The following is a 55,904-nucleotide window of genomic DNA, read 5'->3' on the forward strand; positions in this document are numbered from 1 at the left end:
CGAGCTCCTCGAGCTCTTCCTCGCCGAGCACGGTCACTTTCAGGGCGCCATTGGAGGCAGCACCCAGTTGCTCGGCACGCTCGCCCAGGTAGCGCGGCGTGCAGATGTTGCCCGGCAGATTGCCCAGCGTGCGCGCTTCATTGACGCCCATGCCGATGGCGGCACCGACGCGCAGGCCGGCTTCCAGTTCGGCCTGACGCTGCTTGTCGGCACTAACCACGCTCAGGCGGGTCAGAGAGACGGGCTCGCCCGGCTTGCTCTTCATCTCGGTGAAGCGATAGGCGGTACGCAGCGCGCTCTCGGCGATCATGCGCGCCATCCAGTCAGCCTCGCGCAGCTCGAGATTCAGCTCGAGGCCAGCGAAGGCCGCGTCTTCGATGGGCAGCTTGAGCAGAGCGGTCATGGCGGCGTCGAGGCCACGCTTGTAACGGCTTTCGTCGAGCTTTTCCTCACTGCCGAAACCGGCCAGCAGCAGGCGCTGAGCGCCGAGGCCCGGAGCGAAGGGCACCAGCAGGGTATTGCCGAGCTCGGGCTTGAAGTCGCCGCGCTCGATCAGTTGGGAAATCAGCTTCTCGCTGGCATCGTCGAGTCGTGCCGCAGCACCGGTGAGGTCGCCCTCGATGACAGGTACCACGATGCAGGCGGTTTCAAGCTGGGCCGGATTGGCAGTGACTACAGGAAATTCCATGGCAACTCCACGCGCGCGAGTGAGGGTACGAAGATGAACAGTACAAGGATGAAGGATGTCGTCAGGCCAGGCGTGCCCGGCTCGCGGCGACATCGGGGTCATGGTCTGGATGGGGGCGCAGACCGCTCATGACAAGCTGAGCTGGCATGCACCAGTGAGGGCAGTCCATCATGTCAGGCTGTCCACGTGCAATGCCTGTGGCCGCGACAAGGCAGCATCCTTTCTGGATAATGCTGCTGCATGAGGGGGAGCCGCTCCCGTCCAGTCTTCAGACCCGTGCCGCCAGTGTACGCAAAGGCTGCGCGCCATGCATGAGGGGGATGATGCCTTCATGTGATCACGACCATTCCTCCACCGGCTATCATCGATCTGGTCAACACGCTCGCTTGCGAGCGGGAAACAGGAGTTCCACTTGATCATCTTCCGCTACCTGACACGCGAGATACTCACCACCATGGCCGCCGTGGCCGGGGTGCTGATGCTTGTCATCATGGGCAGCCGATTCATCCGCTATTTCAGTGATGCGGCGGAGGGGGATTTCCCGGCGTCGATTCTCGGCAGTCTGATGCTCTATCACCTGCCGGGGTTCTTCGAACTGCTGCTGCCGCTGTCCTTCTTCCTCGCCGTGTTGCTGGCCTTCGGTCAGCTTTACATGAACAGCGAGATCACCGTGCTGGTCGCCTGTGGCGTCGGCCCGGAGCGACTGCTGCGTGTCACCCTGCTGCCGGCGCTGTTGATCACGGCGCTGGTCGCGGCCTGCAGTCTCTATCTGACGCCTGCCGGCGCGCTCAAGAATGAGCTGTTGCTCGAGCAGCAGAAACAGAAGACCGACTTCTCGATTCTGGGCTCGGGACGCTTCCAGGAAATCGGCAATCGCACCGTCTATGCCGAGAGCATGAGCGATGACAACAGCGAGCTGGAAAACGTCTTCATCGCCGAGGCAGGTGACAGCAATGCTGCCAGCACGCCCGACAGCGAGCCGAGCCAATCGGTGGTACGCGCCGAGCGTGCCTTCCAGGAAGTCAGCCCCGAGACCGGCAGTCGCTATCTGGTATTGAGTGACGGCACGCGCTACGGGGTGGAGCCCGGCAAGGCGATCGCCCAGCGACTGGGCTTTGATCGCTACGGCGTGCGCATCACCGAGGGTCAGGACGCCGCGGCCCTCAAGGAAGACATCGAGCTTGCGACCACGGCGCAGCTCTGGGCTTCCGATCTCCCGGAGGCCAAGGCCCAGCTGCAGTGGCGCATCTCGCTGCCGTTGATGGTGCCGATCCTGATGCTGATCGGCCTGCCGCTGGCGCGCGTCAATCCGCGTCAGGGGCGTTTTGCGCGCCTGTTACCGGCCATCTTCGTGCACATCACCTATCTCAGTCTGTTGATCGCGGCGCAGAATGCCGTCGCATCCGAGAAGTACCCGGCCGCCATCGGCCTGTGGCCCATTCACGGCGTCTATCTGGCGCTCGGCATCTGGCTGAGCTGGCGCGACAACCGCGGAGGTGGCCGCTGATGCTGCTTGATCGTCTCGACCGTTACATCGCCCGCAATGTGCTGGTGGCCATGCTGGTGGTGCAGGTACTGATTCTCGGGCTCGACCTGATGATCACCTACATCAATGATCTGGGGGATGTGAAAGGCGACTACGGCGCCTTTGAAGTGCTCCTCTATCTGCTGATGCGTCTGCCGTCGCGCTTCTACGAATTCGTGCCGGTCGGCGTACTGCTGGGCGCCCTGATCGGGCTGGGCAGCATGGCCTCGAGCAATGAGCTGACCATCATGCGTGCCGCCGGTCGTTCATTGACGCGCATTCTTTGGGGTGTGATGAAGCCGCTGGGGCTGGTCATCGCCATCACCATGGCGGTCGGTGAATATGTCGCCCCCGTCACCGAGCTGCAGGCCGACGCCTGGCGCGCCGAGAAGCAGCAGGGCGCAGGCGCCGTCTATGCCGAGGGTGGCGGCTGGCAGCGCGAGGGCAACGACTACTACCGCTTCGGCTCGATTCGCAGCGATGATGTGGTGCTCAACGTCACCCGCTATCGCTTCGATGACGAGCGCCATCTGACCCAGGCGCTCTACGCCAGGCGCGCCGTCTGGCAGGACGATGGCTGGACGCTGGAAGCGGTGCAGACCACCACCTTCGAGTCTCAGGATGGCGAGCCGAGCGCCACCACGGTAGCTCAGCAGGAGACCCGCGAGTGGGACACCCAGCTGACGCCGGACCTGCTCAAGCTGGTCATCAGCGACCCCAAGCAGCAGTCAGCCTCCGACCTGTGGCGCTATTCCCGCTACCTGCAGGACCAGGGCCTGTCGGCCAATCAGCCGCTGCTCTACTTCTGGCAGAAGATTCTGCAGCCGCTGACACTGGCGGCGCTGGTGCTGGTGGCCGCCTCCTTCGTGTTCGGGCCATTGCGCACGGTGGCGGCGGGGACACGGGTCTTCTACGGCATCGTGGTGGGCCTGCTGTTCAAGTATCTGCAGGACCTGCTCGCCCCGGCCTCGGTGGTGTTCGGCTTCGCGCCCATCTGGGCGGTGCTGGCACCGATGCTGGCCTGTTACGTGATCGGCCTGCTGCTGATCCGGCGCAGTGGCTAAGGGCGCTTTGCACTCTCGCCGCCGTCTCGACCCGCAGGGAGCACGCCCTGCGGGCCTGATGCGGCGTCTGGGCGGCGTGGTCTATGACGCCTTCCTCGTGATGGCGTTGTTGATCGTGCTGGGCTTCATCGGGGTTGCCGTCAATGGCGGTGAGGCCAACCAGTCACCGCTGTTCCGCAGCCTGTTGCTGGTGGCGATGTTCGCCTTCTTCGGCGGCTGCTGGAGCCGCAGTGGCATGACGCTGGGCATGCAGGCCTGGCGACTGCGCATCCAGACACCGCAGGGTCATGTCCCGACGCTGCAGCAGTGCCTGATACGCTTCGTGGTTGCCGGGCTGTCACTGGGCGCCTGCGGGCTGGGGTACGTCTGGCAGCTGTGGGATCCTGAGCAGCGCAGCTGGCAGGACATCGCCTCCGGGACTCGCGTGGTGGTGGTGCCCAAGTCGCGGCGCGAGTGAGGCGCCAACTGGGAGCCTCTGGCGCGTACGCCGTGCCTGAACGCAGCGAGCCCCTCCAGGAGCCATCTCACCCAGAAGTGACCTCAGCCAGAAGTGACCTCAACCAGATAAAAAACGCCCCGCCAGTCATCGACTGGCGGGGCGTTGTGTTTTCCGCGAGTGCAGGGGAGATTAGACCCCCAGCAGGTCATCCAGACGCGTGATGATGCGCTCCACGCTGGCGCGTGACACCACCAGGCTGTCTTCCTGCGCCGCCGTCTCGGGCAGCTCGCGCGGCAGGTCGATCACCGCGGTGCCCATGCCTTCCAGGCGCACGCCTTCACGGTAGCGCACGAAGGACAGTTGACCGATCGGTCGCTGGCCATCGTGATCGAGGCGCGCCAGACGCGTGAAGGCGCTGACGGTATCGAGCACCGGCGCGCTGGTCAGCGGCAGGTGCGTCAGGCGCCATGCCAGCCAGCCATCGATGTCGACGGCTTCGTCGCGCAGGGTGGCGAACCAGTGGCGCGCCTGATCCAGGCGGTAGCGAGCGCGGCCTTGCTTGTCGAGCCACAGCACGTCGGCGCTGGCCTGACGCGGGCTTTCCAGCTCGCCCGGCAGGTACAGCCAGGATTCGGTCAGGCGCTGCAGGGCGCCCGGCAGCGGCTCATCCAGGGTGCGCTCGTTCAGGGAGTCCAGCGCCGCGCTCAGGTCGCCCTGTTCCGTGCTCTCGCCGGTGTTGGAGTAACCGACGTTGTAGCGCCAGACTCGATCGGAAATTTCCTGGGTGACCACATGATCGTGGGGCAGAGCGATATGGCTCATCAGTTCACGCGCGTTGCAATGCTCATCCACCAGGCCTTCACGGCGGGCTTCACGATAGAGATTGCGCAACAGCGGGGTCAGCGGCAGGCGGTGATGGTCACCGAAGCAGCTGCCGGCGTCGCGGACGGCATCCAGATCAAGTGGCAGGTGGGACGTGGCGTGATGATCGGCGGTGGCGAGTTGTACTGACATGATATCGGGCTCCTTGCGGATTGGCGTTCGGAAATCGGCAGATAGGGCAACAGCAGACGGATTCAGGCCGGTCACGGCTTCAGCATGGCGCCCATCATCGGCATGCCGATGCGGGTCATGGCCATGAGGAGGCGGAGCGACGGAATCTCTTGCAGTGTCCTGTTCATGTTCTTTCCTGATTGCCTGGCGGGGCGTGGCAGTCATTTGCCTTGATCGTGACGCGGCGCTTCCCGTGAGCGAGGAGCTGGGCTGCGTTCGAGTGACCCGCCTGAGTGATCGGCTAGCGAAGACTCATTATGTTTTGGTGCGATTGTTTTTCGAATTGCATAAAAAATCGTTATACATACTAGCGGCCTCGTGTGAAATCGCAACCCTACCTTTCTGTCATCCACGGACCATCATTCTTTATACGGTGCTGGCTTTGCCCACGGCAATCGCTTTGTGAGGCTGATGTGGCCTGCTTGAGACATCGTGTGTTCCGCAATCGGAAACCGGCCAGAAATCGCCTCGCTAAGTAGTTGATATAAGGTGTGAATGAGAATTTTTTGCAGTCAGGTGTTGCGCATGTTTCTGCGAATCATTTACATTTGTCTCACTTGGAGTGAGCGAGGTGAGCCATGTACGTCTGCCTGTGCAAAGGTGTGTCAGACCACAAGATCCGCGAAGTCGTGGAACAGGGAGCGCGCAGCTTCCGCGAAGTCCGTGAGCAGACCGGATGCGCGACCCAGTGCGGCAAATGTGCCTGCATGGCCAAGACCATCACTCGCGAAGCGGTCGCGCGTGAAATGATGCCGGCAGAGGATCTCGCCTACGCGGTGTAACGCAGGCTCGAGCCGAGGCTCGCCTGCCGGCGACTGACACTTCAGTCGCCGCGCTGCCCAGCTGCGTGATCCTTTCTCGCCGAATCCCGGCAAGTGCTCGCTTGCCTGACGCCCGCCACCCGGTCTCAAGACCGGGTGGCGGGCGTTTTCGTGTGCGCGCCAGGCAATCCGGTGTCGGTCGCTACATGACAACGCGGATACCAATCTTTCCCATTTGCGCCTAAAAGTCGATAACTTGTTGGTATGTCTCGAAAAATTCATGTTTTTGCGCCATACTTGCCGCACCTGATCGATAGGGCGTGCCTGACGCGCCCGCGCTGTGGCTGATGCATGCCGTCATCAGGCGCAGCAGAAACCTGACGCAGCAGCAACCCTGACAAGAGAGGAATGGCGACATGAAAGGCGATCCCAAGATCATCGAGCATCTCAACACCATACTGGCCAACGAACTGGTCGCCATCAATCAGTACTTCCTGCATGCGCGCATGTACAAGGACTGGGGCCTCAAGCGCCTGGCCAAGTGGGAATACGACGAGTCCATCGAAGAGATGCGTCACGCTGACACCCTGATCGAGCGCATCCTGTTCATGGAAGGTCTGCCCAACCTGCAGGACCTCGGCAAGCTGCGCATCGGCGAGAACACCAAGGAAATGCTCGAGTGCGATCTGGCGCTGGAGCACCAGGCACATGGTGATCTGAAGGAAGCGATCGCCTATGCCGAGCAGGTCCGCGATTACACTTCACGTGATCTGTTCCGCAAGATCCTCGACGACGAGGAAGAGCATATCGATCACCTGGAGACCGAGCTGGGCCTGATCGAGAAGGTCGGTATCGAGCTTTACCTGCAGAAGCAGATCCACCACGAGATCGACTGATTCCGTGGCGGCTCGCTGAGCTGTGTCGAAACGAAAACGCCCCCGCTGCCGATGGCAGCGGGGGCGTTTTGTCTTCAGTGGCGCAGAACCGGCTTACTTGCCCAGTTCGTTGACCAGCAGTGCTTCGACAGCCGCGATGCGTGCGTCGAGGCTCGCCTTGTCGGCGGCCAGCACCGTGATATGGCCGATCTTGCGGCCCGCACGCGGCGCCTTGCCGTAGTCGTGCAGACGCGCGCCAGGGATGGCGAGCACGGCGTCACGTTCCGGCATGCGGCCGATGATGTTGAGCATCGCGCAGGGCGTGAGCAGTGCGGTCTCGCCCAGTGGCATGCCGGCCACGGCACGCAGGTGATTCTCGAACTGGCTGGTGACGGCGCCTTCGATGCTCCAGTGGCCCGAGTTGTGCACACGTGGTGCGATTTCGTTGGCCAGCAGGCGCTCGCTGCCATCGGCGTCCTTGACGACGAAGAATTCGAAAGCCATCACGCCGACATAGTCGAGCTCGTGCATCACCTTGAAGGCAGCCGCCTCGGCTTCGGCCTGCAGGCCGTGGGAGTCGAGCGGGGTGGAGCAGTGCAGGATGCCGCTGCGATGTTCATTGCGCGACAGCGGCCAGGCGCGTGTCTCGCCATCACGACCACGTACCGCGATCACCGAGACTTCGTGATCGAAGGCGATGAAGCCTTCCAGGATCAGCGGCACGCTGCCGAGTTCAGCGAAGGTGTCGGCGACGTCTGCCATCTCGCGCAGTACCTTCTGGCCCTTGCCGTCATAGCCCAGCGTGCGTGTCTTGAGCACGGCGGGCAGACCGATGGTCGCGACGCCCGCTTCAAGATCCGCCTGGCTGTCGACCAGCGCCAGCGGCGGCACCTCGATGCCCAGACGCATGAACAGCGACTTCTCGCTCCAGCGGTCACGCGCGGTATCCAGGGCGCCAGCCGGCGGGAAGGTCGGGCGCTCGGCTGCCAGACGCGCGACGGCGTCTGCCGGCACGTTCTCGAACTCGAAGGTGATGGCGTCAGACGCCGCCACCAGCTGCGTCAGGGCAGCATCATCCTGCCAATCGGCGCAGAGATGATGACCGTGGACGCGACCGCAGGGCGAATCCGAAGGATCAAGGAAGGTGAAGCGGGCATTCAGGGCGGCGCCGGCCTGAGCCAACATGCGGCCCAGCTGACCGCCGCCGACGATACCGAAGCGGAACGGCTGGCTCATGGCTTACTCGCCTCCGTGGGACAGGCTGGGTGCGTCGGGGCGCGGGTCCGGATTGTCGAGCACACGGTCGGTCTGCTCGGCACGGAAGTTGATCAGCGCGGTGCGGATGGCCGGGTACTTGTTGGCCAGCTGGCTGGCGGCCAGCAGCGCGGCATTCACGGCACCGGCGCGGCCGATGGCCAGCGTGCCGGTGGGGATACCGGCGGGCATCTGCACGATGGAGAGCAGGGAATCGACACCTGACAGCATGCTGGACTGCACCGGCACGCCCAGCACCGGCAGCCAGGTCTTGGCGGCACACATGCCCGGCAGGTGTGCCGCGCCGCCGGCGCCGGCGATGATGACCTCAAGGCCACGCTCGGCAGCGGTATCGGCATAGTCGAACAGCAGGTCGGGCGTGCGATGGGCAGAGACGACCTTTACCTCGTGTTCGATCCCCAGCGCGTCCAGGGTTTCGACCGTATGGCACATGGTCGCCCAATCCGATTTTGATCCCATGATGACACCAACCAGTGCGCTCATGCTTCCTCCGCTCTTGACGTGGTATGAACCAGCTCACAGTGCCTGCCAGACGTGCCGGGCAGTGCGCTGTGTGGGCGTGGCCGAGCCGCGTGGGCAGATCATGCCCGCAAGCGGCTCAATGCGTATGTCTGGAAAAACAAGCGGCGCAGTATAGCACCGCGACCGACAGGCGGCATGCACCTGTCTGGTCGGTCAGGATGTGGGCGCGGCAAGGCCGCGGATCAGCAGGACCACGCCGAGACCAGTGCGAAGCGTGGCACCGGCTCGCCCTGGATCTCGACGTTCTCCATGAACATGCTGAGCGGACGCACCCACAGCCCGCATTCACCATAAAGCGCACGATAGACCACCAGCAGCTCTTCGGTCTCGCTGTGGCGACTGGTGCCGATCACTTCGTACTGCGCGCCCTTGTAGTGGCGGTAGAGGCCCGGCACGGGACGATTTTCCGGCAGCGGCGGCATGGCAGGCAGGTCAGTCATGGCGATTTCCTTGAGGGTGAAGCCAAAAGCGATAAGCAAGAAGCGGTGAAGCCAGCAGCGAGAAGCAGGCGTATCAGTCGGCAGCGTTCGGCGCCTGAATGCCATCAGTCACGGACACGTCATCAGCGACAGGCGTGGCCTTGGCACCGCGGCGTGCGATGCGCGCCAGCGCGCGCGCAGCGGCGGTGAAGCCGAAGCTGCCGGTGACGAAGGTGGCCGCGCCGAAGCCGCCAGCGCAATCCAGGCGCGTGGCGCTGTCGCCGGGCTTGGTGGCACATACCTCGCCATTGGCACCGGGGTAGGTCAGTTGCTCGTCGGAATAGACGCACTCGACATCGAATCGGCGCTTCGGGTTGCGACTGAAATTGTAGTCGCGACGCAGCAGTGAGCGAACGCGCGCCAGCAGCGGGTCCTGCTCGGTGCGGGCGAGATCGCCTATCTGGATGCGCGTCGGGTCGAGCTGGCCGCCGGCGCCGCCCGTCACGGTCAGGCCCAGCTTGCGACGCTTGCACCAGGCGATCAGCGCCGTCTTGGCGGGCACGCTGTCAATGGCGTCGATGACGTGATCGAGGTCATCGTGTATCAGCTCGGCGAGGTTGTCCGGCGTGACGAAGGCCGAGATGGCGTGGATCTTCATCTGCGGCGCGATCAGCTGGCAGCGCTCGGCCAGCACCTCGACCTTGGGACGACCGATCTGGCCATCCAGTGCATGCAGCTGCCGATTGACGTTGGAGACGCAGACATCATCGAGATCGATCAGCGTCATCTCACCGATGCCGGAGCGAGCCAGCGCCTCGGCGCTCCAGCTGCCGACGCCGCCTACCCCGATCACCGCGACATGCGCGTGGCGGAAGTGGGCGAAGGCGCTGGCACCGTAGAGGCGGCGAATGCCGCCGAAGCGGAAGTCGTAGTCGTCTTCTGCGGGGGCCTGGCTGGCAGCGCCGGACGCAAAGAAGCTCTCCAGCATCCGTTCGCTGGCGGAGGGCGTGCTGTCGTGGGACGACGGCTCGCCTGAGGGCTTGCGGTCTGGGCTCTGTTCTTCAGGGCTCTGTTCTTCAGGGCTCTGTTCTTCAGGGCTTTTGTTTTCAGAGCTTTTATTTTCAGAGCTCTGCTGTTCTGGGCTCATGTCGGTCGATTCCGGGGTGTCGGAAGAGGTGGTCATGCGCAGCTCGCGAATCTCGGGGGAACGGGTGGCAGTCGGCAGGGACGCGCTCAGTCAGCCAGGTCGCCGGCGGTCGCATCGAGCCAGTGTCTGGTCGGGCGCTCTGCCAGATGTTCAGCGTAGCGTTCGGGCAGATGGCCCAGCCAGCCGAAGCGCTCCATCACTGCCGCGTAGGCACCTTCTGGCGGACACGACAGGCTCAGCCAGCCGCCCTCGGGATGGGGAAGCTCGAGCCCGACAGCCGCCAGCAGCAGACGGGGGCATTCCAGTGTCGTGGCGAAGTAGCGATTGTAATTGCCCTTGCCATGCTTGGCGTCGCCGATGATCGGGTAGCCACGGCGTGACAGGTGTCGGCGAATCTGATGGCGGCGGCCGGTCAACGGACGGGCCTCGACCAGCGAGAAGCGCGACTGCGGATAGCGATCGATGGCGATGGGCAGCTCGACCTGTGCCAGGCGGCGCGTGTCGGTGATGGCTTCCTGCTCCGGCATCTCGGCCTTGGGCAGCTTGCCATCTTCCTTGCGCAGGCCGTAATCGAGGCGTTGCTGCTCGGGCGCGACGCCGCGCACTATCGCCAGATAGCGCTTGCTGACCTGCTGCTCCTCGAAGGCGGTGCTCAGCTTGCGCGCCGCCTGAGGCGAGAGGCCGAACACCATCAGCCCTGATGTCGGGCGATCGAGACGATGCACGGGGAAGACATGCTGGCCGATCTGGTCGCGCAGGCGCTGAAGCAGAAACTCGGTCTCGTGCTTGTCGATGGGGCTGCGGTGCACCAGCAGGCCCGATGGCTTGTGAACCACCACCAGCACTTCATCCTGGAACAGGATGTCGAGTGGCTCGGCGGGTTCAGTCAGCTCAACAGGCTCAGTCATTTCAGCAGACTTGGCCTCGAGAAGCGTGGGCGTGGCGTCCGCCATCGGCGCAGGTGTCTGAGGCGCCGTCGGCGCGTCGGAGTGCGGAGCATCAGGAGAAGAGGGCATGGGCATCACGGCAGCAGGAAGACGAAAGCCGACCATCGCAATGAAGGTCGGCGTGTATTGTCCGGCTTTCGCCGCTGGCTGTCATGTCCGGCGTGGCGCCGAGCGCGCGGATGCCGGATGTCAGGGCCTGATCAGCAGTCCGGCGGCGAGCCACTGTACCAGCAGGTTGATCGCCACGCCCGGGGCTTGCTCTGCCCCCACCTGCGGCGTCAGCAGCTCACCGAGCCGGCCGAAGCTCAGGCCTTCGTCTCCGGTCGCGAGGATGGCGCCGAGAGCCAGGTCTTCCAGCGGCTCGAGAGAGCGATAGTGCACCTCGGGCGCGCCAGCGGTGGGCTGGCGCCAGACGATCCAGGGCGTGGGCGTGTCGGACTCGACCGGCGCGCGTGGTGGCTCTTCATCGTCGATGGCCTTCCAGATGGCCGGCGTATCGAAGTGGAACAGGAAGCGCTTGAGGGACGGATGCGCTGCCAGGGTCAGCTCTGGCCACTCCTCGGGGGCCAGCGTCTGCAGGGCCTCAACACTCAGCGGAGTGCTGTCCACCACATCCAGCGCCAGCCCCAATGCCCACTCGAAGGCGGCCATCTCGGTGACCAGGGAGCGCTCGGGTTCGCGCGCCGCGACGAAGGCCGGGAAATGCTGGCCTGCCCAGCGAATCGAATAATGACTCGGCGGGTGGGTCGCGAGGTAGTCACGACACAGCAGCCCGAAGGCGTCATCGCCGATCAGGGTGTGCACGGCCTCGAAATCCCCGCCGAAGACCTCGAAAAGCCGCAGCCGATAGGCCATCGCGTAGATGTCGAGGCGCTCCTCGGCGCTGGCAAGCTGATCACTGATGACGGCCTTGGCCGCCGCGCTGCGGGTGTCAGGGCTCGGCATCGCGAGGTAGGCGCCCGTGGTCTCCTGCAGTTGCATCAGGGCGCTGCGATCAGCACCGCCTGCGGGGCTCGCTTGCGTCATGCGCGCAGCCCTCCGTGGTCTGCCATTTGATTCGCGCGCGTGGCATCCACCAGCGGACGACCACTGCGGCGGCGCAGCTCGGTGTACTCCTGCATCAACTCCGACCAGGGCGGGAAGTTGTCGTCGCGCTCGATCATGGTGGCGACATCGCCGAAGCGTGCCCGCGCGGCGTCGTACAGCGTCCACACGGCGTCCGGGACGGGCTGGTCATGGGTGTCGATGCACAGCTCGCCGCCGGAGACTTCCTGCCGGACATGCCCGGCCAGATGATGCTGCCAGACACGCTCTGCCGGCATGGCGTCCAGATAGGTCAGCGGGTCGAAGCCATGATTGTGGCTCGAGACGATGACATTGTTCAGGTCGAGCAGGATCAGGCAGTCGGCGCGGCGGCTGACCTCGGCCAGAAACTCCCATTCGCTCATCTCGTCAGGGCGCCAGGTCAGATAGCTGGAGACATTTTCCAGCAATAACTGGCGGCCGAGCGCGTTCTGGACCTGATCGATGCGTTCGGCCAGATGGTCGATGGTGGCATCGGTATAGGGTAGCGGCAGCAGGTCATGGAACTGATGCGCGCCGGTACGCGTCCAGCACAGGTGATCGGAGACCCATAGCGGTTCGATGCGCTCACACAAGGCGCGTAACTCGCGCAGGTAACGGCTGTCGATGGGATGGCTGCCACCGATGGACAGCGAGACGCCATGCAAGGCGATGGGATAGTGCTCGCGGACACGCTCGAGATGATGAAGTGGTTTGCCGCCAGCGCTCAGGCCACCGGATTCGCTGGCACTGTGGCCCATGTAGTTCTCGCTGATGGCCTCGAACCAGTCGATATCCGGCAGCGTCGTCAGAATCTCGTGGTAGTACTCGGGGCGCAGGCCCAGCCCCTGACCGATGCCGGCGCTGGCGGGCGTGGGCAGGCGAGCGGTGACAGCTGTCGTCATGCGTGAGTCCTCTTCTGAGCGAAGGCAGAGGGTGCGGCAAAGGGCGAGTCAGATGGCGAGTCAGGAGCGCTGAAAGACATCCGCAAATGTTTCCGGACAGAAACAGAGCCAGAACCAGTACCAGAATCAGGAACGGGAGGACGGTGCGCCGTCCTCCCGTCGGTAATTCGCCAGAGGTGCCTGAGGATCAGCCCTCGACGACAGTACCACCTTCGCCGACACAGGATTCAGCGCTGGCAGTGTACGACCAGCCCTGGCCCTTGCAGGCGTTGTGGCCCTTGCAGGCGCTGTTGGCAGTCGCGCATTCGGAGGTGCCCTTGCAGGAGTTGATGCCGGAGCACTTCACGGCATTGTCACCGGCGTGCACCGGCAGCGAGGTCAGAGCGGCAGTGGAGAACAGCGCGGCGGCAGCGGCAGCGAAGGTAGCGGCTGTAACGGTCTTCTTCATGGTCATGATGGCTTCCTATCGGGCAGGGCCCGTATTTTTTGAATTATGGATCAGGAACATCGTGGTACCCGCTAGCGTCAGACAGCTCGTTCAGGCGGGTCATGAAGTCATACGCCGTCAAAACAAGGTTGGATGCGGAGGCGCCAGAAAAAATCTGACATCATTGTTCACTATGCTTGGAAAGGCAGTCCTGGCGAGTTCGTGAGCCTGCTTATGGTACGCTTTCGCCATCATCTGTCGGATTGCCGATACCCCATCCTCTTGCTGGAGTTCCCCATGCCGGACCTACTTCGACGCCTGTGGCGCATACCGCGCTGGCGCTGGAGCATTGCGCTCGTTCTACTGTTGGGGGGCTGCAGTGCCGTCGCGATTCATCAGCTCGATGAGCGCTTCGGTCCCGCGTCACCGCGTGAGCGGGTGGTCTCACACGACAGTATTGCCGGGCGCCAGTGGGAGGATGAGGTCAAGCCGGTGATCGAGACGCGCTGTGTGGTCTGCCATGGCTGCTACGACGCTCCCTGTCAGCTCAAGATGTCATCGGCCGCCGGGATCGATCGCGGCATGAATCCGGCGCCGGTCTACGATGGCACGCGCTTGCTGGCGGCCAATCTGACGCGCATGTTCGAGGATGCGGACACCACCGAGCAGTGGCGCAGCATGGACTTCTCTCCGGTGCTCAATGAGCGCTTCGACTCTCCGGCCGCCAATCTGGAGGGCAGTGTGCTGTTCCGTGCGCTCAGTCAGAAGCGCAAGGCACCGCTGCCGGTGACGGAAGACGGCCTGCTGCCGGAAGACCGCTTCGACTTGTCGCTCAATCGCAGTCAGGTGTGTGCCCCTGTCGAGGGCTACGACAAGTTTGCCGAAGACCATCCTGGCTGGGGCATGCCCTACGCCTTGCCACAGGTCAGCGATGACGAGCATCGCACGCTGGTGAACTGGCTGGCCAAGGGTGGCGAGATGACGGGCCCGGCGCCGCTGCCCCAGGCACTGATTCCGCACATCGAGCAGGCCGAGCGCTTCTTCAATGGCGACAGCCTCAAGCAACGCCTGATGAATCGCTATATCTACGAGCACCTCTTCCTGAGCCACGTGTATTTCCCGGGCATCAAGGGCGCGGATGGACGGCCCATCTTCTTCAAGCTGGTGCGTTCCAGTACCCCGCCGGGCGAGCCGATCAAGCGCATCTCCACGCGTCGCCCCTACGATGCCCCCTACGCCTCCTACACCGCCGATGAGCGCGCGAGCATGCCCCACGATGACGCCGGGCGCCCGCGGGTCTATTACCGTCTGTGGCAGGAGCGCGCGACGATCCTGGCCAAGAATCATCTGCCCTATGCGCTCAACGATGCTCGCTTCAAGCGCTGGCGGGCGCTGTTTCTGACGCCGGATTACCCGGTGGATGACCTGCCGGATTACGACCTCAAGACGGCCTCGAATCCTTTTCTGACCTTCGAGGCCATTCCCGCCGAGTCACGCTATCGCTTCATGCTCGATGAGTCGCAGAACACCATCATGGGCTTCATCAAGGGGCCGGTCTGTCGCGGGCAGGTCGCGGTGGATGTGATCAATGATCACTTCTGGGTCGGCTTCACTGACCCGAAGATGTTCAGTCACCCGGAAGTGGAGCGCACCCTGGCCGAGGAAGGGGAGAATCTCAGCCTGCCCGCCGAGCAGAGCAGCAATGCGTTGCCGATCAGCTCCTGGGTCAAGTTCGAGAGCAAGCAGACCGCCTATCTCAAGGCCAAGCAGCGGCTGATGTCACAGGCCTATCTCGATGGTGACCTGCGCCTGGATACGCGCGTGATGTGGGACGGTAGCGGCTGGGCCGACGGCCCCGGCCAGGGGCGCAACCCCAACGCGGCGCTGACCATCTATCGTCACTTCGACAATGCCGCGGTGATGAAGGGACTGGTCGGCGGCGTGCCCAAGACGGGCTGGATCATCGATTACCCGATGCTGGAGCGTATCCACTACCTGCTGGTCGCCGGCTTCGATGTCTACGGCAATCTCGGGCATCAGCTGGTCACTCGTCTATACATGGACTTCCTGCGCATGGAGGGCGAGAACAACCTGCTGGTGCTGTTGCCAGCAGGCGAGCGCAAGGCGGTGCATGACAGCTGGTATCGCGACGTGAGCCCGGGTCTTGGGGGGCTGCTGTTCAAGAAGCCGCCGCAGTTCGATGCACCAAGTGGCATCGTCTGGACGCCGCAGGAGCTGTCATCGCCGGACCAGGCTCGCCTTGGCCTGATGCGGCGCATGCAAGAGCGTCTCGCGCCGGAACTCGGTCATGAGCGCAGTCTGAGCAATGTCGAGAATGATCATGTGCGACATGAGCTGCAGGCCCTCGCTGCGGTGCGGGGAGTCTCGGCCAGCCTGATGCCGGAGGTGACGATCGTCGCGCTGGAGGATGGTAGTGATGACTCGCCACGCCTTTACAGCGTGCTGCGCAATTCCGCCCACGCCAACATCACCAGTCTGTTCGATGAGGAGGAAAATCGCCGTCCTGAAGAGGACACTCTCGATGTCTTGCGGGGGGTGGCGGGCGATTACCCGAATGCCTTCTGGCGCCTGACGCCTGAGACCCTGACGGGGCTGGCAGAGCGGGTGGCGTCACTCGAGAACGAAGAGGACTATCGCGCCCTGCAGGCCGATATCGGGGTGCGCCGGACTGATCCGCGCTTCTGGGAGTTCTCCGACAGCGTACTGCGCACCAACTATGCTGATCGCCCTGTCGAAGCGGGCCTGCTGGACTATAACCGCCTCGAGAACCGCTGATCACCAGCGAAGCTTGAGCGGCCGAGACAAACCCTGTTGTCAGAACTGTCAGAACTGTCAGGACTGTCAGGACTGTCAGGACTGTCAGGACTGTCAGGACTGTCAGGACTGTCAGGACTGTCAGGACTGTCAGGACTGTCAGGGTTGTCATGACTGACACGACGACTGACGGCTGGCCTGTCAGTTGGAAGCCCGCCACGCACATTGCGCGGCGGGCTTCTATCCTTGCGTAGCGCCTAAATGGCGCACTGGCAGTCGATCAGCGCCGCGCCGCGCTGCGTGGTGTGCTGCCAGCAGGCGTCATCAGCGACCGCCCTGACACTCGCCTTCGGCCAGTTCGATCAGGCCATCCAGATGCAGGATATGCACCTCGCGGGCACGAATGTCGACCAGCCCCTGGGCCTGGAAGCGAGTCAGGATGCGGCTGATGGTTTCGACGGCCAGCCCCAGATAGTTGCCGATATCGGCACGTGCCATCGAGAGGCGGAAGCTGTACGGCGAATAGCCACGGCGACGGAAGCGCTGTGACAGGTTGACCAGGAAGCTCGCCAGTCGCTCATCGGCTGTCTTGCGCGACAGCAGCATCATCATGCGGCGATCTTCGTGCAGCTCCTTGCTCAGGCTCTTGAACAGTTGGGTTCTCAGCTCCGGCATCTGCTCCGAGAGTGCATTGAGGCGGTCGAAGGGAATCTCGCAGACGGTGGTGGTCTCCAGCGCCACGGCGGTGCCGGGATAGCAATTGCTGTCGATGGCATCGAGCCCTGCCAGCTCGCTGGGCAGGTAGAAGCCGGTCAGCTGCTCCATGCCGCTGTTTTCATTGGTGATCTGCTTGAGGCTTCCGGAGCGCACCGTGAAGACGCAATCGAAGGCATCGCCCTGGGTGAAGAGCACTTCCCCTTTTCTGAGTGGCGCGCGACGGCGGATGATGGCGTCAAACTGGTCGATATCTTCCATGTTCAGTGCCAGTGGCAGGCACAGTGAACTCAGCGAACAGGTCTGGCAGCGTGCTTCATGGGCGCGCAAGCGGTGTGATGCCTGTGCATTGGCCGTCATGGTGACTCTCCTGAGGAATGTCACCGCTACTCCTGGGGCAGGGCAGCGGGAGGGGTCTATCGGGCACGACGAATGGTGGGGCGGGGCCTTGTCGCCCGCCGCTACCCTGCTCAGCCGAAGTGACTCGAGCGGCCAGAGTCTGAACGCTCATCGGCTGGCGCAGTGCAATTTCGTGGCACCATAATATTAGATTTTATTAATTCATTATCCTGCCCAACCCGTGGGCGTTGCAAGGTGTGTGAACTTTAGGCCTGGTTGGCCCAGCATGGCCATACCGCGACGTCCTGCCTCAGCCGGAGGCGTGAGTCAGCAATACTGGGCCAACAGTGCTTAGCCAGCAGCGCCGAGTAGCAGTATCAGCGCGGCGGCCAGCGTCGCCAGTGCCAGCATGCCCCAGGCGCGTGGCGCTGGTGTGGCAGGCTGACGTACACCATTGATGCGATGTTCTTGCATGGGGCCATCGCCTTCGCGCTCGTCGTTGTCACCGCTGGCTGCGCGCGAAAGGCTGCCCAGTGCCAGCATGGCGAACAGCACCAGGCTGCCCAGCGTGAGGGCCAGCACCCAGAGATTCCAGAACAGGGGTAGTCCAGTTGCCTCCAGTAGATTCATGTCGTGTCTCCTGAGCGGTGTCCTGTCATGGGCTACGGCTGGCGATGCCGTTCGCGGGGGCGGCCTGCTGCAGATAGGCGAGCAGCGCCGTGATCTCGGCAGTGCCACGCACGTCATTGGGGGCGGCGAGAATCTCGTCTTCCGCGTAGGGCACGCCCAGGCCTTGCAGGGCTCGCATGCGAGCCGCGATGCCTTCGCCGCTCAACACCCGTTCGAACAGCCACGGGTAGGCGGGCATCGCTGAGCCCGGCACCTGACTGCGCGGGTCATGCAGGTGCAGGCGCTGCCAGGCATCGTCATGCTGCGCAGGCAGCTGGCTAAGATCCGTCCCCCGGCGCTCGGCGCCCCACAGCGAAGGGCGGCCGTAGTAGCGCTCCCGGGCGGTCGTCGCATCGCCGTGGCGCGCCGTATCGCCAGTCAGATCGCGCACCATGCGTGTATGGCACTGCTGACAGCCCTCGCGTTGGTAGATGCGCTGACCCTCCAGCGCCAGGGCGCTCAGCGGTCTGAGATCTTCAGGCGCGCTGGCGAGACTGGGGTGAGCCCCGAGCGGTACCAGCTGGGCGAGGGCGCCGAGGCTCATGGTGAGCAGACATAGTGCCGTCATCAGGCCGGCGTGACGTTCGAGCAGGACATGTCTCATGCGTAGTGCCCTCCCGAGGATGTGGCAGGGGGCGTGGTAGAGGGGGGCGCAGAGGGCGTGGCAGGTTCTGATGATGCCTTCCGCGAGCCGGAATTGGGGAGCCGGCGCTCATGAGCGGCTTGCCGTTCGCTCTTGTGATCAGCCAGGGTGCGCGTCACGTTGAGAAGCATCAGTAGCATGCCGAGCGCCCAGCAGGCGAGCCCACCCAGCGAGATCATCATCGGCATGCGGGCCGCTTCCAGTACCTCGCTCAAGGTGTATAGCGGCCTGCCGTCATCTGCCAGCACATGCCACATGCTGCCTTGAAGCAGCGTGGTGGCCCAGCTGGCGGCAACGCACAGCAGGGTGCCGATGATGGCCAGCAGGGCGTGAGTCCTGAGCAGCGCAAGGGAGCGCATCGGGGGCAGCAGGTGGTAGGCCATCACGATGGCGACTGTCGCGATCACCCCCAGGCTTGCTGCCGGCGACAGACTGTTGGCGGCACTGAAGGTCAGGGCATTGAGTGTCGGCAGTGACAGCAGGCTGTATTCAAGTACCGCAAGGGCGAAGCTGACCAGAGCTACCGCCAGCAGGCCGATCAGTGGATCCCGGCGCAGTGAGTGCCAATCCTCCTTGAGTGTCATCAGGCCATTGAGGCTGAGTGCCAGCCCCGGCGCCAGCAGCAGTAGGCCCATCGCCATGCCCAGCGTCTGGCTCCAGGCCGGCAGGGGGCTCGCGAACAGCAGCGGAGCACCTCCCCATGTCACCAGCAGCACCAGCATCCAGAAGCTGGTGGTGGCCAGCCGGTGCGAGTAGAGCGGCAGCCGCGAGCGGCTCGTCACCATGTGATGGAGCAAGGCAATGAGGCCGAATGCGAACATGCCACCGGGGAGTGGCCCGGCCTGCCAGCGCTGGATTAGTGCCTCGAGGCTGCCCGTGAAGAGCGGAACCGATTCCAGCAGGCCGATCGGCACGCTGAGCGAGATCAGCACATGCTGCATCAACACCAGCATCAGGCCGGCGATGAAGTACCAGCAGGCCACCGGCAGGCGACGCAGCGTGCGTTGTTCCAGCACCGTGAAGAAGACCCACGCCACGGCCAGCCAGACGAGGGTCATCAGGAGATCGACGAGCCAGGGCGCTTCGGCCATGTACTGGCCCGAGGAGTAGCCCGCGACTATCGCCAGTGCGCCGAGCGCGACCACGGCCTGCCAGCCGAGGAAGGTGAAATGCATCAGCTTGAGCGTGAAGGGGGGCAGTGCGATATCCGCTATCGCCGTCTTGGCGTCCGTGCGTGATTCGCGTTGCCGGACACTGTGCATGGCGATGGAGTAGCCGCCGGCGATCACTGCCGAGCCGCCCAGACCGTAGAGCAGCAGGTGGTGCTGCAAGGGAGTGAGGCGGCCGTAGCTCAGCCAGGCCACTTCCGGCCCCAGTGATGGCCATAGCCAGATGAGGTTGAGCCACACCGCCAGACAGAGGCTGAGCAGGCCCCAGATGACGGCCATGCGAGCAAAATCATGGCTTACGTGATGATGATGGTTCACGCGGGGATGACAGGCCGAAGCCTCAAGAGCTGTACGCATATCACGACCTCGTCGGCAGTGGGCGAAAGCGCAGTGCTGGTGGTGACGGTGCTGGAAGCGGCGCTGCGGAAGCGGTCATGTCATCGACGCCCCTGTCAGGGCGGCAGGGCTGGCGCTGACCGATATCACGCGCGACCATGACCGACTGACAGGCCATCCCTCGCGCTGGAATGCAGCGTTTACCCCTCATCGGTTCCAGCGTTGTCTGGCGCGAGCCGTACGAGATCAACAGGAGAATTTCGCTTGCCCGCCGTCACTTCATCATCGGACGAAGATGCCATTGCGTCCAATACGGCTGAGGTCCCCAGCCCTTACGCCGAGGAAGGCTTTCGTGTCGCCAGCCTGGCCGATGTCGCCTCGGAGCTTGCTGCTCGCCAGACCATGTCCCACGACGCGCTGGCCGCGCGAGGGCCGTGGCGAGGCTGGTTGGCGGAACTGGGGCCGCTTGAGATCCATGGACGACCGGGGCGTGCCCTGCTGTTGCATGCGCATGGTGCCGGCGCCGGGCGTGAGACCGACTTCCATCAACAGTTCGGCGCTGCCTGCCTGATGCAGGACATGGCGTGGCTGGCATTCGATTTCGGTTATCTCGTCAGGATGCGCTGCGAAAGCCGTCGCCGACCGCCGCCCCGGCTGCCCGGGCTGATCGAGGAGATGGCGCGCTGGTGTCAGGCGTTGATGGCGTGTGTGGCGGCCGTCGACTCCTTGCGATCGCTGCCCTGGCTGGTCGGCGGCAAGTCGATGGGCAGTCGTGTGGCCTCCCATCTGCTGGTGGAGTTGACCCGGGCGGCGCATGCGCCGTTGCCGGTCGGGTGGTACGCGCTGGGCTATCCGTTTCATCCCACGGGCAAGCCCGACAAGTTGCGCATCGACCATCTGCCGGATATCCCGATGGCTGGCGTGATCTGTCAGGGCAGCCGCGATCCCTTCGGAACTCGAGAGGAAGTGACGGCATATCCGTTGCCGGAAAACCTCACTTTGCTTTGGCTGAATGATGGCGAACATGATTTCAAGCCACGAAAAGCGAGTGGTGAGACTCGAGAAGGACTGATTTCGCGTGCGGCGCAGGCCTTGGCCAATCACCCGGCATTGGTCGGAAAGCGGCAGTGAATCGCCACCATGCGAGGGGCATTATCCTGGCCTTCGACGACGACAGCGGCATGTCAGAATGATGACGCAACGCTGATGTTTACTGGCCTGCAGGCGATATGCGGCGGGAAAGTCCTGTCTTATCAATACTCTGTCGCGGACGATTGCTGAAATTGCGCGTAAAAAAAGTATTGACTCATGGGCCGGATTCCGTAGAATGCAGCGCCAACGAGACAGGGGTGGTTAGCTCAGTTGGTAGAGCACCAGCCTTACAAGCTGGGGGTCACTGGTTCGAACCCAGTACCACCCACCATTTGAAAAAAGTCATTGCTTTTCAAAGCGTTACTTGATTAAATGGCCTGGCTCGTCAGCAGAAGCAAACGATTGTCGTGGACCGGTAGTTCAGTTGGTTAGAATGCCGGCCTGTCACGCCGGAGGTCGCGGGTTCGAGTCCCGTCCGGTCCGCCATTCTCGTTTGTCATGCGCCAGATGTTGAGTTGTTCTGAAGTGGACCGGTAGTTCAGTTGGTTAGAATGCCGGCCTGTCACGCCGGAGGTCGCGGGTTCGAGTCCCGTCCGGTCCGCCATCAGAATCGCGAGATATCACCGCTGCTTGCAGCAAAGATCGTTTGTGTTGGGTGATTAGCTCAGTTGGTTAGAGCACAAGCTTCACATGCTTGGGGTCACTGGTTCGAATCCAGTATCACCCACCAATGCGGACCGGTAGTTCAGTTGGTTAGAATGCCGGCCTGTCACGCCGGAGGTCGCGGGTTCGAGTCCCGTCCGGTCCGCCATTCGATCTACAAGAATTCGTGAAACCCGAGCTTTCGAGCTCGGGTTTTTGCGTTTCTGGCCGTCGGAAAGTCTTCAGTACAGGTCCGGCCCTCTTCTGTTCTTTCCCCTTTCCTCTCTCCTGTTCGTTGACCTGGTCATGTTCCGGTCTCGTCGGCCTTCCCTGGGCACAACACGACATTTCGCTCTTTCCCGTTGCTGGGTGTCCTGCGCGGTTGTTCATCTCGCTGATGTCATTACTGGCGTCATTCGCAATGTGGCCTTTGGGAGTATTGAGCCCATGGCGCGATGCTCTACACTGGGATCATCCGTTTCATACGACCGTTTGCCATCTGTCATCAGTCGTTGATGTCCTGACAACCTGTTACTGATGACCATGACTCATGAGTGTTGCTGATGAGAATGGCGGCGGCGCGATATAACAATGATTGTCCGAGGTGCTCGAGACAGCCAAGGAGAGACCGCAATGACTGCCTATCCGAATATCTTCCGTCCGCTGACGTTGGGCCACATCACGCTCAAGAACCGTGTATTGATGGGCTCGATGCACACGGGGCTTGAGGAGACTCCCAATGGCTTCGCGCGCCTGGCGGCGTTCTATCGTGAGCGTGCGCGCCACGGGGTGGCGCTGATCGTCACGGGCGGTATCGCGCCGAATGCGGAAGGGGCTGTCATGCAGGGGGCCGCGAAGCTGACCACCCCGGAGGAGGCGGAGCACCATCGCGAGGTCACCGAGGCGGTGCACGCCGAGGATGGACGCATCTGTCTGCAGATTCTGCATGCAGGGCGTTATGCCTACTCACCGGATCAGGTCGCGCCCTCGGCGATTCAGGCGCCGATCAACCCCTTCACGCCACGTGCGCTGAGCACGTCAGAGGTCAAGGAGCAGATCGCCGATTACGTGCGCTGCGCCAGCCTGGCACGCGAGGCCGGCTATGACGGCGTCGAGGTGATGGGTTCGGAAGGCTATTTCATCAACCAGTTCATCTGTCGGCGCACCAATCAGCGCGAGGATGAGTACGGTGGCAGCTTCGAGAATCGCATCCGCCTGGCGGTGGAGATCGTCGCGGGCATTCGCGCCGCGCTGGGTGAGGACTTTCTGATCATCTATCGCCTCTCGATGCTGGATCTGGTCGATGAGGGCAGCACCTGGGAGGAAGTGGTCGCGCTCGGCAAGGCCATCGAGGCGGCAGGGGCGAGCCTGATCAATACCGGCATCGGCTGGCATGAGGCGCGCGTGCCGACCATCGTCACCAGCGTGCCGCGCGCTGTCTTCACGGGGCTGACCCGGCGCATGAAGCAGGAGCTCAGCCTGCCGCTGATCACCACCAATCGCATCAACATGCCCGAGGTTGCCGAGTCGGTGCTGGCCGAGGGCCATGCTGACATGGTGTCGATGGCGCGACCGTTCCTGGCGGACCCGCAATGGGTCAGCAAGGCCAGGGCGGACGATGCTGCCATCATCAATACCTGCATCGCCTGCAATCAGGCGTGTCTCGATCACACCTTCCAGATGAAATTGACCTCGTGCCTGGTCAATCCGCGCGCCTGTCATGAAACCGAGATTGTGATCGAGCCTGCGCGACATGAGCGTCGCGTGGCAGTGGTGGGCGCAGGGCCGGCGGGACTGTCTGCTGCCGTGACGGCGGCCGAGCGTGGACACGACGTGGTGCTGTTCGAGGCGCAGTCCGAGGTGGGGGGCCAGTTCAATTTCGCGCGTCGTATTCCAGGCAAGGAAGAGTTCGACGAGACACTGCGTTACTTCAACGAGAAGCTGGTGCGTTGTGGGGTCGAGGTGCGACTCAATACCCGCGCCACCGCCGAGATGCTGGCGGAATTCGATGCCGTGATTCTGGCCTCGGGCGTGAAGGCGCGGACGCCGGATATCGAGGGTGTCGAAGCCGGTATCGAGCGGGGGCAGGTGCTCAGCTATGCCGAGGCGATCAGTGCGCCGGAGCGGGTCGGGCGGCGCGTGGCGTTGATCGGGGCTGGCGGGATCGGCTTTGATGTCGCGGAGCTGATGACTCACGTCGAGCCGTCGCCCTCGCTGGATGGTGAGCTGTGGTGCGAGGAGTGGGGGGTGGATCTCTCGGTAAGCACGCCCGGCGGCCTCAAGGCACCCGTGGTGCCGCAGGCGCCGCGTGAAGTGTGGCTGCTGCAGCGCAAGACCTCCAAGCCCGGCAAGGGGCTGGGCAAGACCACTGGCTGGGTGCATCGCGCGACCCTCAAGCAGCGTGGCGTCAAAATGGTTGCCGGCTGTGAGTATCGCTCGATCGACAGTGAAGGTCTGACCGTGAGCCTCGATGGCGAAGAGCAGCATCTGGCGCTGGACAGCATCGTGCTGTGCACCGGGCAGGATTCGGTGCTGGAGCTGAAGGCGCCTCTGGAGGCGGCGGGGGTGGAGCTGCATATCATCGGGGGCGCCGACAAGGCGGCAGAGCTGGATGCCAAGCGCGCGATCGCGCAGGGCACCATGGCGGCAGCTGCCCTTTGAGTTGACCGCGATCACGCATGGGGATATTCAGCGTTGAGCTGAGCCTGACCACTGCTAGACTGATGGAAGCCACCGCGGACGCCGTGCCCTTTGCTGCATGTGCCTCCGTGGTGGCTTTGTCGTCTTCAGAGTTTGTCTCGGACGCCGCGTCAGCGGCTCGACGCGCTCTGGTCTCTGCCTTGCCGCCACGATGGGATCTGCTCATGTCACCGCACGCTGCCGCCTCACGCCATGCCACCGCTGAGGCTCTGATGCCGGACACCGAGGACAGTCCTTTGCCGCCACACAGGGAGGATGCTCGGGCTTCATCGTCGCAGGCCGCCTCCCCGCCGGTAGCCGAGACACTGGACAGCCTGCTGGATCTGTTCACGCCGCCAGCGGTCGAGCGCCTCACGTGGCCGCTGGCCGATGAAGCCGGTGTGATCGTCGAGTGCCTGCGCGCCGACACGCTGGACAGCGAGATTTCCGGCAACAAGGCCTGGAAGTTGCGCCTGCCGCTGGCCAAGGCGTTGAGCGAGAAGCGTGGCATCATCAGCTGTGGGGGTGGTTGGTCGAACCATCTGCATGCGCTGGCGGCGGCGGGGGCTAGATTGGGCATCGAGACGCATGGCCTGGTACGCGGGCACCCTGAAGCACCGCTGACGCCCACGCTCGCCGATGCACGTGACAATGGCATGCGCTTGAGTTTCGTCTCGCGAGCCGAGTACCGGCAGCGCGACCAGCCTGATTTTGCCAGCCGCCATGGCGAGGGGGTCTGGATTCCCGAGGGTGGCGGTTGCGTGGAGGGCGTCGCTGGGCTTGCACCGTTGGCCCAGGCGCTGGCCGAGCCGGTAGCGGGCGAATCCGCGCCTCAGCTGGTGCTGCTGGCCTGTGGCAGCGGCACGACGCTTGCCGGGGTGCTGAGTGCGCTGGGCGAGCGCGATGGGCTGAGAGTCATCGGGGTGCCAACCATGAATCACGGTGATCAGCTCTATCATCGTGTGCGTCGCCTGCTGGCAGAGAGCGGTGGCAGCCAGCAGAAGACGCCGGAATGGGGCTTGTGGTTGGGAGCGCAGGCCGGCGGCTTTGCCAAGGCGCCCGATTGGTTGATCCGGTTCATTCAGCGCTTCGAGGCCGAGACGGGCGTTGCGGTGGAGCCGGTCTATACCGCCAAGCTGTTTGCGGCGCTGGCACATCATCTTGCCAATGGTCTGATCGCACGCGGTACGCGCATTCGCGTGCTGCATAGCGGGGGCTTGCAGGGGCGGCGAGGGTATCCGGCGTTGCAGGCCATCTGAGGGGGCTGGCGGGGGTGAGCGTCATCTGGCGTGTCTCATCCTGCGAGGCGCCAGCCAGTGGCTTGCGTGCAGCATTCACCTGCCACTGGCGGCGGCGTGCAGCGCTGTTATGATGGGGTTTCTGCAGCGGCTCCTGCCATCCGGGAGCCGTGTCTGTTTCACCGGACAGGGTGATCCCCTGTCTCGCTCTGGAAATTCCCATGACGACTGACGCCATTGCCCCGACCCCCGCTGCGACCTCTGCTGCCGATGAAACGTGCACTTCACGCTTTCTGGCCAGTGACAACACGTCCGGTATCTGTCCCGAGGCGATGGCGTACATGATGCAGGCCAATCGTGATGACGATCTCGCCTACGGCAATGACCGCTGGACGCAGCAGGTTACCGACAGCTTTCGTCAGCTGTTCGAGACCGAGTGCGAGGTATTCTTCGTCTTCAATGGCACCGCCGCCAACTCCCTGTCGCTGGCCCATCTGTGCCAGTCCTACCACAGTGTCATCTGCCACGAACTGGCCCATATCGAGACCGATGAATGTGGTGGGCCGGAGTTCTTCTCCAACGGCTCCAAGTTGCTCAATGCGCCGGGCCCCGACGGCAAGCTGACGCCCGAAGGCATCGAGCAGCTGGTCACCAAGCGCAGTGATATCCACTATCCGCGTCCGCGCGTGATCTCCCTGACCCAGTGTACCGAGGTCGGCACCGTCTACAGCCTGGAAGAGCTGCAGGCGATTCGTGAGGTGGCGGACCGCCATGACCTGCAGATCCATATGGATGGCGCTCGCTTCGCCAATGCCTGCGCCGCGCTGGGCGTCTCGCCGGCAGAGCTGACCTGGAAGGCGGGTGTGGACGTGCTGTGCTTCTCCGGCACCAAGAATGGTCTGGCCATGGGGGAGGCGGTGATCTTCTTCGATCGCAAGCTGGCACGCGATTTCGATTATCGCTGCAAGCAGGCCGGACAACTGGCCTCCAAGATGCGCTTCATCGCGGCACCCTGGATGGGGCTGCTGGAAAATGATGTCTGGCTGAACAACGCCCGCCATGCGAATGGCATGGCGCAGTATCTGGCTGAGCGTCTCGAGGCGCTGGAGGGCATCGAGTTGCTGTTCCCCAGTGAAGCCAACAGCGTGTTCGCCAGCTTCCCGGAGCACGTGCTGACGGCACTGCGTGAGCGTGGCTGGACCTTCTATACCTTCATCGGTGCGGGTGGTGCGCGCTTCGTGTGCTCGTGGAATACCACCACTGAGCTGCTCGACGCCTTGCTCAAGGATATTCGCGACGTGCTGTGAGTTCCTTGATCCAGGCAGTGCCGAAGGCGTGAGCGCCTCCCTCGAGATCCCCATCGCCCCGGCGGTGGGGATTTTTTTGTGGCCTGCTGTCCGGTCTGATCACCGTCATGCGTGACTGAGGCAAGAGACTGATCAGGTTGGTAGCCACTCCGTCGCCAGTCGTTGTTTTCATGGCCTCTGTGATGAGTCAGGAGACTGCATGAAGAGTGACGGAGGTGGTCGGATGCGAGGTGTGGGCGCGGCCATTATTGCTCGACTGGTTGGTATGCAGTGTTGTCTGGGCGTGAGAGTGACTGGCGTCAACCGTCAGTCTGTTCCTATGCTCAGGGTGTGCTGCGGTGCAACATGACATGAGTGAATCACCCGCGACAGCAGAAGCATTGGTCGAGTTTTCGCGTCTTTCGAAGCTTTCTTCAACGCGTTGTCAGGGGCGTTCAGGCGCCATCGTAGTGTCTGCTGACCCACTGGCTGCCGTAGATCCTGCGGTGCTTGGCAGAACTGGCTCCGCCGGCGGAAAGTTCGTTGAATGCATTCATTCACTGTATTGGACACCAGCACCCTATATCGACCTATGCTGATAAACACGCCGAGGCAGTCGTCCTGCGTACGCTATCCAGGCTGAGCGGGCGAACGAATTTTGCGGTCTTACCTGAGTGGGCCCGGCGATGGTCCCAGCGACTGATGTCGCGACAAGGAGGCTTCCATGAGCATCTTCGATCACGTGCAGAGCCGCTACGAGCGGATTCAGCAAGAAGAGATGAGTCTCCAGGAGTACCTGGAGTTGTGCCGGCAGGACACTACTGCCTACGCCAGCGCTGCCGAGCGCATGCTGGCGGCCATCGGTGAACCGGAGGTCATCGATACCGCCAAGGACCCCAGTCTTTCCCGTATCTTTTCCAACAAGCTGATCCGCCGTTATCCAAGCTTTGCCGAGTTCTATGGCATGGAAGAGGCTATCGAGCAGATCGTTTCCTACTTCCGGCATGCGGCGCAGGGACTGGAGGAGCGCAAGCAGATCCTGTATCTGCTCGGTCCGGTGGGTGGCGGCAAGTCGTCTCTGGCGGAGCGTCTCAAGCTGCTGATGGAGCAGATTCCCTTCTATGCCATCAAGGGCTCGCCGGTCTTCGAGTCTCCGCTGGGGCTGTTCTCGCCGGAAGAAGATGGCGAGCTGATCGAGAAGGAGTACGGCATCCCCCAGCGCTGCATGCGCAGTGCCATGTCGCCGTGGGCCGCCAAGCGCCTCAAGGAGTATGGCGGTGATATCAGCAAGTTCCGCGTCGTCAAACTCTACCCCTCGCGCCTCAATCAGATCGGTATCTCCAAGACCGAGCCAGGCGATGACAACAACCAGGACATTTCCGCGCTGGTCGGCAAGGTCGATATCCGTCAGCTGGAGCTCTATGCCCAGGATGACCCGGATGCCTACAGCTTCTCCGGCGGGCTGTGCAAGGCCAACCAGGGGCTGATGGAATTCGTCGAGATGTTCAAGGCGCCGATCAAGGTGCTGCACCCGCTGCTGACCGCGACCCAGGAGGGCAATTACAACCCGACGGAAGGCATGGGCGCGATTCCCTTCGATGGTGTGGTGCTGGCGCACTCCAACGAAAGCGAGTGGCAGGCATTTCGCAACAATCGCAACAACGAGGCCTTCCTCGATCGCGTCTATATCGTCAAGGTGCCTTACTGTCTGCGCGCCTCCGAGGAGGTCAAGATCTACGCCAAGCTGCTGGAGCATTCGTCGCTGAACCAGGCACCCTGTGCCCCGGATACGCTGCGCATGCTGTCCCAGTTCATCGTGCTGTCGCGGTTGCGTGAGCCGGAGAACTCCAGCGTCTACTCGAAGATGCGCATCTATGATGGCGAGAACCTCAAGGATACCGATCCGCGCGCCAAGTCGATTCAGGAATACCGCGACAGCGCCGGTGTCGACGAGGGGATGGATGGGCTCTCGACGCGCTTCGCCTTCAAGATTCTCTCCAAGGTCTTCAACTTCGATGCCAGTGAGGTCGCGGCCAACCCGGTCCATCTGCTCTACGTGCTGGAACAGCGCCTCGATCAGGAGCAGCTGCCCAAGGAAACCCACGAGCGCTACCTGCGCTATATCAAGGAATACCTGGCACCCCGCTACGTCGACTTCATCGGCAAGGAGATCCAGACCGCCTACCTCGAGTCCTACTCCGAGTATGGGCAGAACATCTTCGATCGCTATGTGACCTATGCCGACTTCTGGATCCAGGAGCAGGAGTATCGTGATCCCGAAACCGGCGAACTGCTGGACCGTCAGTCACTCAACGAGGAGCTGGAGAAGATCGAGAAGCCGGCGGGCATCTCCAACCCGAAGGATTTCCGTCACGAGGTGGTCAACTTCGTGCTGCGCGCACGGGCGCAGAACAACGGTACCAACCCGAGCTGGCAGTCCTACGAGAAGCTGCGTGCGGTGATCGAGAAGAAGATGTTCGCCAATACCGAAGAGTTGCTGCCGGTCATCTCCTTCAATGCCAAGGCCTCGGCATCCGACCAGCGCAAGCACGAGGACTTCGTGGCGCGCATGGTGGATCGTGGCTACACCGAGAAGCAGGTGCGCCTGTTGTCCGAATGGTACCTGCGCGTACGCAAGTCGCAGTAAGCCCTGCCGACTGACGACAGGCCTGCCGGCGGGCAAGATTGCCGCCGGCACTTGCCATCCGGTCATCCGCTGAGGGCGGGGCCGGCAAGGAGGGCGAATGAGTTATTTCATTGATCGACGCAGCAATGCACGCAACAAGAGTGCAGTGAATCGACAGCGCTTCATTCGGCGCTATCGCAGTCATATCAAGCGGGCGGTGGAGGATGCCGTCAATCGGCGCTCCATCACCGACATGGAGCGCGGCGAGGAAGTCTCCATCCCGACGCGTGACATTTCCGAGCCGGTCTTCCAGCACGGTCAGGGCGGCAAGCGGCGTGTGATCAATCCCGGCAACAAGGAATTTGTCGAAGGAGACCGCATGCGCCGTCCCGGCGGCGGTGGTGGTGGGGGCGGCAGTGGCGAGGGTCAGGCCTCCAACCAGGGCGAGGGGGAAGATGACTTTGCCTTCACCCTGTCGCGTGAGGAATTTCTCGAGTTCGTCTTCGACGGGCTGGAACTGCCGCATCTGGAGCGCAAGCAGATCGCGGACATGGAAGAGGTGCGCCCGGTGCGCGCGGGGATCGCGCGTGACGGCACACCGGCACGTATCAACATCGTGCGCTCGATGCGCTCGGCGCAGGCGCGGCGCATCGCGATGCGTTCCCCCATCAAGCGGGCGCTGAAGGAGGCTATCGAAGCGCTGGAGCAGGAGGAGCGCAAGGACCCGGTGCTGCGCAACAAGGTGCGCATCAGTGAGCTCAAGGCGGAAATCGAGCGGCTCGAGGCGCGCCTCAAGGCGGTGCCGTTCCTCGATACCTATGATCTGCGCTACAACCACCTCATCAATCAGCCGATGCCGTCCAACAAGGCAGTGATGTTCTGCGTGATGGATGTCTCGGGGTCGATGACCCAGGCGCACAAGGACATCGGCAAGCGCTTCTTCCTGTTGCTGTATCTGTTTCTGGAGCGCAACTACGAGAAGGTCGAGCTGGTCTTCATCCGTCATCACACCGCTGCCAAGGAGGTCGACGAGGAGGAGTTCTTCTACTCCCGCGAGACCGGCGGCACCATCGTGTCCAGTGCCCTCACGCTGCTCGATGAGGTGATTGAATCGCGCTATCCGGCCGGTGAGTGGAATCTCTACGTGGCACAGGCCTCGGATGGCGACAACTGGGACGACGATTCCACCAACTGTCGCGAACTGATGATCAAGAAGCTGATGCCGCGCCTGCAGTACTACGCCTATGTGGAGATCACGCCGCATGCCCATCAGGCGCTATGGGAGGAGTACGAGCGGGTCGAGGCGGAATTTCCGGAACGCTTTGCCATGCAGCAGATCGTCGAGGCAGGCGATATCTACCCGGTGTTCCGCGAGCTGTTCAAGCGCCGCATCAGCGCCTGATCACATCATGCGACGTGCCCGGCAGTCGCGCCGGGCCAGGAGGCCTCATGAGTCATGGTCTTGATGGCGGTCTTGATGACCGAATGAGCAAGCGCATCGATAGCCGGTTGGAAGACACCCAGCCGGCCAGCGGGTCGGATTGGACCTTCGAATTGCTCGAGCATTTCGAAAGCGAGATCGCGCGCATCGCCGCGCAGTACAAGCTGGATATCTACCCCAACCAGATCGAGGTGATCACGTCCGAGCAGATGATGGATGCCTACGCCAGCATCGGCATGCCGGTCGGCTACCATCACTGGTCGTTCGGCAAGCAGTTCCTGTCGGTGGAGCAGGCGTATCGGCGAGGGCAGATGGGGCTGGCCTATGAACTGGTGATCAATTCCGACCCGTGCATCGCCTATCTGATGGAAGAGAACACCCTGATGATGCAGATTCTGGTCATGGCGCATGCCTGCTATGGCCACAACAGCTTCTTCAAGGGCAATTATCTGTTCCGCACCTGGACGGATGCCTCGGCGATCATCGACTACCTCGTCTTCGCGCGGAAATACGTGTCCGAGTGCGAGGAGCGTCATGGCGTGGACGCCGTCGAGCAGCTGCTCGACGCCTGCCATGCACTGCAGAACTATGGCGTGGATCGCTACAAGCGCCCTTCGGCCATCTCGCCGGAGGAGGAGGTCCAGCGTCAGCAGGAGCGTGAGGCCTACTTGCAGGCCCAGGTGAATGCGCTGTGGACCACGATTCCCCAGGCGGGCGAAGAGGATGAGGTTATCGATGAGGTCAATGACCCCCTCGGCCTGCATCGTCGCGGCCGCTATCCGCCGGAACCGCAGGAGAACCTGCTCTATTTCATCGAGAAGAATGCCCCGTTGCTGGAGCCCTGGCAGCGCGAGCTGGTGCGTATCGTGCGCAAGCTGGCGCAGTACTTCTATCCGCAGCGCCAGACGCAGGTGATGAACGAGGGCTGGGCGTGTTTCTGGCACTACACCATCATGAATCAGCTCTACGATGAGGGGTTGATCGGCGAGGGCGTGATCCTCGAGTTCCTGCAGTCGCATACCTCGGTGGTGCAGCAGCCCGGCTTCGATCACCCGCATTACAACGGCATCAACCCCTATGCGCTGGGCTTCGCGATGTTCACCGATATCAAGCGTATCTGTGAGCACCCCGATGATGAGGATCGTGAGTGGTTCCCGGATATCGCCGGCAGCGACTGGCTGGAAACGGTGCACTTCGCGATGCGCAACTTCAAGGATGAGTCCTTCATCCAGCAATTCCTGTCGCCCAAGGTGATCCGGGATCTCAAGCTGTTCTCGCTGGTCGATGATGACAGCGATGAGCATCTCGTCATCGACGCCATTCACGACAGTCGTGGTTACAAGCGCATTCGTGAGGCGCTGTGCGTGCAGTACGCGCTGAGCCATCGTGAGCCGAATATCCAGGTGTGGGCCGCCAACATTCGCGGTGATCGCTCGCTGACCCTGCGCCATGTGCAGGATGATCGGCGCCCGCTGGCGCGCAGCGTCTACCCCGTGATGCGCTATCTGCATCAGCTGTGGGGCTTCCCTGTCCATCTGGAGTCGATGGAGAACGATGAGGTGGCAAGGCGCTACCAGTGGCCACTGCCGGAGGACGCCAATCCCGGCTGACAGGGCGTCAGGTGACGCTCATGGCGGATCGAGGGGGTGTCGAGGGATGCTTGACCTGACCGACGCGCAATCAGCATAAGGCAGGCATGAAAAAACCGCCGTGAGGACACCCTCGCGGCGGTTTTCTTGTCTCAATCGGCTCTCGTGCTCATGCTCGTCCTCTCAGCCAGAGGGTTCCGGTTGTGCACCTCAGGCCGGGCGCTTGGTCCAGGACTGACACCACCCCTTCGGCTCGACGCTATGACTTGGGAAAAGCTGGCAGCCTTCGTTCTCGGGCTTGTAGAACATGCAGTTGGCGCAGTCCGAACCCGGCTTGAAGGCGGGGTGGTCCTTGGCTTCACTGGCGACTTCCACGTAGTTGAGCGCCTTGGCTTGTGGATTGGAGGTGTCCAGTCGCGGCAGGTCGGCAGCAAGGGCGCGGGGTGAAAGTATGGCGGCGCCCAGTGGCAGGGCAGCAAGCCCCAGCAGGCTGTTGCGCATGAAGTTACGGCGGCTCTGATTGGCCATGGTCGGATTCCTTCTCATCAATGGAGCACAACCGTCGGGATGTGCTGCGGTCACGGCTCGCCTGTCAGGAGGCGCTTTCATGTCAGTCGTTGCAGTATCGCGGGGGCCACCGGCGCCTTGAGGGAGCTCTGTGTGGCATTGCGGACCGCTTGCTGGCATTCATGAATGCAGGTGGCATGCCAGATGCTGAACATGTGGTCAGGTTCTGCGCCATCAGTGTTCTGGCAGATTTGTCAGGAGGCCTCTGCTCGCCGATGGTGCATCAAGCGGGTGCTGCCTGCTTATTGTGGCTTGAGTTGGGGCAACCGTCAGCCTCGCTGGCAGAACTCTGGCATGATGGAATCGATCTAGGGGCGTGAATGGCGCCGTTGTGGCCCGCGAGCCATGTCGAAATGATGAATGCATGCCTTGCCGAGGTAACTGCAACGACAAGAAGGAAATGGCGGGATGCTGGATGTGATGGATGATATACGCTCGGCCGGTCGCAAGCTGTGGCGGGGCTTCGGGGTCAGCGTGGTGTTTGCGCTGGTAGGGGGTGGGCTCTGGTGGTGGCAGGAGCGCGACTACCAGCAGTTCTACGTCTGGCAGGGTGTGCCGCAGGCGCGTTCACTGGATTGGAAGACGCTGGCGCGCGGCTTGCGCAGTGATGCCTATCTGGTGGGCTGGTCTGATCTGCGCGCCAACCCGTTATGGGTGACATGGCGACTCGAGAATATTCAAGGCTCGCGGCTGGGAGAGCGTCCTGACGAGTTCGAGCGCGACTGGCGCTCACTGTGGCCCGTCACGCCGGATAGCTACCGCAACAGTGGCTACGACCGTGGACACCTGGCGCCCAATTACGCCATCGGCAAGATCTACGGCGTCAAGGCGCAGCATCAGACCTTTCGCATGACGAATATCTCGCCACAGACACCGGCGCTGAATCGCAAGCTCTGGCAGCGTCTGGAAGCCGCCATCATGGACAGCATCCTGCCGCGCGAAGGCGCATTGTGGATCACGGCAGGGCCGGTCTTCAGCGGCAGTATCGAGCGGCTGCCCAATCTGATCGAGATTCCCGATGCCTTCTACAAGATCATCATCTCGCCCGGCACGGGTCGGCAGGTGCCGCGTGCGCTGGCATTTCTCTTCCCACAGCAGGTCAGGGGCGATGAGCCGCTGGACCGTTTTCTGGTCAGCATCGATCGCATCGAATCACTGACAGGGCTGGACTTCTTCCATGAGCTTCCCGATGACGTCGAGCAGCGCCTCGAGGCACAAGTCGTGCGCGATGGCTGGCAGGTCGACAGTTTCAGTCGTACGCCATCACGTTACTGAGCGCGCTGCCAAGGTCCGACTGACAGGAACGTACTGAAGGAGTTCGGCGGACAGGTGCCGACTGAAGGGGTGCAGCTGAAAAGAGTTATCCACAGCGCCAGGCGTAGTAATGGGTGTGGACAAGTTGCGCATGAGGAGGGCGGTATTTTCTTCGCGACATGCGAAAGACAACGCAGGGCGCTGTGGGACTGAGCAAAACAAGAGGGTGAGGCAGTCAGGATATAGCGAGGGAGAGTATCGCGATGTGAGCAGCAGGCGCTGCGAGGATGCATCGGATATCAACTTGATGGTGCCCAGAAGAGGACTTGAACCTCCACGTCCATACGGACACTAGCACCTGAAGCTAGCGCGTCTACCAATTCCGCCATCTGGGCATCAAGTTGTGTGCTGAAGTCTCAAGAGCAGAGTCTTGCAGCTGAACGAGCATGAAATCCTTGGTAGTGGATGCCATGTTCCCTGTTCGAGTGCGCATCGTGGTGCCCAGAAGAGGACTTGAACCTCCACATCCTTACGGATACTAGCACCTGAAGCTAGCGCGTCTACCAATTCCGCCATCTGGGCGAAGCGCGATACAGGGGTCGTTCGTTGTGAGTCTGACGTCCGTGGTGCCCAGGAGAGGACTTGAACCTCCACATCCTTACGGATACTAGCACCTGAAGCTAGCGCGTCTACCAATTCCGCCACCTGGGCAGACATCAGAACTCGTTTCGGCCCGCAGACCCGGATTAGCAGTCAAGTCGTTGAAACTTAAATGCTTTACCCGTTTTCTGGTATCCATCTTAGCGTGTGTCACGCCAACATGAAACCTGAAATTGGTGCCCAGAAGAGGACTTGAACCTCCACGTCCATACGGACACTAGCACCTGAAGCTAGCGCGTCTACCAATTCCGCCATCTGGGCAAGTGGTGCCGAATAATACGGATGTACTGCGGGAATGCAAGCTTTTTCTTTCATGTCCTGTTGAGCGAGCCACAGAAAGCCTCTCTCGCTTCATGAGGATAGACTGAGGGTAGAGAGAGGACAGCCAGATGAAGCTCATCAAAGGCGAGTCTTCAGGCTTGAGAGTCTGGCTCCGAAGCGCCATTGAAAGCATTGAATGGCCCCTCCGCCGTGATGAGTGGCGGGGAATGGTTGGGTCGGCCCAAGGGTAGAGGCTATAATGCGCGGATGAGAGACAACCTGTCATTCCGTGCCGCGATCGCTGCCCGTCTCGAATTCATCGTCAAGGAATCCTGATTAATGACCCAATGGACGCTCAGCGACGACCCGCACGCGGAACGCGAAGCCCATAAGTACGACAAGCCCATCCCCAGCCGAGAGTTCTTGCTCGACAAGCTGGAAGAGTATGGCAAGCCCATTACCCACGAGAACATGAGCCGCATGCTCGGTTTCGAGGACGAGGAGCAGCAGGAAGCTGTGCGCCGTCGCCTCAATGCCATGGAGCGTGATGGTCAGGTGCTGCGCAATCGTCGCGGTGCCTATGCCCTGATCGACAAGCTGGACCTGATCCGTGGCCGCGTCGTCGGTCACCGCGATGGCTTCGGCTTCCTGGCGCGCGAAGATGGCGTCAAGCCGGACCTCGCCGTGCCGCCGCGCCAGATGCGTCGTGTCTTCCATGGTGATCAGGTGCTGGCTCGCGTCAGCGGCCGTGATCGTCGTGGCCGCGATGAGATCACCATCGTCGAGGTGCTGGCGCGCAACACCCAGACCCTGGTCGGCATCTATCGTCAGTCCGAGCCGGATTTCGGTGTGCTGATTCCCGAGAACTCGCGCATCGCGCAGGAAGTCATCATTCCCAACCGTGTGGCCAATGGTGCCAAGGACGGTCAGGTGGTGTCCGTGCGCATCACTCAGCAGCCCGCCACGCGCGTACAGCCAGTGGGTGAAGTGGTCGAGGTGCTTGGTGAGCGCATGGACCCGGGCATGGAAATCGATATCGCGATCCGCTCCCACGATATTCCCAGCGAATTCCCGCCGGAAGTCGAAGACCAGATCTCGACCATCTCCGCCGAGGTGCTGGAAGAAGACAAGAAGGGCCGCATCGACCTGCGCGAGACGCCGCTGGTCACCATCGATGGCGAAGACGCGAAGGACTTCGATGACGCCGTCTGTGCCTGGCAGGACGACAACGGCAACTGGAAGCTGCTGGTCGCCATCGCCGACGTCTCCCACTACGTGCGTGGTGGCAGTCCGCTGGATCAGGAAGCCTACGTGCGCGGCAACTCGGTGTATTTCCCGGGTCAGGTCGTGCCGATGCTGCCGGAGCTGCTCTCCAACGGTCTGTGCTCGCTCAACCCGCATGTCGATCGTCTGACGCTGGTCTGTGAGCTGACCATCTCTGCCAGCAGTGGCGAGATGCTCGACTACCGCTTCTTCGAAGCCGTGATTCGCTCGCATGCACGCCTGACCTACGAGAAGGTCGGCACCATGCTGACCGACCCGGAAAGTGAGGAAGGTCAGGCACTGTGCCAGCAGTACAATGAACTGCTGCCGTCGCTGCACAACCTGCACGCGCTGTACGGCGTGCTGCGCAAGGCGCGTGACAAGCGTGGTGCCATCGACTTCGAGACCACCGAAACGCAGATCCTGTTCAACGATGAGCGCAAGATCGAGCAGATCGTGCCGCGTACCCGCAATGACGCGCACAAGCTGATCGAGGAATGCATGCTGGCGGCCAACGTCGCGACGGCACGCTTCCTGGATGAGCACGATCTCCCGGCCCTCTATCGTGTCCACAAGCAGCCGGCACCGGAGCGCCTGAACAACCTGCGCGCCTTCCTGGGTGAGCTGGGCCTGACGCTGGAAGGCGGTGACGAGCCGGCACCCAAGGACTTCCAGGCACTGCGTGCCTCGATCGCCGAACGTCCGGACCTCGACATCATCCAGACCGTGATGCTGCGCAGCATGACCCAGGCGGTGTACTCGCCACAGAACGAAGGACACTTCGGTCTGGCCTACGATGCCTACGCGCACTTCACTTCGCCGATCCGTCGTTATCCGGATCTGCTGGTACACCGTGCAATCCGTTCCGTCATCCGTGGTCCGCGCAAGACTGACACCGTGCTGCGCGCCGAAGATGCCGTGACCGAGCGCCCGACCAAGTGGTGCCCGTACACCTTCGAGCAGATGCTCGAGCTGGGTGAGCACTGCTCGATGACCGAGCGTCGCGCCGATGAGGCGACGCGTGACGTCAATGATTGGCTCAAGTGCGAGTTCATGAAGGACAAGGTCGGGGAAGTGCTGGAAGGTACCGTCGCGGCGGTCACCCAGTTCGGCCTGTTCGTGCGGCTGGATGCCTACTACGTCGAAGGCCTGCTGCACATCTCCTCGCTGCCGTCCGACTACTATCACTACGAGGCCGAGAAGCATCGCCTCAAGGGTGAGCGTGCCGGCGTCAGCTACGGTCTCGGTGATGGTGTCACCGTCCAGGTGGCCCGTGTCGACATGGATGAGCGCAAGATCGACTTCATGCTCAGCGATCCGACGCCGCGTCCCAAACGCAAGCCGCGCAAGGCACGCAGCAGCGAGGGCGACAAGCCGGCAGCCGGCAAGAGTGGTTCCTCCAGCAAGGAGTCCGCCGCCAAGGGGCGTCCCGGCAAGCGTGAGCGCGAACGCCTCAAGTCCCTGACCGAGGAAGTCAGTCAGGAAGGCAATGGCAACGCGGCCGCGGCGGAAAAGCCGGCAGGCGAGCGTCCGCCGCGCAAGCCGCGCAGTGAGCGTGGCGAGCGCAATGATCGTTCAGGTCGTGGTGAGCGCAAACCGTCCGCCAGCAATGAGCGGCAGTCTGCGCCCGAAGCGCCGGCGGCAGCTCGTCCGGCCGTGCCGGGTGGCCCGGAATCTGCCGACAGCCCATTCGCTCCGGTCGCGCCGATGGGCGCTGCTGGCAAGGACGATCCGTCGCGCAAGCGGGGTTCGCGCTCGCGCGGGCGGCGCGGTAACGGCCGTAGCTGATTTCGGCTCGGCTCCTCGCGCGTCATTGCATCAGCCCCGGCTCCGGTCGGGGCTGATGCGTTGGGCAGTCGTCAGGCTGCATGATTTCAAGGCTGTCGCGTCGGCGGCAGCTCAGTTTCCGTCAATGTGACAGGGCCCATCGGGTCATCAGTCAGGAAGGCACAATGAGTCAGGACAAGGGGCGCAAGCCCGGCCGCGGCAAGCCCGCCGGCGAGCGTGCTAGTCACGCCAGAAGTGAGCATTCCCGAAGTGAGCGCAGCGGTGCTCAGCGTCACGAGCGTGGCGGGACACGCAAGGGCGGCGCACGCGCCACCGCGCCGAAGATCCCCGGTGGGCTGGAAGCCGTCTATGGCGTGCACGCGGTGGAAGCCTTGCTGGCAAGAGATCGTGCGCCCAGTGAGCTGTGGGTGCAGGCGGGCGAGGCCGAGCTGCGCCTGAGCGAGATCATCGAGCAGGCACGTGCCGCCGGCTCGCGCGTCACCTTGAAGGCACGCGAGGAGCTGGATGCACTGGCCGTCGGCGGTGGTGCCCATCAGGGACTGGTCGCGCTGTGTGCACCGCTGGCCACCGAGAACGAGACCGGCCTCAAGCTGCGTCTCGATGGCTGGTCCCACGAAGAAGCTCCGCTGTTTCTGGTGCTGGACTCGGTCACGGATCCGCACAACCTCGGCGCCTGCCTGCGCAGTGCCGATGCCGCGGGCGCCCATGGCGTCATCGTGCCCAAGGACAAGTCGGCCTCACTGAACGCAACCGTGCGCAAGGTGGCCTGTGGTGCTGCGGAAGTGGTGCCGGTCTATCAGGTCACCAACCTGGTCCGCACGCTGGACGCCATGAAGGAAGCCGGTGTCTGGGTGCTGGGCACGGCAGGGGAAGCCGAATCCATGGCCTTCGAAGCCGACTTCACTGGCCCGGTCGCCATCGTGATGGGCGCCGAAGGCAAGGGCATGCGCCGTCTGACCCGCGAGCACTGCGACAGCCTGATCAAGCTGCCGATGGCGGGCAGCGTCTCCAGTCTCAATGTCTCGGTTGCGGCGGGCATCTGCCTGTTCGAGGCCGTGCGTCAGCGTCGCGGCTGACGCAATTGTCGGCAGGGGATAGTCAAGGGAGGAGCAGGGTAGAGGCAAGAGAGAGGTGGCCGGCGGAATGGGGTTGGCTGTCTTTCATGGGCCGCTTGCCAAGCCCTTGACTCCTCTCTACAATACTGCGGTTCTGTGAAGTGCAGTCTGCAGTGAATGCGCGGCATGGGGGCACCTGTCCTCGCCCGCGCGCGTCTTTCGTGGCCTTCGGGTCTGAATGGCACAACCGTAGTAATCACTCCACTCCTTGCTTCCCGGCCCGAGACGCGCCGTGGGGGCTGTCAAACCGAAAGGAGCCAAGCCATGCGTCACTACGAGATCGTGTTCATGGTCCACCCGGACCAGAGCGAACAGGTTCCGGCCATGATCGAGCGTTACACCTCCATCGTGACCGAAGCCGGCGGTACTGTGCATCGTCTGGAAGATTGGGGTCGCCGTCACCTGGCCTACCCGATCAACAAGATCCACAAGGCCCACTACGTGCTGATGAACGTCGAAACTACCGGTGAGGTGGTTGAAGAACTCGAAACCATCTTCCGTTTCAACGACGCCGTCATCCGTAACCTGGTTGTGCGTTCAAAGGAAGCGGCCATCGAGCCGTCTCCGATGATGAAGCCGGCTGAAGAGAAGCGTCCGCGTCGCGAAGACAAGCGTGACGAATCCGAAGCTCAAGACGCTAACTGATACCGCACCCCCAGGAGGTCATTGCAATGGCACGTTTTTTCCGTCGTCGCAAGTTCTGCCGCTTCACCGCTGAAGGCGTGAAGCAGATCGACTACAAGGACATCGAAGTCCTGAAGTCTTACATCACCGAGACCGGCAAGATCGTCCCGAGCCGTATCACTGGCACCAAGGCACGCTACCAGCGTCAGCTGGCGACTGCCATCAAGCGTGCTCGCTACCTGGCTCTGCTGCCGTACAGCGACAGCCACCAGTAAGGCGACACCATGATGCTGGCACTGGCACGCTGGGCCATGCGCGGCCCCCTGCAATGCATCGCGATTGCATTGCTGACGGGAATCGTGCCCTGGTTCTTCTGGTTCAGTGCCGCCATCAGTGCGCTGGTCACGCTTCGGCGTGGCCTTGCGCCTGCCGCACCCGTAGTCATCGCCGCCGCTGTTCCGGCCGGTTGGTGGTGGGTACAAGGCGATCCGGTACCTCTGGCAACCGTATTGCTGGTCACCCTGATGGCCACCCTGCTGCGCGCTCGCGTGCGGTGGGGTGAGGCGCTGATAGGCGCCAGCCTGACGGCGGCACTGATGGTGCAGTCCGGGATATTCCTGCCACCAGGCGGAGCCGGTCCACTGCTTGAGAGCATTCGAAAGAATGCCCCTGAGCTTGACGCACGCTTGAACGACTTTGCCGCTCAAGGTGTGCCGACTGAACAGCTCGCAGGGCTGGTCATCGGTGGTATTACCGGGTTGGTGGTCCTGCTGGCCGCCACGGGCTGTCTGGCCCTGGCGCGCAGTTGGCAGTCCGGGCTCTACAATCCGGGTGGGTTTCGCAGCGAATTCCATGCCTTTCGGCTGAGTTTGCCCGAAATCCTGATACTGGCAGCCTGCGGAATCATTGGCGTACTGCTCAATGTGCCTGCAGTGCTCCTGCTGATCTGGATACCGCTGCTGGTGGCGGGCATTGCCCTGGTACATGGTTACATCGGGTTAAAGGGGATGAGCGGGTTATGGCTCGTCGGCGTCTATTTCATGATGCTGACCACCTGGCCCACGATTCTGATTTTGCTGCTGTTGGCGCTTGTGGACGTCTTTGCGGATTTTCGCGCACGTCTCGCCGGCAGTCATCGATAAGAGGTTTACGAGATGCAAGTCATTCTGCTCGACAAGATTGGCAAGCTGGGCAACCTGGGTGACCAGGTTTCCGTCAAGGCTGGCTTCGGTCGCAACTACCTGCTGCCGTACGGCCTGGCAGTTCCGGCCACTGCTGAAAACCAGGCAGCTTTCGAAGCTCAGCGCGCTGAGCTGGAAGCACAGGTTGCAGAGCGCAAGTCCGAAGCTGAAGCGCGTGCCGCTCAGCTGAACGAAATCGAACTGTCCCTGGTCGCCAAGGCTGGCGAGGAAGGCAAGCTGTTCGGTTCCATCGGTCCGCGTGACCTGGCCGAAGCTATCGCCCAGTCTGGCATCGACATCGCCAAGAGCGAAGTCCGCATGCCGGAAGGCCCGCTGCGCAACACTGGCGAATACGACATCGTGCTGCAGCTGCACGCTGAAGTGACTGCCACTGTCCGTGTGGTCGTGGTCGGCGAGTAATCGCTGATTTGCAGTGACTGGCCGGTGAACCGGTGTAGTGACTGCTGCGGTACCCAAGCCGCCTTTGCATCCTCGATGCGAAGGCGGTTTTTTCATGGGCGCGATTTATCATCGGCGTGGCATTTGACTGGTCGCCGGCGAGGCGATGACGCACAAAATCCGGTAGAATGCCTGCCCCCGTCAGGAAGAGGCTTCGGCGTGGGCGCGGCGGTTGGCAGGCTTGCGTCAATACGTGAAACTAGAAGCCCCCGCGGGCATGTCAGTCATCAGCAGGAGTCAGCCAGGCATGAGCGAGATTCAGGATCAGGATCGCGAGACGGCAGCGCTCAAGGTGCCGCCCAATTCGCTGGAGGCCGAGCAGTCGGTGCTTGGCGGCTTGATGCTGGACAACAGCGCCTGGGATACCGTCTCCGAGCGGCTGGTGGCCGACGACTTCTATCGCTATGAGCATCGACTCATCTACAACGCCATGTCTCAGCTGGTCGGCGGCAGTCGCCCGCTGGATGTGGTGACGCTGTCCGAGCTGCTGGAAAGTCGTGACCAGCTCGAGTCGGTCGGCGGGCTGGCGACCCTCGCCGAGCTTGCGCGCAACACGCCCTCGGCCAGCAACATCAAGGCCTATGCCGACATCGTTCGCGAGCGCGCCACGCTGCGCAAGCTCATCCAGGCGGCCAACCAGATCGCCGAGAGCTCCTTCAGCCCGCAGGGCCGTGATGCCGATGAGCTGGTCAACGAGGCCGAGCGCCTGGTGTTCCAGATCAGCGAGTCGCGGCCCAAGAGCGGCGGCCCCAAGGGCATGAGTCAGCTGCTGACCGGCGCGGTGGACCGCATCGATGAGCTCTTCAACCTCAAGGGACAGATGACGGGCCTCTCGACCGGATTCCGCGATCTCGATGACATGACCTCCGGCCTGCAGCCGTCGGATCTGGTGATCATTGCCGGGCGTCCCTCGATGGGCAAGACCACCTTCGCCATGAACCTGGTCGAGCATGCCGTGGTCTCCGGCGACAAGCCGGTCGCCGTGTTCTCGATGGAGATGCCCGCCGAATCGCTGATGTTGCGCATGATTTCCTCGCTGGGTCGCATCGACCAGACCAAGGTGCGTACCGGCCAGCTGGAAGACGAGGACTGGCCGCGTCTGACCTCGGCGGTCAACCTGCTCAAGGACAAGCAGCTGTTCGTCGATGACACCGCGGCGCTGTCGCCCAACGAGATGCGCTCGCGCTGTCGACGCATGGCGCGTGAGCATGGCGGCATCGGCCTGATCATGATCGATTACCTTCAGCTGATGCAGGTGCCGGGCCTTTCCGAAAACCGTACCGCCGAGATCTCGGAGATCTCGCGCTCGCTGAAGGGCCTGGCCAAGGAATTCGCCTGCCCGGTCGTGGCGCTCTCGCAGCTGAACCGCTCGCTTGAGCAGCGCCCCAACAAGCGCCCGGTGATGTCGGATCTGCGTGAATCCGGCGCCATCGAGCAGGATGCCGATGTCATCGCCTTCGTCTACCGTGATGAGGTCTACAACAAGGACAATCCCGACAACAAGGGACTGGCCGAGTTGATCATCGGCAAGCAGCGTAACGGCCCCATCGGTACCGTTCACATGGCCTTCATCGGCAAGTACACCCGTTTCGAGGACCTGGCACCCGACAGTTATGGCCAGGCCTTCGCTGAATAACGTGATGCGTACGCGCGTCAATCATGTACCCGGGCGGCGGCATCGCCGTTGCCTCGCAAGACCCGTACCGACGGGGAGGAGATAGCATGGCAGGTGGATTTGGGCGCGGACGCGCACGTACCCCCAAGCTGCAGGGCCGCGGCACGCTGGAGAGCCTGGAGCGTGAAGGGCCTTTCAAGGAGTGGCTGGGCATGCCGGACCTCTACCGCTTCACGCTGGTCGTGGAAGGTGAGAGCTACAGCTACCAGACCGAAGACAGCGAAGTGCCGGTAGTGGCCGGCGACATGGTTGTCTTCCGTTACAAGGAGACCAAGGCGGGCAAGTGGATCGACCGCAACTCCCTGGGCAAGGCCATCGACCCCAACTCGCTGTAAGCGTCACTCTGGCGCATGTGAATCACGCCATGCCGGCTGCCAGGCCGGCATGGCATCACCCCGGGCAAGATGCCGATCTGGCGTGTAGCCTCCCCTCTGCCGGATGAGGCGTCTCATGCGCCGCGCGGCACCTTTGTCATCCCTCTGTCATATCAGCATGTTCAGATTCTGACATGCTCCCATCCCCGTCCCTGCAAGCCGCTCATGGCCAGCCTGTCGTCGAATCCCGTCATGCACTGGAGGCGTTGTTGCGCCTGCGCCAGGTGAGCATGCACTTCCAGCCCATCGTGTCGTCCAACGGCCGTGAGGTCTTCGCCTATGAGGCGCTGGCGCGCGGGAATGCCGCGGGGCCGCTGGCCTCACCGTTGGCGATGTTCTCGGCGGCGCGCGAGCACGGTCGCCTGGTGGAGCTCGACAGCCTGTGTCGCGAACGTGCGCTCGAGCAGTGGTCGACGCTGGGCCTGACGGAGCGGCTGTTCATCAACGTGTCTCCCGACGTGCTGCTGGATGGCGCCCACTCGCCCGGCCTGACGCGACGCCTGCTGCGGCGCTTCGGCCTGCGCCCGCATCAGGTGGTGATCGAGCTGACCGAGCAGACGCCGGGGCTGGATTCGGCGCTGATGCGGGAAGCCGTCAGCCATTATCAATCGATGGGCTTCGCCATTGCGCTCGATGATCTCGGGGAGGGCTATGCCAGCCTCAAGCTGTGGTCGTCGGTGCAGCCGGACTTCGTCAAGATCGACCGTCATTTCATCAGTGGTATCCATGCCGACCCGCTCAAGCGGCGCTTCGTGCGCTCGATCATCGATATCGCCCACGGCAGTGGCAGCCAGGTGATCGCCGAGGGCGTCGAGCATGAGGCGGAAATGGAGTGCGTGCGCCAGCTGGGGGCCGACTACCTGCAAGGTTGGTTGTTCGCGCCAGCCGAGGCCGACCCGCTCGGCCAGCGCGCCGCGCTCGACCGGCATCTGCGCCACCTGAGTCGCATGCTTCAGCAGCGCCCGCCACCTGGGCGCAGCATCGGTAGTCTGGCGCGTGCCGTGACTCCAGTGCAGCAGGATGACACCGTCAATGAGGTCGCCCAGCGTCTGCATGCCGAGCAGGAGGTCATGTCGCTGGCCGTGGTGGACGAACAGCAACGTCCGGTGGGGCTGATCATCCGCCATCGCCTGCTGGGGCTACTGAGCCAGCGTTTCGGGCCGGAGCTGCATGCGCGTCGCCTGATCCATGAGGTCATGCAGGCCAGTCCGCTGCGCGTCGAGGCAGATGAGACGCTGGAGCGCGTCTCGGCCAAGGTGACCGGTCGCGAAGGCAGCGATCGCGATGAGGATTTCATCATCACGCGAGGCGGACGCTATCAGGGACTGGGACGCACCCTGGATCTGCTGCGCATCATCACGGAACTGCAGGTGGCCAGCGCCGAGGAGGCCAATCCACTGACGCGCCTGCCAGGCAATGGGCCGATCGAGCGGCAGTTGCTCGACTGCGTGGCTGGCGAGGGCGCGGGCATGGGCTTGGGCGAGGACTTGCGAGAGAACAGTAGCGCGCGCAGTGCCGAATGGGCGGCGATCTATCTGGATCTCGACAACTTCAAGCCCTTCAACGACCGTTTCGGCCACGCGCAGGGCGACCGCATGCTGCTGGCGCTGGCGACGGTATTGCGCGATGCGCTGCAGGAGGGTGACTTCCTCGGCCATGTCGGCGGCGATGACTTCGTGATGACGCTGTGCATGTCCGAACCCCACCGAGCATTGCGCCTGACAGCGCTCGAGAAACGCCTGGCTGGCCTGCAGTCGGCATTCCAGCATGCGGTCGCCAGCCTGTATCCGGCCGATGTACTGGCAGCGGGAGGCTTTCAGGGCCACGACCGCTTCGACACCACGCGCTTCTTCCCGCTGACGCGACTGTCACTGGTGGCGCTGCATGGCCTTGCCGGGTGCGAGACGACCCGGATTGCCGCGCGCTGGAGCGAGCTCAAGAGCGAGGCCAAGGCGCGGGACTCCGGGCGTGTCATCGAGGCGTGTGCATCGCCAGTGCGTTGATGTCCGCCTGCGAGTCACTCAATCGTCATCCGCCTGCCCCATGACTGTCATCGCTGGCCATCAGTCTGGCGTGAAGCCTTGAAGTTCATCCTGAAGCGTTGGGCTGCCGGAGTGTCTGATCCGCCCAGCCCCTGTTTTCACGGGCTATCCTTGTACCACGTCGTCGTCTTACGGCCTTGCCATGCGCAGCCTCATGGATGCGCAGGAGTCTTTACATGTCCAGAACCGCCAGTATCTTCACGCCGTCCGCCATCTTTGCCAGCAATCTGCAGTCACTGATGGCCGAATACCCTGCACTGGAGGCGCGCGTGATCAGTCATGCCGCCAGCCGTTTCTATCAGGTCCAGCTGGTGCTGGAAGCCGCCGGCGAGGAAGAGGAGGAGCGCAGTGAGCTGCTGATGAAGCGTGGCAAGCCGATGCTGTTCCGCTCGCTGGAGGATGTCTACAGCGAGCTCAAGCGGGGCGGGATGTCACGGGCGTGGCTGGTCTCGCAGGTCGCCAATGACGAGATGATCGGCCGCCCGCCGCAGTACCATCAGCCCTTGAGCTCGCGTATCCCGTTGAGCTTCTGAGCCCGCGCCTCTGGCTCAGGTATGCTTTTGAGGCACCCAGCGGCCAATGCGCTCGCGATGGCGGGCAAAGAAGCGGTAACTCATGTCCATCAACGGGCGCAGGCCCGGCAGCAGCGACAGGCGCACCAGGCGCCGGTAGCCGAGTACCGCATAGAGTGCTCGGCTGGCATCCATGCCGACATACCACTCCCCGCGTGCGTCCTGTACATGCAGGCGTCCCATCATCGTCTCGAAGCTCAAGCCCAGCGCCTGAGGCGAGAAATCTGGTGCACGGATATCCACCGTTCTGACCCGCTCCCGCCTGGGATGCCTGCCCAGCCAGGCGACCTCGCGCTGGCACAGGGGGCATTTGCCATCGTGATAAAGCGTGACGGGCGCGCTGGCTTGCCAGATGCGGCTCATGAGGATTCCTTGTCGGTCGTGAGGCTGGAGGGCGCGGTGTAGTAACCGGCGCGATGGGCATCACTGCCATAGTCCGCGGCGCTGTCGAGGCGAGCCAGAAAGGCGTCGGCCTGTTGCAGCAGGGCTTCGCGCTTGTCGTCCTTCATGCGCCGCCAGCTGCCGTAGACCAGTGACATGCGTGGATTGCGCGACAATGCCTCGCGATGGCGCTCGATGAAGTGCCAGTAGAGGCTGTTGAACGGGCAGGCATGCGTACCGGTGACCTTCTTCGGCGAGTACTGGCACCTGTCGCAGTGATTGGACATGCGGTCGATGTACTTGCCCGAGGCACAGTAAGGTTTGGAGCCCATCAGGCCGCCATCGGCATGCAGCACCATGCCCAGCGTATTGGGCAGCTCGACCCACTCGCAGGCATCGATGTAGACCGCCAGATACCAGTCGCATAGTGCCTCGGGCTTCACGCCGCACAGCAGCGCGAAGTTGCCCGTGACCATCAGGCGGCGAATATGGTGGGCGTAGGCATGCTCGCGGGTGCTGGCGATGGCCTGATCCAGACAGCGCATGCCGCTGTCACCTGTCCAGAAGAATTCCGGCAGGTTGCGGCTGGCTTCCAGCCGGTTCTCGCGCTTGTAGCCCGGCATGCGCGTCCAGTAGATGCCGCGCACATATTCACGCCAGCCGAGTATCTGACGAATGAAGCCCTCCGCCGAATTGATCGGCACATCGCCGCGCCGCCAGGCGGCGTCCACGGCGCTGCAGACCTCCTGCGGGCCCAAGAGCCCGATATTGAGCGCGGCAGACAGGCGTGAATGGAACAGGAAGGGATCGCTGTCCTCGATGGCATCCTGATAGCGGCCGAAGTCTGCCAGGCAGTGATCGAGAAAGTGCGTGAGGTCAGAGCGGGCCTGGGCGCGCGTGACGGCCCAGTTGAAGTTCTCGAGGCTGCCGAAGTGGCGATCCTCGTCACTGGCCTGCTCCCCGAAGCGCGCCGCGACCAGCGCCAGCACCTCGCGGGTCGTCGCATCCGCGTGATGGGCATGCACCGGCGGCGGCGGGGCGTGGAAGTCGTCTGGAATCGGTTCGCGGTTGTCGTGGTCGTGGTTGAACTTGCCGCCGGCGGGTTCGCTGCCTTCCATCAACAGGTCGGTGTCACGGCGTTGCTCGCGATAGAAGTATTCCATGCGCAGCTGCTTGCGGCCCTCGGCCCAGCCGGCGAAGGCTGCCGGCGTGGTGAAGAAGCGTGTGTCCTCGAGGACTTCCCAGCGCATGCTGTCGGCCTCGCGTCGCGCCAGAAAGTCGTCCAGCAGCCGCCACTCACCGGGGCGGGTCACCAGCACGCCATCACACTGATACAGGGTCGCCAGACGCTCCGCCTCACTGGTCAGGCGCTGGAGGTTGTTCGGGTCATCCAGTCGGCTTTCATGTACCTGCCAGCCACACTCCCTGAGTTCCTGGGCGTGATGGCGCATCGCGGCCAGCATCATCGCGATCTTGTGTGGGTGATGCGGCACGTAGCGACCTTCCTCCTCGACCTCGCAGAAGGCGATCACGCTGTCGGCGGGCGCCTGCTTGAGACTTGCCAAATCATGGCTGAGCTGGTCGCCGAGAATGAGCACCAGTGGCCGCGCGAAATCATGATGCGTCGCCAGGCGCAGAGTGGCGGGGGTGGGATCGGGCACGAGGACTCCGGGAGGGTTGTGACAATAATTGTCTTAAAGCTATACAAATCGTGATGATAGTATAACTTCATCCCTCACGCACAGGGTGAGCTGGTAACATGGCTGCGCTGTCGGTGAAGGTAGCTGCGCTGTCAGTGAAAGTAGTTGCGCTGTCGATGAAAGTGGATGCGCTGCCGCTTCACCTCTTTTCTTGCCCCTTGTCAGGAGTCCATCATCCATGAGTACCCCGCGTTTTGGCGTCATGCTGGTCAATCTCGGCACCCCCGATGCCCCGACCCCCAAGGCGGTGCGCCGTTACCTCGCGGAGTTTCTTGGTGATGTGCGCGTGATCGACCTGCCGCGTCTGCTCTGGCTGCCGATTCTGCATGGCCTGGTGTTGACGACGCGTCCCAAGAAGGTGGCCGAGGCCTACGCCTCGGTATGGACGGAAGACGGCTCGCCGCTGATGGCGATCGGCAAGCGTCAGCGCGCTGCGCTGGAAGCACGCCTGGCTGAGTCGCTGGGCGAGGACATTCCCGTCGAACTGGCGATGACCTATGGCAAGCCGACCATGGAAGAGGTGGGGCGCAAGCTCGCCAGCCGTGGTGCGGACCGCATGCTGATCCTGCCGCTCTATCCGCAGTTCTCGCGCACGACTACCGCCGCGGTCTTCGATCGCCTGGCGCGTGCGCTCAAGCCGTGCCCGCATCTTCCGGAGCTGCGTTTCGTGCGCGATTATCACGATCACCCGGATTACATCGCGGCGCTGGCCACCAGTGTGCGTGAGCACTGGGAGAAGGAAGGCCGGCGCGGCAAGCGCCTGCTGATGAGCTATCACGGCATTCCCAAGCGCTATGCGACGGCGGGCGACCCGTATCCGACGCAATGCGAGCGTACCAGCCAGCTGCTGGCCGAGGCGCTGGGGCTTGGCGACGATGAGTGGGCGATGACCTATCAGTCGCGCTTCGGCAAGGCCGAATGGCTCAAGCCGTACACCGATGAAACGCTGAAGGCGTGGGGTGGTGAAGGGCTGGAAAGCGTCGATGTCATCTCGCCGGCCTTCGCGGCTGACTGTCTCGAGACGCTGGAAGAGCTGGAGGAGGAGAACCGCGGCTACTTCACCGAATCCGGTGGTGGCGACTTCCGCTATATCCCGGCGCTCAATGATCGCAGTGACCATATCGATCTGCTCGAGGCGCTGTGTCGCCAGCATACTCAGGGCTGGTAACCAGCAGGCCAGTCAAGCTTCCATGGCCCGAGAAATGAAAACGCCCCACAAGTCATGACTGGTGGGGCGTTGCTGTTGCTGGTCTGCTGCTCGTGAATCCACTCCTGCGAATCAGCGCTCGTGAATTCGCTCTCGTGGCTCAGAGCCTGATGGATGAGAGCCTGCCTGGCGAGAGCCGAGTGACGATCACGGCAGGCGGGATTCGCTGGCCTCGGCGTTGACCTCGTCCGGCTCCTCGGCGACTTCGAGTCGCTCCGGCACGTTGCGTGTACGGCTGTCCGCCACCAGCTTCTGGTGCAGCGCTGCCTTGGACAGCAGGTGAGCGGTCACGGGGGCGGTGATGAACAGGAAGATGGACACCAGCATTTCCTGAAAGCTGAAGTGGCCGGTGGTGGCGCGGAAGTAGATCATCGACGCCATCAGCACGCAGCCGACCCCCAGCGTGGTGGTCTTGCTGGGGCCGTGCAGGCGCATGTAGAAGTCCTTGAGGTGCGTCAGTCCCAGAGAGCCGATGAAGGCAAACAGGCCGCCGGCAACCAGGAAGAAGGCGATCACGCCTTCGAGGACAGGATAGAACCAGGTGGGCATGGGGAGTCTCCGCTCAGGTCATTCGATGATGTCGCCGCGCAGCAGGTACTTGCAGACTGCCACGGTGCTGACGAAACCGAGCATGGCGATCAACAGCGCCGCCTCGAAGTAGGACTTGCTGTTGAGCTGGATGCCGAACAGCACGATCAGGGCGATGGAGTTCACGTACATGGTGTCCACCGCCAGAATGCGGTCCGGCAGGTCCGGCCCGATGGCGAGCCGGAAGACGTTGAGCACCAGCGAGGTGGCGAACAGCGCGATGCTGATCCACAGAGCGATGTCTAGCATTCGAAGATCTCCTTGAGCGGACGCTCGTAGCGCTGGCGGATCTCGTCAATCAGCTCCTGCTCATCCTCGACATCCAGCGCGTGGATGATCAGGTGGCGACCATCCAGCGTCAGATAGGCCGAGACCGTCCCCGGCGTCAGCGTGATGGTGCTCGACAGCAGGGTGATCGGGAATTTCTCCTCAAGTTCCAGCGGATAGCGCACGAAGGCCGGACGGAACTTGGCGCGCGGATTGAGGATCAGGTAAGACACCTGCAGGTTGGCGATGATGATGTCCATGATCACGCGCAGGAAGTAGCTGATCAGTCGCCAGGGCTTCTGGAGGTCGGGCTGCGGCTCCCAGAAGCGATAGGTCAGGATGGGAATCGCGATGGCCAGCACTGCTCCGAGCAGAATCTGACCGGGCGCGACGCTGTTCTGCAGCATCAGCCAGACGATCAGCAGCAGCACCGACAGCATCGGCGTGGGCAAGAGACGGGAACGAGGCTTGATCATGAGACATCTCCCTTCAGCGGCGGTGCGGTTTCGGGTGCCGCGTCCTTGCCGAGCAAGGATTCAAGATAGGGGGCCGGGTTGGACAGCTGCTCGGCGGTGGCCTTGGTCCAGTTCGCCAGCGGTCCCGCGAAGATGACCAGCATCAGCGCGGCCGAGATCAGCCCGCCAGTGGCGATGCCACGCGCCGCGCCGATCCGCTCGCCGCTGGGCTCGGCCTTGCTGGTGCGCCAGAACACGCTGGAGCCGGCGCGCGAGCAGGCGACCAGCGAGCACAGACCGGCCAGCAGCAGCAGCGGCCACAGCCAGAGCTGTTGCTCCGGCGTTGCCGAGGCGAGAATCAGTGCCTTGCCGATGGCGCCCGAGAACGGCGGCAGCCCGGCGGCGGCGGCGGTGCCGATCAGGAAGAGGCCGCCCAGCAGGCCTGCCTGCAGCAGCGGGCGCGAGCGCACGATGCGTGCCCCGGCCTTGCCGCGCTGACCGGCGACCACGTCGACCAGCAGGAAGAGGCCACCAGTGACCAGTGTCGAGTGGATCAGGTAGAACAGCAGCGCGCTGTCTGCCGCGATCGTGTTCATGCCCAGTGCCGTCAGCAGCGTGCCCACCGACACCATCACCAGATAGGCCACCAGGGTGCGCAGATCACGCGCCGAGAGCACGCCCAGCATCGCCACCACCAGGGTGGCGAGTCCCGCCCACCACAGCCAGTCACGGCCGAGGTCCGCCAGTGCGCCAGCATTGTCGGTGAAGATCAGCGAGTAGACGCGCAGGATGGAGTAGATGCCGACCTTGGTCATGATCGCGAACAGTGCCGCGACCGGTGCCGAGGCCGCGGCATAGGCGCGCGGCAGCCAGAAGTACAGCGGCAGCATCGCCGCCTTGAGGCCGAACACCACCAGCAACAGCAGGCCACCGGCTTCCATCAGGCCGGCACGGCCCGGGTCCAGCGTGGTGACGATGACCGCCATGTCGGCCATGTTCAGGGTGCCGGTCACGCCGTAGAGGATACCCAGCGCGATCAGGAAGAACGCCGAGCCCATCAGGTTCAGCACTACATAGTGCAGCGCCGACAGCGTGCGGGCCTTGCTGCCGCCATGCAGCAGCAGGGCGTAGGAGGCGATCAACAGTACCTCGAAGAACACGAACAGGTTGAACAGATCGCCGGTCAGGAAGGCACCGTTGATGCCCATCAGCTGCAGCAGGAACAGGCCATGGAAGTTGGAGCCGGTCTCATCGATGCCCGCCGTGGCGTACAGACAGGCCAGCAGCCCCAGCAGCGAGCTGAGCAGCACCATGGTCGCCGACAGGCGGTCCAGTACCAGCACGATCCCGAATGGCGGCTGCCAGTCGCCCAGCGCGTAGTAGCGGATGGTGCCATCACTGGCCTGCACGACCAGCGCGATGGCGATGGCCACCATCAATGCCTGAGCCACCAGGCTGACCGTGCGGCGCAGGGTCGGTGAGGTAGCACGACTCAGCAGCAGGCTCGCCCCCACCAGCAGTGGCAGGACAATCGGAAGGACAATCAGGTGTTGCAGCATCACTTGGTGTCCTCTTTCTCTTTCGAATCATCCAGGCGATTGCCATTGACGTGGTCACTGCCCAGGTCGCCGCGCGCGCGCATCGCCAGGATGACCACGAAGGCCGTCATGGCGAAGCCGATCACGATGGCGGTCAGCACCAGCGCCTGGGGCAGGGGGTCTGCCGTGGGCGAGCCTGAGCCGACCACGGCCGGCGTGCCGTGCATGGCCAGGCCACCCATGGAGAACAGGAACAGATTGACGGCGTAGGACAGCAGCGTCAGGCCGACCACGACGGGGAAGGTGCGGCCGCGCAGGGTGAGGTAGACACCGCAGGCGGCCAGCAGGCCGGTGGTAGTAGCGTAGAGGGCTTCCATCACATCTTCTCCTTGGTCGGGCGATGCGGAGTCGTCAGCTTGCCCAGATTGGCGAGAATCATCAGGGTCGCGCCGACCACGGTCAGGTAGACGCCGAGGTCGAACAGCAGCGCGGTGGCCAACTCGATTTCCCCGATGACGGGCAGGGTGAAGTGGCCGAAGGAGGATGTCAGGAACGGATAGCCGAACACCCAGCTGCCGGCACCGGTCAGGCCGGCGATCAACACCCCGGCCGCCGCGACGGGCTGATAGGGGAAGCGCAGCCAGCGCTGTGTCCAGTCCACGCCACGTGCGATGTAGAGCAGGATGATGGCGACCGCCGTCACCAGACCGGCGATGAAGCCGCCACCCGGCGCATTGTGGCCGCGCAGGAAGATATAGACCGAGACCAGCAGTGCCAGCGGCAGCAGCGTCTGGGAGACGGTGGCCAGGATCATCGGATGGCGATCCGGTGACCAGCCACGGCCATCCAGGTCACTGGACGGCATGAACAGACGCAGGCGGTTGAGCAGCTTGAAGATCGCCAGACCCGCGATACCGAGAACGGTGATCTCACCCAGCGTATCGAAGCCACGGAAGTCGACCAGAATCACGTTGACCACGTTGTGACCGCCGCCACCGGATACGGCATTGGCCATGAAGAAGTCGGAGATCGACTCCACCGGGCGGGTCAGGATGGCGAAGTTGAGGCTCGCCACCACCACGCCGAAGGCACTGGCCAGCAGCACGTCGCGCATGATGCGGCGCGCGCTGGATTCCTTGGGCGTGCGCTGGGGCAGGAAGAACAGCGCCAGCATCAGCAGGATCATCGTCACCACCTCGACCGCCAGCTGGGTCAGTGCCAGGTCCGGTGCGGCGAAGCGCGCGAAGGCCAGCGAGGTCATCAGGCCGACCACGGACAGCATCAGCAGCGAGATCAGGCGCTTGCGGTGGGTGATCGCGGTGCCGAGGCCGGCCAGGCCGGTGATCACGGCGCCGGTCAGCAGCATGCCATCGAAGGGCTGTTGCTCAAGCTCTCCGCCCAGTTGCGGCACGGCCAGCAGGCCGATGCCGACGAACAGCAGTGCGGTCAGCAGCAGCCACAGCATGTAGCGCTGCAGCGAGCCATTCTCGAAGCTGTCCATGCTGCGCTCGGAAAGCTTGACGAGGCGTTGCACGTTGGCCTCGAACACCAGCAGGGCATTGCGCGCGCGGAACTGACGCTGGAAGGAGTAGAGATGGTGGCGCAGAGCATAGACGGCGACGCCGCCCGCCAGCGCGATACCACTCATCAGCAGCGGCAGATTGAAGCCGTGCCAGATGGCGAGACTGAACTCCGGTACCGGTCCGGCCAGCACGCTGGCGGAGGCACTGACCAGCAGATCCTTGATCACCAGCGACGGCAGGATACCGACCAGCAGACAGATCAGCACCAGCACCTCGATGGGCAGCTTCATGTAACGCGGCGGCTCATGCGGGGTCTTGGGCAGATCCTTCGGCTCGCCATTGAAGAAGACGTCGTGGATGAAGCGCAGCGAGTAGGCCACCGACAGGATGCCACCGAGGGTCGCCAATGCCGGAATCAGCCACGACAGACCGCCCAGCAGCTGGGCATCGAGGCTTTCGGCGAAGAACATCTCCTTGGACAGGAAGCCGTTGAGCAGCGGCACGCCAGCCATCGAGGCCGAGGCGACCATCGCCAGCACCGTGGTATGCGGCATGTAGCGATACAGGCCATTGAGCTTGCGGATGTCACGCGTGCCGCACTCGTGATCGACGATGCCGGCGGCCATGAACAGCGAGGCCTTGAAGGTGGCGTGATTGATGATGTGCAGCAGACCCGCGACGGCGGCCATCTGGCTGTTGAAGCCGAACAGCAGCGTGATCAGGCCCAGGTGACTGATGGTCGAGAAGGCCAGCACGCCCTTCAGATCCTGCTTCATCAAGGCGAACCAGGCGCCGTAGAGCAGGGTGGCAAGACCGGTCAGACTGACGATGTAGAACCACAGGTCTGTCCCCGCGAGCACCGGGTGCATGCGCGCCAGCAGGAAGACACCGGCCTTGACCATGGTGGCGGAGTGCAGGAAGGCGGATACCGGCGTCGGTGCCGACATCGCGTGGGGCAGCCAGAACTGGAACGGGAACTGGGCCGACTTGGTGAAGGCGCCCAGCAGTACCAGCACCAGCGCGACCGGATAGAGCTCGTGGGAGCGGATCTGGTCTGCTGCGGCCAGCACGTCATCGAACTGGTAGCTGCCGACGATATGCCCGATGACCAGGATACCGGCCAGCAATGCCAGGCCCCCGGCGCCGGTGACGGTCAGCGCCATGCGGGCGCCCTTGCGCGCCTCGCTCAGCTGGTACCAGTAGCCGATCAGCAGGAAGGAGCTCAGGCTGGTCAGCTCCCAGAACACCCACATCAGCAGCAGGTTGTCTGCCATCACGATGCCGAGCATCGCGGTCATGAACAGCATCAGGAAGCTGTAGAGGCGTGCCAGTGAGTCCTCGCCCGACAGGTAATAGCGGGAATAGAGGATGATCAGCAGGCCAATGCCGAGGATCAGCAGCACGAACAATCCCGACAGACCATCGAAGCGCAGCGACAGGTTGAGTCCCAGCTCCGCGATCCAGGGCAGATGGAACTGGGGCACCATGCCCGAGAAGACGTCCCCGAGGTGGAAGACGGCGATACCGAGTGCTAGGGCAGGTGCCACCGCGGTCAGCCAGGCAAGGCGTGCACGGGGCAGATTTCTGGCCATCAAGGGCACCAGGGCACCGAGTAACGGCAATAGCACGATCAACAGCAGGGTCATGGAAGACTCGCTCCAGTCGTTGTTGTAGTACGTAGTCCGTCATTCGTGGGCTGCGCAGACACAGGCTCAGGGCCGGACTGCCAGCTTCGAGATCGGGAGGCGGAGTTTCGGCCACTGGGTGCCGACAGGATAGGCGAGCGCACTGCAGGTTGCCGCGATGAAGTGCCGGACACACGAGACTCTGTCAGGAAGACGTTCTCATGGGGCCATGCGAGACACGACATGCGTCACGCGGCAGCAAGGGGTGGCAGTGGCTGGCTCGGGCTGCGCGGAGGATCTGGCGCGGGTTCAGCGCGTCAATCGCTCCGGGCATGACATTACCGCCGCAAGGGGCGGATCCGTCAGGAAGGGGAGTCGCACGGCACGGGGTGCCAGCATCCAGGATGGGATGAGGTCCGCAGCGCGTCCCCGGCTGCC

General features: G+C 63.0%; 48 protein-coding genes and 9 tRNA genes (1 of these 57 running past the window's edge). 30 read left to right on the forward strand and 27 right to left on the reverse strand.

Annotated features, from left to right (window positions below):
- A protein-coding gene (locus CDPAHKCJ_RS09970; RefSeq protein WP_166019678.1) for a leucyl aminopeptidase crosses the window boundary here: on the reverse strand, window positions 1-688 show its 5' portion. Its footprint begins 833 nt before the window's first position; 688 of the gene's 1,521 nt are visible here — the first part of the coding sequence; the start codon lies at window positions 686-688; its stop codon lies beyond the left edge, outside the window.
- A 412-nt stretch (window positions 689-1,100) separates the two neighbouring features.
- Between CDPAHKCJ_RS09970 and lptF the strand changes: the two genes are divergently transcribed.
- From lptF to CDPAHKCJ_RS09985, 3 genes are read left to right on the forward strand one after another with little or no spacing between them, the layout of a single operon-like run.
- On the forward strand, window positions 1,101-2,195 hold the full coding sequence (gene lptF / locus CDPAHKCJ_RS09975) for an LPS export ABC transporter permease LptF (protein ID WP_166019679.1): 1,095 nt from the start codon (window positions 1,101-1,103) through the stop codon (window positions 2,193-2,195).
- Window positions 2,195-3,277 (forward strand): LPS export ABC transporter permease LptG, encoded by a 1,083-nt coding sequence (gene lptG, locus CDPAHKCJ_RS09980; protein WP_107335633.1) that lies wholly within the window; start codon window positions 2,195-2,197, stop codon window positions 3,275-3,277. Before lptF ends, lptG begins: the two co-directional genes overlap by 1 nt.
- Entirely contained in the window at window positions 3,270-3,734 is a 465-nt protein-coding gene (locus tag CDPAHKCJ_RS09985; RefSeq protein WP_346773918.1) for an RDD family protein, read from the forward strand. The genes lptG and CDPAHKCJ_RS09985 overlap by 8 nt, the downstream gene beginning before the upstream one ends.
- Before the next feature lie 171 nt (window positions 3,735-3,905).
- Here CDPAHKCJ_RS09985 and CDPAHKCJ_RS09990 read toward each other — a convergent pair whose 3' ends face one another.
- On the reverse strand, window positions 3,906-4,730 hold the full coding sequence (locus CDPAHKCJ_RS09990) for a hypothetical protein (RefSeq protein WP_166019680.1): 825 nt from the start codon (window positions 4,728-4,730) through the stop codon (window positions 3,906-3,908).
- A gap of 617 nt (window positions 4,731-5,347) precedes the next feature.
- On the opposite strand from CDPAHKCJ_RS09990, the gene CDPAHKCJ_RS09995 reads away from it, so the two are divergent.
- Window positions 5,348-5,551, forward strand: a complete 204-nt coding sequence (locus CDPAHKCJ_RS09995) for a bacterioferritin-associated ferredoxin (protein ID WP_043333196.1) — start codon at window positions 5,348-5,350, stop codon at window positions 5,549-5,551.
- 395 nt (window positions 5,552-5,946) lie between these two features.
- Entirely contained in the window at window positions 5,947-6,426 is a 480-nt protein-coding gene (gene bfr / locus CDPAHKCJ_RS10000) for a bacterioferritin (RefSeq protein WP_166019681.1), read from the forward strand.
- A 93-nt stretch (window positions 6,427-6,519) separates the two neighbouring features.
- Here bfr and CDPAHKCJ_RS10005 read toward each other — a convergent pair whose 3' ends face one another.
- The 8 genes from CDPAHKCJ_RS10005 to CDPAHKCJ_RS10040 all read right to left on the reverse strand — a co-directional run bounded on the left by CDPAHKCJ_RS10005 (window position 6,520) and on the right by CDPAHKCJ_RS10040 (window position 13,136).
- Window positions 6,520-7,641 (reverse strand): 5-(carboxyamino)imidazole ribonucleotide synthase, encoded by a 1,122-nt coding sequence (locus CDPAHKCJ_RS10005; protein WP_107335630.1) that lies wholly within the window; start codon window positions 7,639-7,641, stop codon window positions 6,520-6,522.
- 3 nt (window positions 7,642-7,644) lie between these two features.
- Window positions 7,645-8,163, reverse strand: coding sequence for a 5-(carboxyamino)imidazole ribonucleotide mutase (gene purE, locus CDPAHKCJ_RS10010; protein WP_166019682.1), 519 nt, complete (start codon window positions 8,161-8,163; stop codon window positions 7,645-7,647).
- Window positions 8,164-8,384: 221 nt separating this feature from the next.
- A complete protein-coding gene (locus CDPAHKCJ_RS10015; protein ID WP_225996526.1) occupies window positions 8,385-8,642 on the reverse strand; it encodes a DUF1653 domain-containing protein in 258 nt (85 codons plus the stop codon).
- Window positions 8,643-8,715: 73 nt separating this feature from the next.
- Complete coding sequence (gene tcdA / locus CDPAHKCJ_RS10020) at window positions 8,716-9,609, reverse strand: tRNA cyclic N6-threonylcarbamoyladenosine(37) synthase TcdA (RefSeq protein WP_166019893.1); 894 nt, start codon at window positions 9,607-9,609, stop codon at window positions 8,716-8,718.
- A gap of 245 nt (window positions 9,610-9,854) precedes the next feature.
- Window positions 9,855-10,676: a pseudouridine synthase gene (locus CDPAHKCJ_RS10025; RefSeq protein WP_166019683.1), complete on the reverse strand. Its 822-nt coding sequence runs from the start codon at window positions 10,674-10,676 to the stop codon at window positions 9,855-9,857.
- Between the two features lie 228 nt (window positions 10,677-10,904).
- Complete coding sequence (locus tag CDPAHKCJ_RS10030) at window positions 10,905-11,741, reverse strand: DNA-binding domain-containing protein (RefSeq protein WP_166019684.1); 837 nt, start codon at window positions 11,739-11,741, stop codon at window positions 10,905-10,907.
- Complete coding sequence (locus tag CDPAHKCJ_RS10035; protein WP_166019685.1) at window positions 11,738-12,682, reverse strand: DUF692 domain-containing protein; 945 nt, start codon at window positions 12,680-12,682, stop codon at window positions 11,738-11,740. Before CDPAHKCJ_RS10035 ends, CDPAHKCJ_RS10030 begins: the two co-directional genes overlap by 4 nt.
- Window positions 12,683-12,869: 187 nt before the next feature.
- Window positions 12,870-13,136: a hypothetical protein gene (locus tag CDPAHKCJ_RS10040; RefSeq protein ID WP_197738697.1), complete on the reverse strand. Its 267-nt coding sequence runs from the start codon at window positions 13,134-13,136 to the stop codon at window positions 12,870-12,872.
- Window positions 13,137-13,406: 270 nt separating this feature from the next.
- On the opposite strand from CDPAHKCJ_RS10040, the gene CDPAHKCJ_RS10045 reads away from it, so the two are divergent.
- A complete protein-coding gene (locus tag CDPAHKCJ_RS10045) occupies window positions 13,407-15,905 on the forward strand; it encodes a fatty acid cis/trans isomerase (protein ID WP_166019686.1) in 2,499 nt (832 codons plus the stop codon).
- A 303-nt stretch (window positions 15,906-16,208) separates the two neighbouring features.
- Here CDPAHKCJ_RS10045 and fnr read toward each other — a convergent pair whose 3' ends face one another.
- The 4 genes from fnr to CDPAHKCJ_RS10065 all read right to left on the reverse strand — a co-directional run bounded on the left by fnr (window position 16,209) and on the right by CDPAHKCJ_RS10065 (window position 19,697).
- On the reverse strand, window positions 16,209-16,958 hold the full coding sequence (fnr, locus tag CDPAHKCJ_RS10050; RefSeq protein ID WP_166019687.1) for a fumarate/nitrate reduction transcriptional regulator Fnr: 750 nt from the start codon (window positions 16,956-16,958) through the stop codon (window positions 16,209-16,211).
- A gap of 330 nt (window positions 16,959-17,288) precedes the next feature.
- Window positions 17,289-17,567, reverse strand: a complete 279-nt coding sequence (locus tag CDPAHKCJ_RS10055) for a hypothetical protein (RefSeq protein ID WP_166019688.1) — start codon at window positions 17,565-17,567, stop codon at window positions 17,289-17,291.
- Window positions 17,568-17,592: 25 nt separating this feature from the next.
- The gene (locus tag CDPAHKCJ_RS10060) at window positions 17,593-18,210 is read right to left on the reverse strand and encodes a cbb3-type cytochrome c oxidase subunit II (protein ID WP_166019689.1); all 618 of its coding nucleotides are present in this window, start codon (window positions 18,208-18,210) and stop codon (window positions 17,593-17,595) included.
- On the reverse strand, window positions 18,207-19,697 hold the full coding sequence (locus tag CDPAHKCJ_RS10065) for a cbb3-type cytochrome c oxidase subunit I (RefSeq protein WP_166019690.1): 1,491 nt from the start codon (window positions 19,695-19,697) through the stop codon (window positions 18,207-18,209). The genes CDPAHKCJ_RS10060 and CDPAHKCJ_RS10065 overlap by 4 nt, the downstream gene beginning before the upstream one ends.
- A 321-nt stretch (window positions 19,698-20,018) precedes the next feature.
- Between CDPAHKCJ_RS10065 and CDPAHKCJ_RS10070 the strand changes: the two genes are divergently transcribed.
- The 12 genes from CDPAHKCJ_RS10070 to CDPAHKCJ_RS10125 all read left to right on the forward strand — a co-directional run bounded on the left by CDPAHKCJ_RS10070 (window position 20,019) and on the right by CDPAHKCJ_RS10125 (window position 32,368).
- The gene (locus CDPAHKCJ_RS10070; protein ID WP_166019691.1) at window positions 20,019-20,885 is read left to right on the forward strand and encodes an alpha/beta family hydrolase; all 867 of its coding nucleotides are present in this window, start codon (window positions 20,019-20,021) and stop codon (window positions 20,883-20,885) included.
- A 216-nt stretch (window positions 20,886-21,101) separates the two neighbouring features.
- A tRNA-Val gene (locus tag CDPAHKCJ_RS10075) sits at window positions 21,102-21,177 on the forward strand.
- 78 nt (window positions 21,178-21,255) lie between these two features.
- Window positions 21,256-21,332 (forward strand) — tRNA-Asp (locus tag CDPAHKCJ_RS10080).
- A 41-nt stretch (window positions 21,333-21,373) separates the two neighbouring features.
- Window positions 21,374-21,450, forward strand: a tRNA-Asp gene (locus CDPAHKCJ_RS10085).
- Between the two features lie 49 nt (window positions 21,451-21,499).
- Window positions 21,500-21,576: transfer RNA gene (locus tag CDPAHKCJ_RS10090), tRNA-Val, on the forward strand.
- A 4-nt stretch (window positions 21,577-21,580) separates the two neighbouring features.
- Window positions 21,581-21,657 (forward strand) — tRNA-Asp (locus CDPAHKCJ_RS10095).
- 464 nt (window positions 21,658-22,121) lie between these two features.
- Window positions 22,122-24,149 carry an NADPH-dependent 2,4-dienoyl-CoA reductase gene (locus CDPAHKCJ_RS10100; RefSeq protein WP_166019692.1) on the forward strand — a complete coding sequence of 676 codons (2,028 nt, stop codon included), beginning with the start codon at window positions 22,122-22,124 and terminating at the stop codon, window positions 24,147-24,149.
- Window positions 24,150-24,352: 203 nt separating this feature from the next.
- Window positions 24,353-25,426 carry a pyridoxal-phosphate dependent enzyme gene (locus tag CDPAHKCJ_RS10105; protein WP_166019693.1) on the forward strand — a complete coding sequence of 358 codons (1,074 nt, stop codon included), beginning with the start codon at window positions 24,353-24,355 and terminating at the stop codon, window positions 25,424-25,426.
- Window positions 25,427-25,626: 200 nt separating this feature from the next.
- Window positions 25,627-26,712 carry a low specificity L-threonine aldolase gene (locus CDPAHKCJ_RS10110; protein WP_166019694.1) on the forward strand — a complete coding sequence of 362 codons (1,086 nt, stop codon included), beginning with the start codon at window positions 25,627-25,629 and terminating at the stop codon, window positions 26,710-26,712.
- A 703-nt stretch (window positions 26,713-27,415) separates the two neighbouring features.
- Window positions 27,416-29,338 (forward strand): PrkA family serine protein kinase, encoded by a 1,923-nt coding sequence (locus CDPAHKCJ_RS10115; protein WP_043334761.1) that lies wholly within the window; start codon window positions 27,416-27,418, stop codon window positions 29,336-29,338.
- Window positions 29,339-29,435: 97 nt separating this feature from the next.
- Window positions 29,436-30,719: a YeaH/YhbH family protein gene (locus CDPAHKCJ_RS10120; protein WP_166019695.1), complete on the forward strand. Its 1,284-nt coding sequence runs from the start codon at window positions 29,436-29,438 to the stop codon at window positions 30,717-30,719.
- Between the two features lie 83 nt (window positions 30,720-30,802).
- Window positions 30,803-32,368 (forward strand): SpoVR family protein, encoded by a 1,566-nt coding sequence (locus tag CDPAHKCJ_RS10125; protein ID WP_052384722.1) that lies wholly within the window; start codon window positions 30,803-30,805, stop codon window positions 32,366-32,368.
- Between the two features lie 189 nt (window positions 32,369-32,557).
- Here CDPAHKCJ_RS10125 and CDPAHKCJ_RS10130 read toward each other — a convergent pair whose 3' ends face one another.
- Window positions 32,558-32,875, reverse strand: coding sequence for a high-potential iron-sulfur protein (locus CDPAHKCJ_RS10130; RefSeq protein WP_043334757.1), 318 nt, complete (start codon window positions 32,873-32,875; stop codon window positions 32,558-32,560).
- A 447-nt stretch (window positions 32,876-33,322) separates the two neighbouring features.
- Here CDPAHKCJ_RS10130 and CDPAHKCJ_RS10135 point away from each other — a divergent pair, with 447 nt between their 5' ends.
- Complete coding sequence (locus CDPAHKCJ_RS10135; RefSeq protein ID WP_240916753.1) at window positions 33,323-34,189, forward strand: DNA/RNA non-specific endonuclease; 867 nt, start codon at window positions 33,323-33,325, stop codon at window positions 34,187-34,189.
- A 287-nt stretch (window positions 34,190-34,476) separates the two neighbouring features.
- On the opposite strand, the gene CDPAHKCJ_RS10140 is transcribed toward CDPAHKCJ_RS10135, so the two are convergent.
- The 4 genes from CDPAHKCJ_RS10140 to CDPAHKCJ_RS10155 form a co-directional block, all read right to left on the reverse strand.
- Window positions 34,477-34,563: transfer RNA gene (locus CDPAHKCJ_RS10140), tRNA-Leu, on the reverse strand.
- 100 nt (window positions 34,564-34,663) lie between these two features.
- A tRNA-Leu gene (locus tag CDPAHKCJ_RS10145) sits at window positions 34,664-34,750 on the reverse strand.
- A 42-nt stretch (window positions 34,751-34,792) separates the two neighbouring features.
- Window positions 34,793-34,879, reverse strand: a tRNA-Leu gene (locus CDPAHKCJ_RS10150).
- 123 nt (window positions 34,880-35,002) lie between these two features.
- A tRNA-Leu gene (locus CDPAHKCJ_RS10155) sits at window positions 35,003-35,089 on the reverse strand.
- Between the two features lie 339 nt (window positions 35,090-35,428).
- Here CDPAHKCJ_RS10155 and rnr point away from each other — a divergent pair.
- The 10 genes from rnr (at window position 35,429) to CDPAHKCJ_RS10205 (ending at window position 46,143) form a co-directional block, all read left to right on the forward strand.
- Window positions 35,429-38,140 (forward strand): ribonuclease R, encoded by a 2,712-nt coding sequence (rnr, locus tag CDPAHKCJ_RS10160; RefSeq protein ID WP_166019696.1) that lies wholly within the window; start codon window positions 35,429-35,431, stop codon window positions 38,138-38,140.
- Window positions 38,141-38,304: 164 nt separating this feature from the next.
- Complete coding sequence (gene rlmB, locus CDPAHKCJ_RS10165) at window positions 38,305-39,216, forward strand: 23S rRNA (guanosine(2251)-2'-O)-methyltransferase RlmB (RefSeq protein WP_166019697.1); 912 nt, start codon at window positions 38,305-38,307, stop codon at window positions 39,214-39,216.
- Window positions 39,217-39,519: 303 nt separating this feature from the next.
- A complete protein-coding gene (gene rpsF, locus CDPAHKCJ_RS10170; protein WP_043334756.1) occupies window positions 39,520-39,900 on the forward strand; it encodes a 30S ribosomal protein S6 in 381 nt (126 codons plus the stop codon).
- Window positions 39,901-39,926: 26 nt separating this feature from the next.
- On the forward strand, window positions 39,927-40,154 hold the full coding sequence (rpsR, locus tag CDPAHKCJ_RS10175; protein ID WP_024952281.1) for a 30S ribosomal protein S18: 228 nt from the start codon (window positions 39,927-39,929) through the stop codon (window positions 40,152-40,154).
- Window positions 40,155-40,166: 12 nt separating this feature from the next.
- A complete protein-coding gene (locus tag CDPAHKCJ_RS10180) occupies window positions 40,167-41,021 on the forward strand; it encodes a hypothetical protein (protein ID WP_043334783.1) in 855 nt (284 codons plus the stop codon).
- Between the two features lie 12 nt (window positions 41,022-41,033).
- Complete coding sequence (gene rplI / locus CDPAHKCJ_RS10185; RefSeq protein ID WP_166019698.1) at window positions 41,034-41,480, forward strand: 50S ribosomal protein L9; 447 nt, start codon at window positions 41,034-41,036, stop codon at window positions 41,478-41,480.
- Window positions 41,481-41,766: 286 nt separating this feature from the next.
- Window positions 41,767-43,155, forward strand: coding sequence for a replicative DNA helicase (gene dnaB, locus CDPAHKCJ_RS10190; protein ID WP_165873876.1), 1,389 nt, complete (start codon window positions 41,767-41,769; stop codon window positions 43,153-43,155).
- 86 nt (window positions 43,156-43,241) lie between these two features.
- Window positions 43,242-43,529, forward strand: coding sequence for a hypothetical protein (locus tag CDPAHKCJ_RS10195; protein ID WP_043334752.1), 288 nt, complete (start codon window positions 43,242-43,244; stop codon window positions 43,527-43,529).
- Window positions 43,530-43,702: 173 nt separating this feature from the next.
- Window positions 43,703-45,571, forward strand: a complete 1,869-nt coding sequence (locus CDPAHKCJ_RS10200; protein ID WP_166019699.1) for a bifunctional diguanylate cyclase/phosphodiesterase — start codon at window positions 43,703-43,705, stop codon at window positions 45,569-45,571.
- Between the two features lie 215 nt (window positions 45,572-45,786).
- On the forward strand, window positions 45,787-46,143 hold the full coding sequence (locus CDPAHKCJ_RS10205; protein ID WP_240916755.1) for a DUF6482 family protein: 357 nt from the start codon (window positions 45,787-45,789) through the stop codon (window positions 46,141-46,143).
- A 15-nt stretch (window positions 46,144-46,158) separates the two neighbouring features.
- Here the strand turns inward: CDPAHKCJ_RS10205 and CDPAHKCJ_RS10210 are convergent, their stop codons facing one another.
- Both CDPAHKCJ_RS10210 and CDPAHKCJ_RS10215 read right to left on the reverse strand, forming a co-directional pair.
- Window positions 46,159-46,545, reverse strand: coding sequence for a DUF393 domain-containing protein (locus tag CDPAHKCJ_RS10210; protein ID WP_166019700.1), 387 nt, complete (start codon window positions 46,543-46,545; stop codon window positions 46,159-46,161).
- The gene (locus tag CDPAHKCJ_RS10215; protein WP_346773919.1) at window positions 46,542-48,224 is read right to left on the reverse strand and encodes a cryptochrome/photolyase family protein; all 1,683 of its coding nucleotides are present in this window, start codon (window positions 48,222-48,224) and stop codon (window positions 46,542-46,544) included. The genes CDPAHKCJ_RS10210 and CDPAHKCJ_RS10215 overlap by 4 nt, the downstream gene beginning before the upstream one ends.
- Window positions 48,225-48,441: 217 nt before the next feature.
- Between CDPAHKCJ_RS10215 and hemH the strand changes: the two genes are divergently transcribed.
- Window positions 48,442-49,431 carry a ferrochelatase gene (gene hemH, locus CDPAHKCJ_RS10220; protein WP_054555275.1) on the forward strand — a complete coding sequence of 330 codons (990 nt, stop codon included), beginning with the start codon at window positions 48,442-48,444 and terminating at the stop codon, window positions 49,429-49,431.
- 186 nt (window positions 49,432-49,617) lie between these two features.
- On the opposite strand, the gene CDPAHKCJ_RS10225 is transcribed toward hemH, so the two are convergent.
- Genes CDPAHKCJ_RS10225 through CDPAHKCJ_RS10250 form a run of 6 tightly spaced genes read right to left on the reverse strand, consistent with a single transcriptional unit; the run spans window position 49,618 to window position 55,487 of the window.
- Window positions 49,618-50,019, reverse strand: a complete 402-nt coding sequence (locus tag CDPAHKCJ_RS10225; protein ID WP_054555276.1) for a Na+/H+ antiporter subunit G — start codon at window positions 50,017-50,019, stop codon at window positions 49,618-49,620.
- An 18-nt stretch (window positions 50,020-50,037) separates the two neighbouring features.
- A complete protein-coding gene (locus CDPAHKCJ_RS10230) occupies window positions 50,038-50,307 on the reverse strand; it encodes a K+/H+ antiporter subunit F (protein WP_166019701.1) in 270 nt (89 codons plus the stop codon).
- Window positions 50,301-50,801: a Na+/H+ antiporter subunit E gene (locus CDPAHKCJ_RS10235; RefSeq protein WP_043334742.1), complete on the reverse strand. Its 501-nt coding sequence runs from the start codon at window positions 50,799-50,801 to the stop codon at window positions 50,301-50,303. Before CDPAHKCJ_RS10235 ends, CDPAHKCJ_RS10230 begins: the two co-directional genes overlap by 7 nt.
- Window positions 50,798-52,339, reverse strand: coding sequence for a monovalent cation/H+ antiporter subunit D (locus tag CDPAHKCJ_RS10240; protein ID WP_166019702.1), 1,542 nt, complete (start codon window positions 52,337-52,339; stop codon window positions 50,798-50,800). Before CDPAHKCJ_RS10240 ends, CDPAHKCJ_RS10235 begins: the two co-directional genes overlap by 4 nt.
- Complete coding sequence (locus tag CDPAHKCJ_RS10245) at window positions 52,339-52,695, reverse strand: Na+/H+ antiporter subunit C (RefSeq protein WP_166019703.1); 357 nt, start codon at window positions 52,693-52,695, stop codon at window positions 52,339-52,341. The genes CDPAHKCJ_RS10240 and CDPAHKCJ_RS10245 overlap by 1 nt, the downstream gene beginning before the upstream one ends.
- Window positions 52,695-55,487: a monovalent cation/H+ antiporter subunit A gene (locus CDPAHKCJ_RS10250; RefSeq protein ID WP_166019704.1), complete on the reverse strand. Its 2,793-nt coding sequence runs from the start codon at window positions 55,485-55,487 to the stop codon at window positions 52,695-52,697. Before CDPAHKCJ_RS10250 ends, CDPAHKCJ_RS10245 begins: the two co-directional genes overlap by 1 nt.
- Window positions 55,488-55,904 lie beyond the last annotated feature (417 nt).

This window comes from Cobetia sp. MB87 (assembly GCF_011319755.1).
GTDB lineage: Bacteria > Pseudomonadota > Gammaproteobacteria > Pseudomonadales > Halomonadaceae > Cobetia.

Excerpts from the sequence above, each read along its gene's own strand:
- CDPAHKCJ_RS10115 (WP_043334761.1), top strand. The coding sequence starts at position 27,416 with ATGAGCATCTTCGATCACGTGCAGAGCCGCTACGAGCGGATTCAGCAA.
- CDPAHKCJ_RS10030 (WP_166019684.1), bottom strand. The coding sequence starts at position 11,741 with ATGACGCAAGCGAGCCCCGCAGGCGGTGCTGATCGCAGCGCCCTGATG.
- tcdA (WP_166019893.1), bottom strand. The coding sequence starts at position 9,609 with ATGCTGGAGAGCTTCTTTGCGTCCGGCGCTGCCAGCCAGGCCCCCGCA.
- fnr (WP_166019687.1), bottom strand. The coding sequence starts at position 16,958 with ATGACGGCCAATGCACAGGCATCACACCGCTTGCGCGCCCATGAAGCA.
- CDPAHKCJ_RS10230 (WP_166019701.1), bottom strand. The coding sequence starts at position 50,307 with ATGCTAGACATCGCTCTGTGGATCAGCATCGCGCTGTTCGCCACCTCG.
- rplI (WP_166019698.1), top strand. The coding sequence starts at position 41,034 with ATGCAAGTCATTCTGCTCGACAAGATTGGCAAGCTGGGCAACCTGGGT.
- CDPAHKCJ_RS09995 (WP_043333196.1), top strand. The coding sequence starts at position 5,348 with ATGTACGTCTGCCTGTGCAAAGGTGTGTCAGACCACAAGATCCGCGAA.
- CDPAHKCJ_RS10040 (WP_197738697.1), bottom strand. The coding sequence starts at position 13,136 with ATGACCATGAAGAAGACCGTTACAGCCGCTACCTTCGCTGCCGCTGCC.
- hemH (WP_054555275.1), top strand. The coding sequence starts at position 48,442 with ATGAGTACCCCGCGTTTTGGCGTCATGCTGGTCAATCTCGGCACCCCC.
- rpsF (WP_043334756.1), top strand. The coding sequence starts at position 39,520 with ATGCGTCACTACGAGATCGTGTTCATGGTCCACCCGGACCAGAGCGAA.
- CDPAHKCJ_RS10125 (WP_052384722.1), top strand. The coding sequence starts at position 30,803 with ATGAGCAAGCGCATCGATAGCCGGTTGGAAGACACCCAGCCGGCCAGC.
- CDPAHKCJ_RS10235 (WP_043334742.1), bottom strand. The coding sequence starts at position 50,801 with ATGATCAAGCCTCGTTCCCGTCTCTTGCCCACGCCGATGCTGTCGGTG.
- CDPAHKCJ_RS10015 (WP_225996526.1), bottom strand. The coding sequence starts at position 8,642 with ATGACTGACCTGCCTGCCATGCCGCCGCTGCCGGAAAATCGTCCCGTG.
- CDPAHKCJ_RS10065 (WP_166019690.1), bottom strand. The coding sequence starts at position 19,697 with ATGGCCGTCATCTGGGGCCTGCTCAGCCTCTGTCTGGCGGTGTGGCTC.
- CDPAHKCJ_RS09990 (WP_166019680.1), bottom strand. The coding sequence starts at position 4,730 with ATGTCAGTACAACTCGCCACCGCCGATCATCACGCCACGTCCCACCTG.
- CDPAHKCJ_RS10225 (WP_054555276.1), bottom strand. The coding sequence starts at position 50,019 with ATGCCCACCTGGTTCTATCCTGTCCTCGAAGGCGTGATCGCCTTCTTC.
- rlmB (WP_166019697.1), top strand. The coding sequence starts at position 38,305 with ATGAGTCAGGACAAGGGGCGCAAGCCCGGCCGCGGCAAGCCCGCCGGC.
- CDPAHKCJ_RS10025 (WP_166019683.1), bottom strand. The coding sequence starts at position 10,676 with ATGACTGAGCCTGTTGAGCTGACTGAACCCGCCGAGCCACTCGACATC.
- CDPAHKCJ_RS10195 (WP_043334752.1), top strand. The coding sequence starts at position 43,242 with ATGGCAGGTGGATTTGGGCGCGGACGCGCACGTACCCCCAAGCTGCAG.
- lptG (WP_107335633.1), top strand. The coding sequence starts at position 2,195 with ATGCTGCTTGATCGTCTCGACCGTTACATCGCCCGCAATGTGCTGGTG.
- CDPAHKCJ_RS10240 (WP_166019702.1), bottom strand. The coding sequence starts at position 52,339 with ATGCTGCAACACCTGATTGTCCTTCCGATTGTCCTGCCACTGCTGGTG.
- CDPAHKCJ_RS10060 (WP_166019689.1), bottom strand. The coding sequence starts at position 18,210 with ATGAGACATGTCCTGCTCGAACGTCACGCCGGCCTGATGACGGCACTA.
- rpsR (WP_024952281.1), top strand. The coding sequence starts at position 39,927 with ATGGCACGTTTTTTCCGTCGTCGCAAGTTCTGCCGCTTCACCGCTGAA.
- CDPAHKCJ_RS10245 (WP_166019703.1), bottom strand. The coding sequence starts at position 52,695 with ATGGAAGCCCTCTACGCTACTACCACCGGCCTGCTGGCCGCCTGCGGT.
- CDPAHKCJ_RS10055 (WP_166019688.1), bottom strand. The coding sequence starts at position 17,567 with ATGAATCTACTGGAGGCAACTGGACTACCCCTGTTCTGGAATCTCTGG.
- rnr (WP_166019696.1), top strand. The coding sequence starts at position 35,429 with ATGACCCAATGGACGCTCAGCGACGACCCGCACGCGGAACGCGAAGCC.
- bfr (WP_166019681.1), top strand. The coding sequence starts at position 5,947 with ATGAAAGGCGATCCCAAGATCATCGAGCATCTCAACACCATACTGGCC.
- CDPAHKCJ_RS10005 (WP_107335630.1), bottom strand. The coding sequence starts at position 7,641 with ATGAGCCAGCCGTTCCGCTTCGGTATCGTCGGCGGCGGTCAGCTGGGC.
- CDPAHKCJ_RS10205 (WP_240916755.1), top strand. The coding sequence starts at position 45,787 with ATGTCCAGAACCGCCAGTATCTTCACGCCGTCCGCCATCTTTGCCAGC.
- CDPAHKCJ_RS10130 (WP_043334757.1), bottom strand. The coding sequence starts at position 32,875 with ATGGCCAATCAGAGCCGCCGTAACTTCATGCGCAACAGCCTGCTGGGG.
- CDPAHKCJ_RS10105 (WP_166019693.1), top strand. The coding sequence starts at position 24,353 with ATGTCACCGCACGCTGCCGCCTCACGCCATGCCACCGCTGAGGCTCTG.
- CDPAHKCJ_RS10100 (WP_166019692.1), top strand. The coding sequence starts at position 22,122 with ATGACTGCCTATCCGAATATCTTCCGTCCGCTGACGTTGGGCCACATC.
- CDPAHKCJ_RS10110 (WP_166019694.1), top strand. The coding sequence starts at position 25,627 with ATGACGACTGACGCCATTGCCCCGACCCCCGCTGCGACCTCTGCTGCC.
- CDPAHKCJ_RS10250 (WP_166019704.1), bottom strand. The coding sequence starts at position 55,487 with ATGACCCTGCTGTTGATCGTGCTATTGCCGTTACTCGGTGCCCTGGTG.
- purE (WP_166019682.1), bottom strand. The coding sequence starts at position 8,163 with ATGAGCGCACTGGTTGGTGTCATCATGGGATCAAAATCGGATTGGGCG.
- CDPAHKCJ_RS10035 (WP_166019685.1), bottom strand. The coding sequence starts at position 12,682 with ATGACGACAGCTGTCACCGCTCGCCTGCCCACGCCCGCCAGCGCCGGC.
- CDPAHKCJ_RS10210 (WP_166019700.1), bottom strand. The coding sequence starts at position 46,545 with ATGAGCCGCATCTGGCAAGCCAGCGCGCCCGTCACGCTTTATCACGAT.
- CDPAHKCJ_RS10200 (WP_166019699.1), top strand. The coding sequence starts at position 43,703 with ATGCTCCCATCCCCGTCCCTGCAAGCCGCTCATGGCCAGCCTGTCGTC.
- CDPAHKCJ_RS10120 (WP_166019695.1), top strand. The coding sequence starts at position 29,436 with ATGAGTTATTTCATTGATCGACGCAGCAATGCACGCAACAAGAGTGCA.
- CDPAHKCJ_RS10045 (WP_166019686.1), top strand. The coding sequence starts at position 13,407 with ATGCCGGACCTACTTCGACGCCTGTGGCGCATACCGCGCTGGCGCTGG.
- dnaB (WP_165873876.1), top strand. The coding sequence starts at position 41,767 with ATGAGCGAGATTCAGGATCAGGATCGCGAGACGGCAGCGCTCAAGGTG.
- CDPAHKCJ_RS10135 (WP_240916753.1), top strand. The coding sequence starts at position 33,323 with ATGCTGGATGTGATGGATGATATACGCTCGGCCGGTCGCAAGCTGTGG.
- CDPAHKCJ_RS10180 (WP_043334783.1), top strand. The coding sequence starts at position 40,167 with ATGCTGGCACTGGCACGCTGGGCCATGCGCGGCCCCCTGCAATGCATC.